This window comes from Micromonospora coerulea, from assembly GCF_016598485.1.
GTDB classification, from domain to species: Bacteria; Actinomycetota; Actinomycetes; order Mycobacteriales; family Micromonosporaceae; genus Micromonospora; species Micromonospora coerulea.
On record NZ_JAEMUW010000003.1, the window covers coordinates 110880 to 166923 of the forward strand.

Consider the following 56044-nt stretch of genomic DNA (forward strand, 5'->3'; position numbering starts at 1 on the left):
CTTCGGCGAGCACGGCGTACCGGCCAAGGGCTGGCTGCTCGGCGAGAAGCACGAGGGCATCCGGCAGATGTTCATGATCATCGAGTACGCCCGGATGATGGTCGGCACCAAGGCGATCGCCACCCTGTCCACCGGCTACCTGAACGCCCTGGAGTACGCCAAGAACCGGGTGCAGGGCGCCGACCTGATCCAGCAGGCCGACAAGACCGCCCCCCGGGTGACCATCACCCACCACCCGGACGTGCGCCGCTCGCTGCTGCTGCAGAAGTCGTACGCCGAGGGCCTGCGCGCGCTGGTCTGCTACACCGCCTCCTGGCAGGACAAGGTCGCCATCGCCGAGGCGGCCGGCGACGAGAAGGCCACCAAGCTGGCGAAGCGGGTCAACGACCTGCTCCTGCCGCTGGTCAAGGGCGTCGGCTCCGAGCGGGCGTACGAGCTGCTCGGCCACGAGGCGCTGCAGACCTTCGGCGGCTCCGGCTTCCTCCAGGACTACCCGCTGGAGCAGTACGTCCGGGACGCCAAGATCGACACCCTGTACGAGGGCACCACGGCGATCCAGAGCCTCGACCTGATCTTCCGGAAGATCGTCCGGGACAACGGCAAGGCGCTGATGGCCGTCGCGGGTGAGATCCAGGAGTTCATCGCCTCCGAGGCCGGCAACGGCCAGCTCAAGGAGGAGCGGCAGGCGCTCGGCAAGGCGCTCGCCGAGATCCAGACCATCCTCGGCACGATGACCGGCTGGCTCGGCGAGGCCCAGGGCGGCGACACCCGCAACCTCTACAAGGTCGGCCTGAGCAGCCGCCGGTTCCTGCTCGCCATCGGTGACCTGGTGGTCGGCTGGCTGCTGCAGAAGCAGGCGGACGTGGCGCTGAAGGCCCTGGCCGGTGAGGTCTCCGCCGCCGACCAGGCGTTCTACACCGGCAAGGTGGCCGCCGCCCGGTTCTTCGCCCGCGAGGTGCTGCCCCGCATCGGCGCCGACCGGCGGATCATCGAGGGCGCCGACCTGGAGATCATGGACCTCCCGGAGGAGGCGTTCTGATCCCCGAAGGGGTGCGGAGTCCGGTTCCGCGCTGAACATCCGGCGGCCGGCGAGCGTGAGCTCGCCGGCCGCCGTCGTTATTTCGCCGCCCCGACCGGTAGGCGGGCGGCCTGACGGGTAACCGTCGCGGACCACGTCAGGGCACGCCCAAGGGCCACCGCACAGGGGAGTGCAGCGCACATGGGCATTGGTAGTGGAATCTTTCTCATCGCGCTCGGCGCGATCATGACCTTCGCCATTCGGGCCAACGTCTGGTGGATCGACCTGCGCGCTGTCGGCTGGGTGTTCATCCTGGCCGGGCTGGCCGTCCTGCTCACCACCCTGTGGTTCTGGCAGGACCGGCGCAAGCGGGCCCGCACGCTGATCGTGGAGGAGAACCGGCTCTCCCATCCGACCGCGATGATGCCCCCGCCGCCCGACCCGCCGCCGCCGACGGCCCCGCCGTCCTGACCGCCGCCCCCGGCGCCCGTCAGCCCCGGGCGGTGTGCCGGGCCGTGATCGGCGCGCCCGCCTGGCCCACGGCCGCCCACCGGGTGGTCGGGCGGTGCACCACCAGGTCGGTCGTACGCAGCCCCTCCGGGTCGGCCCGCTGCGGGTCGAGCAGGCCCGACAGCAGCGAGATGCCCGGATTGTGGGCGATCAGCAGCACCGTGCCCGCCGTCAACTCCACCGACCGGACCAGCTCCAGCAGCTGGTCCGGGCGCGCGTCGTACGCGTCCGCCTCGTAGCGCACCATCGGTTTCGGCCCCGCCGGTCCCCCCTCCGGCGGGGATCCCGTCATGCCCAGCTCCACGCCGTGCCAGGTCTGTCGGGTCCGGCGCGCCGGCGAGCAGAGCACCACGTCGGGAAGCAGGCCGTGCCGGGCCAACCACGCGCCGGCCGCGGCGGCGTCGGCGTGCCCGCGGGCGGTCAGCCGGCGTTCCGCGTCCGCGACGTCCTGCGGCAGCTCGGCCTTGGCGTGCCGGAGCAGCACCAGCGTGCGCTCCTGGTTCCTGCCGTCCGTCATGCGCCCAGCTTGCCTGATTGGCGATCTGAGCGCCTGGGTAAGTCGATGGATGCCGCTACCTCATCCATGGCCGCGGCGGTAGGAAACGCCAGCTGAACGCCAAGGAGGCGACGTCATGGGCTTCGGTGCCAGCATCTTCCTGATCGCGCTGGGTGCGATCTTCGCGTTCGCCATCAACGCCAACCTGGGATGGCTCGATCTGAACGTCGTCGGCTGGGTGCTGATGCTCGCCGGCCTCGCCGGCCTGCTCACCACGCTCTACTTCTGGAACACCCGCCGCCGTAGGGTGGTCGCCGCGCCGGTCCGCCAGCGAGTCGTGGCCGAGCCGGTGGTGCCGGCGCAGGACGACCGGGTCGTCCGCGAGGAGTACCGCGAGGAGCGCCGCCCCGGCTACCCGGCCTGAGCCGCCCGCACCGACCTCGGGGGCTCCGTAACCGCGCGGGGCCCCCGACCCAGGTCCGGCTCAGCGTCAGGCGAAGAGCGCGAAGTAGATAGCGATGTGGTGGCAGATCGCCGCCACCAGGGTGCAGGCGTGGAAGAACTCGTGGTGGCCGAAGACCGTGGGCCACGGGTTGGGCCGGCGCAGCGCGTAGAAGACCGCGCCGACGCTGTAGATCGCACCGCCGACCATCAGCAGCACCAGGGCCGTCACGCCGCCGGAGTGCAGGATCTCCGGCAACATCGTCACCGCGACCCAGCCCAGGGCCAGGTAGAGCGGGGCGGAGACCCAGCGCGGCGCGTGCGGCCAGATCAGTTTCAGCGCCACCCCGGCCAGCGCCCCGCCCCACACCAGGCCGAGCATGATCGTGGCGTGCCGGGTGTCCAGCAGCAGCGCGCAGAACGGCGTGTACGTGCCGGCGATGAACACGAAGATCATCGAATGGTCCAGCCGGCGCATGATCTGGTAGCCGCGCTCGGACCAGACCCGCCGGTGGTACAGAGCGCTGGTGCCGAAGAGGCCGCAGACGGTCAGGCTGTAGATGAGGCAGCTGACCAGGGGCGCCCAGCCGGGCCGGGTGGCCGCGATCGTGCAGAGGACGACGCCGCAGATGAGCGCGACGAAGAACGCGTAGGTGTGCAGCCAGCCGCGCATCCGGGGTTTACCGATGTCGACCGGCTTGAGCCGAAGCGGTGCGGAGGTGGTCACGCCAATAGGTTACGGCACCGTAGGTTACTTGCAAGTAGTGCGTACCGTCACGCGGCCTGACCGGCCGGTGGACCCTGGTCGCCGGCACGATCCGCGAGTATGGCGGGATGCGGATCCGACCCGTCGGCGCGCACGCCCTGCTGCTTGACTGCGCCGACCTCGATGAGGTCCAGGCCTGGCGGGCCGAGTTGTGGCGGCGCCGGGAGGCCGGCGAGCTGACCGCCGTCGAGGTCGTCCCGGCCGCGCGCACGGTGCTGGTGGACGGCGTACCCGACCCGGTGGCCGTGGCGGCCCGCATCGCCCGCTGGACCCCGGGCCCGACCACCACCGCGGCCGCCGCCGGGGAGGTCGAGGTCCCCACGGTGTACGACGGTCCGGACCTTCCCGCGGTCGCCGGGCGCTGGGGCGTCGACGTGCCGGCGGTGGTCGAGCGCCTGCGGCACACGGAGTTCCGGGTGGCCTTCTGCGGCTTCGCACCCGGATTCGCGTACCTGACCGGGCTTCCCGCCGAGCTGGCGGTGCCCCGGCTGGCCACGCCCCGGCCTCGGGTGCCGGCCGGGTCGGTGGCGCTCGCCGGGCCGTACGCCGGGATCTACCCGACCGCCTCGCCCGGCGGCTGGCTGCTGGTCGGCCGGACCGCGCTCACCCTTTTCGACGTGCACGCGGACCCACCGGCCCGGCTCACCCCCGGCACCCGGGTACGGCTGGTGGCCGCGTGATCGAGGTGCTCCGGGCCGGCGCGCTCACCACCGTCCAGGACCAGGGTCGACCCGGCTTCGCCCACCTCGGCGTGCCCCATTCCGGCGCGCTCGACCCGGCGGCCCTACGGCTGGCCAACCGGCTCGTCGGCAATCCGGAGGCCGCCGCCGGCCTGGAGATCACCCTGACCGGCTGCGCGCTGCGCGTCACCCGGGCCGCCTGCGTCGCGGTCACCGGGGCCGACGTCGAGGTCCGCATCGACCACCCGGTGGGCTCGGCGGGGCGCTCGGCCGGCGGCCGGGCGATGGACGTGGGCCGGCCGCTGAGCCTGGCCGCCGGGGCGGTGCTGCGGATCGGGCGCGCCCGGGCCGGCCTGCGGAACTGGCTGGCCGTCAGCGGTGGGATCGACGTGCCGCCGGTGCTCGGCAGCCGGGCCACCGACACGCTCTCCGGCCTCGGCCCGCCCCCGGTCCGCGACGGCGATCGGCTGCCCCTCGGCCGGCCCGTCGGGCACCCCGCCCCGGTGGACCTCACCGTCGTCCCGCCCGTGCCGGACGAACTGCGGTTGACCCTGCGGCTCGGCCCTCGGCACGACTGGTTCACCCCGGCCGCGCTGGAGCTGCTGCTCGGCACCGCGTACACGGTCAGCCCGGTCGGCAACCGGGTCGGCGCGCGACTGACCGGCGCGGCCCTGGCCCGCGCGGTGACCGCGGAACTGCCCAGCGAGGGGCTCGTCCTCGGCGCGGTGCAGGTGCCGGCGGACGGACAGCCGTTGATCTTCCTCGCCGACCATCCCACCACCGGTGGATATCCCGTCGTGGGCGTGGTGGCGGACGTGACCCCGCTCGCTCAGGCCCGGCCAGGGACTACGGTGAGGTTCCATGGACCTCAACGCTGACCTCGGCGAAGGATTCGGCATCTGGCGGCTCGGCGACGATCACGCCCTGCTGGGCCTGGTCACCTCCGCCAACGTCGCCTGCGGCTTCCACGGCGGTGACGCGTCCACGATGCGCCGGGTCTGCGCCGCCGCCGCCGAGCGCGGGGTCGCCGTCGGTGCCCAGGTGGGCTACCGGGACCTCGCCGGCTTCGGCCGCCGGCACATCGCGTACGACTTCGCCGAACTCCGCGACGAGGTCACCTACCAGCTCGGCGCCCTCGACGCGTTCTGCCGGCTGTTCCACACCCGGGTCCGCTACCTCAAGCCGCACGGCGCGCTCTACCACGCCGCGGCCTCCGACGAGGCCCAGGCCGCCGCGCTGGTTGCGGCGGTCAGCGGGTACGACCACGAGCTGCCCGTTCTTTGCCCGCCCGGCTCGGTCCTCGCCCAGCTCGCCATGGGGGCCGGGCTGCGAGTGGTCGCCGAGGGCTTCGCCGACCGGAACTACCTGCCCAACGGCTCCCTGGTGCCGCGGACCGCCCCGAACGCGCTGGTCACCGACCGGGAGCAGGTGGCCGAACGGGCCGTCAAGATGGCCACCGAGGGCGTCGTCGTCGCGGTCGACGGCCGCGCGGTGCCCTGCCACGTCGAGTCGATCTGCCTACACGGCGACACTCCCGGGGCGGTGGCCGCCGCCGAGATGGTCCGGGCCGCGCTGATCGACGCCGGCGTCACCCTCACCCCGTTCGCCTGACCGTCGGGACGTCCCGCTACCCGGCGCGGATGTCGGGCCTCCCGGGCCGTGGCGTAGATGTGGGGCCTCCCGCGACGTGGCGTGGATGTCGGGCCGCCCCGCGACCTGCCGCCGACGTCGGACCCGCCGCTCGCCTGGCCACTGGAGTCGGCCCGCGGCTCGGCCGGCCGTCCGCTCGTGCCGCCGCACCCGAGGGTGTCGGCGGGACGCTGTGGAGCTGATGTCGCAAACGAATCACCGCTGTGACCGCCCGGCACGGGCCTGATTCGTCTGCGACATCAGCTCCATAGGACCTAGGACCTAGGACCTAGGACCTAGGACCTAGGACCTAGGACCTAGGACCTAGGACCTAGGACCTAGGACCTAGGCCCTAGGCCCGAGGCCCGAGGCCCGAGGCCCGAGGCCCGAGGCCCGAGGCCCGAGGTTTGAGGCCTGAGGCGCGAGGACCGAGGACCGAGGACCGAGGACCGAGGGTCCGACGGTCCGAGGGTCCGAGGCCGGTGGTCTGAGGCTCGGGGCTGGTGGCTGGCGAGCCGGCCTCGCCGGGCGGTCCGGTGCTCAGGCGTCCAAGCCGCGCAGCACCAGCGGGAGGCGGGTGGCCGCGTTGGCCACGACCCGGACCGGGACGCCCCAGTCCTGTCGGGTCAGGTGGCAGGCGGCGTGCTCGACGTCGGCGTCGCAGGTGGCCGCCTGGGCGGTCACCTGGAGGACCCCGCCAGCCACCTCGCCGTTGAGCACCAGTCGGCGGGACAGGTCCGTCGTCGTCCCCGCGCCCTCGATCAGCAGCTCGGGCGGGGTCGCCGAGACCACCAGCCGGGTCGACGGCCCGTACGTCTCATCCAGTTTCTGGCCCGGCGCGGGCGTGAAGATCACGTCGAGCGTCACCTCGCCCGCCGCCACGTCGGTCGGCTTTCGCTCGGCCCGGTGCCGGGGCCCGTCCACGGTGCTGGCGCCGGCTGCGGAGAGCGCGCCCGGGGCCAACCGGGTCAGCCGGTGCGCGGCGGACTCCACCACCAGCACCGCACCCTCGGCCGTGACCACCAGGTCGCTCGGCTCGGCCAGCCCGTCCGCGACCGTGGCGACCTGGTTGGTCTCCGGGTCGTAGCGGCGGACCGCGCCGTTGTACGTGTCGGCGATGAGCACCGAGCCGTCCGGCAGCGCGCACACTCCCAGCGGATGCTGGAGCAGCGCCTGGTCGGCCGGGCCGTCGACGTGACCGAAGTCGAAGAGCCCCTGCCCCACCGAGGTGCCCATGACGCCGTTCTCGACGTACCGCACGGCGCTGGTCTCGCTGTCCGCGATCCAGAGCCGGGCGCCGTCGGTCGAGACGGAGAGGCCGGAGGGCTGGGCCATCCACACGTCCGGCAGTGGGCCGTCCCGCAGCGCCTCGACCGTGGTGCCCGCGTACATGCCGGCGGTCCGGCGGATCGGGTCGAACCACCAGAGCTGGTGGATGCCGGCCATGGCGATGACGACCTTGTCGTCGTACCAGGCCACGTCCCACGGGGAGGAGAGGTCGACGGAGCGGGCGTCATGGGCGTGGTCGTCGACCGTCGACCGCCACTGCCGGCCGGTGCCGGCCACCGTGACCACCTCGCCGGTGTCCAGCCGCAGCCCGCGCAGCAGGTGGTTGACCGTGTCCGCGACGACCACGTCGTACCCGGCCACCTCGGCGACGTGCTCCGGAAGCAGGCAGAGCCCCTGCGGCTCCGAGAAGGTCGCGGTCTCGGCCGGGCCGTCCGCGTGGCCCCGGGCGCCGGTGCCGATCCGGCGGACCAGCTTCTCACCGTCCGGCGCCAGTTCCACCAGCGAGTGCCGGGCCGAGTCCGAGACCAGCAGGTTGCCGCCGTCGAGCGCCACGGCCTTGCCGGGGAAGCGCAGCGTGGTGTCCGGCTCGGCCGGCGGGACGTACGGGCCGTCGCCACGGTGCAGGGTGCCCTTCGCCTCGTGGTCGGCGATCAGCGCCTCGATCAGCCGGGCCAAGCCCTCCGCGTGCCCCTCGCCGGCCATCGTGGCCACCACGTAACCCTCGGGGTCGACCACCGACAGGGTCGGCCAGGCTTTCGCCGCGTACTGCTGCCACATGTCCAGCTCGGGGTCGTCCAGCACCGGGTGGTGCACGCCGTACCGCTCGACGGCCGCGGCCAGCGCGTCCGCGTCCTTCTCGTGCTCGAACTTCGGCGAGTGCACGCCGATCACGACCAGCACGTCGCCGTACTTCTCCTCGAGCGGGCGCAGCTCGTCGAGCACGTGCAGGCAGTTGATGCAGCAGAAGGTCCAGAAATCTAGGATGACGCAACGACCTCGTAGGTCCCGCAATGTCAGGTTTCGTCCGCCTGTGTTCAGCCAAGCGCGCCCGCGAAGCTCGGGAGCCCGTACCCGTGGTGCAGAGGTCATGCGGTCAAGCCTGCCACGCCACGGAAAACGCCGTGAGAGGCCCCAGAATGTGCAAGAGCCTCGGCCCCAGCTAGTGCCGGGGGCCGGGGCGAACGGCCGGGAGAAGTGGCAATACGGTCGGCGGTTGGCCTTACGCGACGAGAACGATCGCCAGTCGAAGTAACCGCGCCCGTCGTGGACGTGGACGAGGCTACGCGGGGCGACGCTCGTGGAGCTCGCCGCGGCTCGAGGGCCGGCAGGTCAGGCGCCGGGGCGTTGGCGGCGGCTGGTCGGGACGGGTCGGCAGGCCGGGCGCGGCGCGGGCCGGGCCTCGCCCAGCTCGTCGGCGATCCACGCGCAGAGGGCGTTGATGAGGTCGGCGGGCCATCGGGGCGGCTCGGTCACGGCGTGCTCCTTTGTGGGCCCGAGGGGCCGCCAGCGTACCCGCGCAGCGGGCGTCCCAGAGGTCAGAATCCGAACCGCTCGCGCTCGCTGGGCGGCGTCGGCTCCTGTTCGACGGCGTCGCGCATCCGTTGCCGCAGCAACGCGCGGACCAACGCGGGCCGCACGAAGGTCTGCGGCGACGTGTCCCACCCCGGGAATCCGGGCCGGCGTTCATAAATGAACGCGCGCGCGGCGAGCCAGGGGGTGGGCGGGCTGTGGGGTCAGTCGACCGGCGCGGGCGCGGGCTCGTCGGCCCAGGTGAAGCGGAGGCGCGCGGCGGGGTCGAATCGCACGCCCCGGCGGCCGTTTGCGGGTAGGACCGTTACGGCGTTCAGGGCCAGGCCGAGGAGGTCGCGCCGGTCGGGGACCGTGGCGACGTCCCATGCTTCGCGGGCTAGGACCGGGTCGAGTAGCGGGCTGATATCGGCCTCGGGCAGGGGGAACTCGGCGAGGTTGCGGCGCAGTCCGGCAACGCGGGTGGTCAGCCGTTCGTGTAAACGCGTCCAGCGCTGGACCGCCTCGGGGCCGACGAACTCACCGCGCAGATAGCGGGCGTCTTCGAGGTCGACCAGGGCTGCGTTAGCGTCGTCCAGCGCGGCCGTGATGGTCGCTCGCTCGCGGATCACGTCCGGGTCGTGGCGAGCTACCCACCGCTCGGCCACGGCGTCTAGCAGCGGGTCGCCGGGCTCAGTCGCGGCAAGTCGGCCGATGAACGCGGCGACCACGGCGCGATCTACGGCGTCGACAAAGGCCGTGGTGTGTGCCGGGCACGGGCGGCCCTGGCGGCGGGCCTGGCAGACGTAGGACCGGCCAGCGACGGACATGCGGCCCCCGCAGCCTCCGCACCGCAGGTAGCCGGTCAGGAGGTGCGACACCTCGGCCCGCACGCCGCGATTGCGGCCCGTCAGGTCGGCGGCGGTGCGCTGTTCGAGGATGCGGACGGCCTGCAGTTGCTCGGCCGGCGTGAAGATTCCCCGGCCGACCTCGACGGTCTCGCCGGTCTCGGGGTCGCGCCACGGGATCACCTTCGCCGTGTACTTGCCGTCGCGCTTGACGGTCTCGGGCAGTAGCCCGGCGAACGCGGGCGACTTCAGGAGGTATGACAGCGTCCCGACGCCCCAGTTACCCCCGCGCGGGGACGGGATCTCGCGGGCGTTCAGGTCGCGGGCGATCCTGACTAGCGGCTCGCCGGTCAGCGCACGCTCGGCGATCTCCCGGGCAGTCGGCGCGGTGTGCGGGTCGTGGTCTAGCCGGCCGTCCGCGGCGACGGCGAGGCCGTAGGGCGGCTGTCCGCCGATCCAGCGGCCGAGGTTGCGTAGGTGGGCCTTCGCCGACGCGACGCGAAGACCGATGTTCGCGGACTCGCTGCGGGCGACTTCCGACAGCAACGCGAGGACTAGGCGCGCCTGCGCGTGCGACGTGTCTAGGCCGTCCTGTACGAAGACGATCCGGCCGTCGACCTTCTCGACGTCGTCGAGGACCTGGCCGACCTGGCCCATGCCACGCCGCGAGAGGCGGTCTACTTTCCAAACGACCAGCGTCCCGACGGTGCCGGTCGTGAGGGCGGATACGGCGGCGTCAAACCCGGCGCGGTCTACCGCCTTGTAGCCGGACCGGCCCCGGTCGATGTGGACGGTGCGGACCTCTAGGCCGTTGCGCGCGGCCCAGGCGCGACAGTCGGCCTCTTGGCGCTCGATCGCGGTCTTGCCTTCGCGGTCGAGGCTGAGACGTAGGTACAGGTCGGCGAGGTGTTCATGGTGCGACACGCCGAGGACGTTAAGCGTTCGGTGAGGCGAGTTGCAAGCTTCTTCCAGGAAATCAGAAGTCCAGCAGGACGATCTTGCCGCGCAGGTCGGCCAGCTTGAGGTCCCGGCCGCCGGTATTCAGCCAGCCCCGACCGCGCAGCTCAGGGGCCCGTACTCGTGCACTCATGCCCTCAGTCTGCCGGACCGGACCGCCCGGACCGGCCGGCACCCCACGCGGGCTCGATCACACCCGAAGACGACGGCGGGGCCACGGATCACCGTGGCCCCGCCGTCGAGGAGTTGACTACTTGGCGGCTGGCTTCAGGCAGAGCACCCGATTGGCGCCCTCGCCCGGCAGCACCACGTGCGGCTGGGTCGGGTCGGCGCACTTGTCCTGGGCGTCGACCCTCGAGACGACGGTGAAGGCGCCCTGCTCGCCGCAGTCGGCGGCGACCGCGCCCCCGCCGGACTGCTTCACGCAGGAGCCCACCGCCGGGTCGAAGCCGGCCGGCTTGTCATCCCCGCCGACCTTGCCGAGCAGCGTGAGCAGGCCGAGCGGAACGGCCAGGATCAGCACCGCCGCGATCAGCACGACGGCCAGCACCCGACCGTTGCGCACCTTCGGCGTCGGCGCCTCGGTCTTCGGCTCGGCGTCCGGCTTGAACGCGTCGAAGCGACCCTGCTCCGGCTTCCCGCCCAGGCTCTGCTGCCAGGCCGGCGGCGCCTGCTGGGGCGGCGGCGGGAAGGCCGGCGGGAACCCGCCCTGGCCCTGCTCGTGCATCGTCCCCGGACCCTGACCGGGCACCGCGACGGAGGCGCGGCCACCGGCCGGCCCGCCGAACGGGTCACCCGGTCCGCCCTGGCCCGCGAACGGGTCACCGTGCCCACCCGGGCCGGGCTGGCCGCCGAAGGGAACGTGGTGTCCCGGGCCCGCGTACGGCTCGCCCGGGCCGCCGAACTGGTTGCCCGGACCGCCGTGGCCGCCGCCCGGCCCACCGAACTGGTCGCCGGGACGCTCACCGTTGTGCGGGTGCACCCCGTTGGCCGGGCGGTTGTTGGCGACCGGATCCACGAAGGACGGTACGCCGGGCGGGAACGGCGGCGGACCGGCGGGCGACGACGGCGCGGCCGGCGCCTCGGCGAAGCCCTGCGGCCCGGCCGGGCGGCCCTGCTCGTCGAAGCCGGACTGCGGACCGGGCTCGTCGAACCGCCCCTGCGGGCCGTGGTCGTCGAACCGCCCCTGCGGGCCCTGCTCGTCAAACCGCACCTGCGGGCCGTGGTCGTCGAACCGCACCTGCGGGCCGTGGTCGTCGAACCGCCCCTGCGGGCCCTGCTCGTCGAACCGGGGCCGCGAGCCCTGCTCCTCGAACCGGGGCTGGGCGCCCTGGTCGTCGAAGCGCTGGCCGCCCTGCTCCGGCTGGTCGTTCGGGCCGTTCTGCTCGGCGGCCTCCTCCGGCTCCGGGCGGCTCGGCCGGCCGTACACCCGGGGCTGCGGGGCCGGCGAGCCGGCGGGCAGCAGGGCCTGGTCGGTCGGGGGTGTCACCCGGCTGGCCAGCGGCACCGACGCGCTGGCGGAGACGGCGCCCGCCTCCGGCGAGACCCGCGGTGCGGGTACGGCCGGTCCGGCCGGCGACTGCGGCTCCTGGTGTGCCTCGGCCGCGCCCCAGCCGGGAGCGGCACCCGACTGCTCCGAGTCGTACGGCTGCGGGTCCCGACCGGCCGGCTCGGCGTGCGCCTCGGCGGCCGGGGCGAACTGCGCCGGCGGGACGTAGTCGGCGGGTGGCGCGGCGGCCAGGCTGGCCCCCGGCACCCGCTGCTCCTGCGGCGGCAGCGGTACGGCGTTGGCCGGTGAGATGCCGGGGCCCGGTGCCGGCTGGTAGACCGGCGACTCCTCGGCCCGGCCCGGCTCCCAGCCGTTGGACTGCGGCGCGGCGGATTCCGCCTCGGCGGACCGGCCCCACACCTCGCTGGCCGGCCAAGGCTCGGCGTCCGGGACGGCCGGGCGTTCGCCCCGGGCCCACTGCGGTGCGTCGTCCTGGTTGGCGTCCCACGCCGGTGGACCGTCGGGAGAGGGCACCGAGGCAGTGGCCCGGGCGGCCGCGGGCTCGGCTGGCGTCCAGCCACCCGCCTCCGGCCGGTCGTTCGGCGCCGCAGTGGCCGCGCCCCAGGCCCCGGGCTGCGCCGGCTCGCTGGCCGCGCCCCAGGCCCCGGACTGCGCCGGCTCGCCGGCGGCGGGCCGGTCCTGCTGCTGCGGCACGCCGGCCGCGCCGCTCCAGCCGCCGGCCGGACGCTGGTCGTCCGGCGCGCCCCAGGGCTGCTGCGGCTGCTCGGTGTGGCTGGCCGCCCGCCCGGCGGCCCAGCCTCCGGAGCGGTCCGGGTCGTCGTCGCGCGGCCCGGCGGAGGCGGCTTCCCAATTGCCGGCGCGGCCGGCGTCGTCCTGCTGCGGGGTGGCCCAACCGCGGGCCGGCTCCGCCTCCTCCGGCCGGGTGCCGGTGTGCCAGCCGCCCGAGTTGGCGGGATCGTCCTGCTGGTCCGGGTTGCCCGCGGCCCAGCCGCCGGAGCGGTTCGGGTCGTTCGGCGGGGACCACGGCTCGTTCGGCTGCCCGGCCGGGGCGGGGACCTGCGCGGCGGCGCGGGCGGTGGGCGGGGCGGAGGCCCAGGCGGGGGCGGCGGGCTGGCCGCCCTGCTGGCCCCAGGCCGGCTGGTCGTCCTGAGCCGGGGCGCCCCAGCCGCCCGAGCGGGCCGGGTCGTCCTGCTGCTGCGCGGCGGCCCCGACGGCCCAGCCGTCGGAGCGGTCGTCCTGGCTGGCGGGAGCGGCGTTCCAGCCGCCGGAGCTGGCGGAACCGTCCTGCTGGTGGGCCGGCGCGCCGTTCCAGCCGCCGGAGCGGGCCGGGTCGTCGTGCGGCTGGCCCGCCGGGGCGGGCACCTGGGCTGCGCCCCGGGCGCCCTGCTCGGCACCCTGGGCCCAGGCCGGCTGTTCGCCGCGGGCGGGGGGAGTCCAGGCGGGACCGTTCTGCTCGGGTGGCGTCTCCCACGCGGGCGGGGACTGCTCGCCCTGCTGGTGCGACGGGTTGCCGGCGGGCGCGGAGGCGGCGGCCCAGGCCGGGCCGGGCTGCTCCGGAGCGGCCCACGCGGGCTGGGGCGAACCGCCCCAGGCGCCGCCGGGTTCGGTCTGCTGTGGCGCCTGCGCGGTACCCCAGGAGGGGGCCGCCAGTTGGCCGCCCGACTGCGCCCACGCGGGGGCGGGGGACTGGTCGTCCTGCCCGGCCCAGGCGGGGGCCGGCTGGCTCGGCCCGCCGGCCGGCGGTGGCGGCGCCCAGCCGAGGTCGGGGGCGTTCGGGTACCCGTTGTCCTGTTGCGCCGGCTGGTCGCCGTACGGCGCCGGTCCGCCGGCGCCCGGCGACACCTCGCCCGGCTCCTGGCCGGGGCGGTGCGGGGCCTCGGACGTCATGGGTGCGCCTCCTCCATCACATGTCGGCCGCCGATGCCGATCGGGACCGTCGGCATGGTTGCCGGCGTCGCCGGCTGGTACCGGCCGTGCGGGCTCCCCGCACCGTATCCGGTGGCCGCCCGGAGGCGCCCGGGGAGCACCGGCCGTCACTCACCGTTGCCGGACGGTGTCGATCGGCTTCTATCGGCGCGATCTGCTCCGGGGCGGATGGGTGGCGACCGAGCCCCACCGTACCGGGCGGTGCGCCGAGGTGGAATCCCGGTCTCATCACCCTCAAACGCCGAAGACCCGCCCGGCGTGCCGGGCGGGTCTCCGAACTGGAGGAGGTGAGGAATGTCGTGGAGCGTCAGCTCATGTGACGCTGGGCGATGGCGAGAAGCTCCTCGCGGACCGCGGGCGAGTTGGCCGAACGCAGCGCGTGCTCGATGGCGCGGGCACGGCGGTTGGCGTCGCGGCGGCTGCGGATTCGCTCGATCATGCTCATCTGGGTTTCTCCTCCTGGCTATTCGGTTGTCAGCCCCTTGATGTCTCTATTGAAGCGCATCACGCCGCCAACTTCCATCGATTATTAGGTGAGCTGAACCACGGACCTAAGGATCGTAGGTTGCAGCGGGGCTGCGCCGACGATTTCTTCCCCCCAACGGCAACGGCCGGTGTGCCGGGCGTTAACCCGTGGCACACCGGCCGTGGCCTGGTGTCGAGGACCGTCAGGTCCAGGCGAGCAGGGCCGCCTCGGGGTCGGCCAGGAAGTCCCCGATGTCGCGGAGGAACTTCGAGCCCAGCTCACCGTCGATGATCCGGTGGTCGAAGGAGAGACCGAGGGTGGTGACCAGGCGCGGCTTGACCTTGCCCTTGTGCACCCACGGCAGCTCCCGGACCGCGCCGAAGGCCAGGATCGCCGACTCGCCCGGGGGCAGGATCGGCGTACCGGTGTCGACGCCGAAGACGCCGACGTTGGTGATCGTGAGCGTGCCCCCGGACATGTTCGCCGGCGAGGTCTTCCCCGCCTTGGCCGTCTGCACCAGGTCGGTCATCGCGTCCGCCAGCTCGCGCAGGGAGAGCCGGCCGGCGTCCTTGATGTTCGGCACGATCAGGCCGCGCTCGGTGGCCGCCGCGATGCCCAGGTTGACGTAGTCCTTGACCACGATCTCGTCGCCGGCCCAGCTCGAGTTGACCATCGGGTGGCGCTTGACCGCCAGCAGCACCGCCTTGGCGACCAGCAGCAGCGGCGAGACCCGGACGTCGCGCCATTCCCGCCGCTCGCGCAGCCGGTCCAGGGCCTTCATCGCCCGGGTCACGTCGACGGTCAGGAACTCCGTGACGTGCGGGGCGGTGAACGCCGAGCGGGACATGTTCTCGGCGGTGAGCTTGCGTACCCCCTTGACCGGGATGCGCTGCTCGCGGTCCGCGCCGAAGCTCGCGGCCGCCGTGGCCGGCGCCGCGACCGTCAGCGGCTCGGCCGCCGGGGTTGCGCTCGCCGCCTGCTGTACGTCCTCCCGGGTGATCGAGCCCAGTGGGCCCGAGCCGGTCAGCGTGGTCAGGTCGACGCCGAGGTCCTTGGCCAGCTTGCGGACCGGCGGCTTGGCCAGCACGAGGCCACCGGCCTGGCCGTTGCCGTTGCCGACCGGGGCCGGCGACACCGGCGCGGCCGGCGCGGCCGGAGCCGGCGCGGCCTGGACCGGTGCGGCCGATGCCTGGGCCGGGACGCCGCCCTTGCGCGGGCGGCGCTTCGCCGCGGTGGTGCGCGGGCCGTAGCCGACCAGGACGGCGGTACGGCCGCCCGGGGCGGGACCGCCGATGAGGCCCGGCTCGACCGCGCCCTCGGCCGGGGCCACCTCGACCGCCGCCAGGGAGGCCGCGGACGGGGTGGGCAGTGCGTCGGTCGTCGACTCCTCGATCGGGCCGGCGCTCGGGTCGGTGTCGATCGAGATGATCGGCGTACCCACCTCGACGGTGGTGCCCTCCGGGTGGAAGATCGCCCGCACCTGGCCGGCCCACTTCGCCGGGATCTCGACGGCCGCCTTGGCCGTCTCCACCTCGACGATCGGCTGGTTCAGCTCGATGACGTCGCCCACCTTGACCAGCCAGGCGAGGATCTCGCCCTCGGTCAGGCCCTCACCCAGGTCGGGGAGGTTGAACTCCTTGATCCGTGACATGTCGCTCACCAGCCGAAGGTGCGGTCGACGGCGTCGAGCACCCGGTCGAGGTCGGGCAGGTACTCCTCCTCCACCCGGCTGGCCGGGTAGGGGGTGTCGAAGCCGGTGACGCGCAGCACCGGGGACTCCAGGGAGTAGAAGCACTCCTCGGTGATCCGGGCGGCGATCTCCGAACCCAGGCCCAGGTTGCCCGGGGCCTCGTGGACGACCACGCAGCGGCCGGTGCGCTTCACCGACTCGTACGCGGCGGTCAGGTCCAGCGGGGAGAGCGTGCGCAGGTCGATGACCTCCAGCTCCCGGCCGTCCTCGGCGGCGGCGGTCGCCGCGTCCAGGCAGGTCCGCACCATCGGGCCGTACGCCAGCACGGTGGCGTCGGTGCCGGCGCGGGCGACCCGGGCCGAGTGCAGCGGGTACGCCGCGTCCAGCGGGGCGTCCAGGTCGACCTGGCCCTTCTCCCAGTAGCGCCGCTTGGGCTCCAGGAAGACGATCGGGTCGTCCGAGGCGATGGCCTGCTGGATCATCGAGTACGCGTCCTGCGGGTTGGCGCAGGTCACGACCTTCAGGCCGGCGGTGTGCGCGAAGTACGCCTCGGGCGACTCCGAGTGGTGCTCGACCGCGCCGATGCCGCCGCCGTAGGGGATCCGGATGACCATCGGGATCCGGACCTTGCCCTGCGAGCGGTAGTGCATCTTCGCCACCTGCGACACGATCTGGTCGTACGCCGGGTAGACGAAGCCGTCGAACTGGATCTCGCAGACCGGGCGGAAGCCGCGGATGGCCAGGCCGACCGCGGTGCCGATGATGCCGGACTCGGCCAGTGGGGTGTCGATCACCCGCTGGTCGCCGAAGTCCTTCTGGAGCCCGTCGGTGATCCGGAAGACGCCGCCGAGCTTGCCGACGTCCTCGCCCATGATGACGACCTTGGGGTCGTTCTCCAGGGCCCTGCGCAGACCGGTGTTGAGAGCCTTGCCGAGGGTGAGCGTCTCCGTGGCCATCAGTGGGCGCTCCCCTCGAACGACTCCATGTACTTGCTGAACTGCGCCCGCTGCTCGTCGAGCTCGGGGGACCCGTTGGGGTAGACGTGGTCGAACATCGTCACCGGCTCCGGGTTCGGCATGGCGAGCACCCGCTCGCGCAGGTGCACCGACTCGGTGCGGGCCTGCTCGTCGACCGAGGCGAAGAACGACTCGTCGGCGATCTGCTGCTTGGTCAGGAACGCCTTCATCCGGGCGATCGGGTCCTTGGCCTGCCAGGCCTCGACCTCGCTGGCGATCCGGTACCGGGTCGGGTCGTCGGAGGTGGTGTGCGCCCCCATCCGGTAGGTGTACGCCTCGATCAGGCTGGGGCCCTGGCCGAGCCGCGCGTTGTCCAGCGCGTGCCGGGTCACCGCGTACGACGCGAGCACGTCGTTGCCGTCCACCCGCACGCCGGGGAAGCCGAAGCCGCCCGCCCGCTGGTACAGCGGGACGCGGGTCTGCCGCTCCAGCGGCTCCGAGATGGCGTACTGGTTGTTCTGGCAGAAGAACACCAGCGGGGCGTTGAAGACGCTGGCCCAGACGAACGCCTCGTTGACGTCGCCCTGGCTGGTGGCGCCGTCGCCGAAGTAGGCGATCACCGCCTCGCCGTCCTCGGTGCCGGTCTTGCCGTCCATGTGGACACCCATGGCGTACCCGGTCGCGTGCAGGGTCTGCGCCCCGATGACGATCGTGTACATGTTGAACTTGAACTCGTTGGGGTCCCAGCCGCCCTGGTCGACGCCGCGGAACAGGCCGAGCGGCATGATCGGGTCGATGCCCCGGCAGTAGAGTACGCCGTGCTCCCGGTACGTCGGGAAGGCCATGTCCTGGGTGCGCAGCGCGCGGCCGGAGCCGACCTGCGCCGCCTCCTGGCCGAGCAGGCTGGCCCAGAGGCCCAGCTCGCCCTGCCGCTGGAGCGCGGTCGCCTCGGCGTCGAGCTTGCGGACCAGCACGAGGTCGCGGTACAGCCCGCGGTACTCCTCGTCGGTGAAGTCGGCGCGGTACTCGGTCCCGTCCGGGCCGATCGCGCTCTCGATCCGCTCGCCCTCGGGCGTCAGCAGTTGTACGAGTTCCGGTTCGCCCGCCGTGGCGGCTCGCTTGGTACGGGGTGCGGCCCGCCGGCCGCGGGTGGTGACCCCGGGGTCGCCCTTTGCCATCCGTCTCTCCCTGTCGTGTCTGCGTCGGCGCCGGGGGGTGACCCGTGCCGCGCAACTCGTGCGCCGCCCGGCTGGTGCCGAGCTGGTCCCTGGCGGCCGCGCCTAGCCCCGGTGAGGGTTGCCGCGCGGCGTTGATCCGGGTTCATGTGGCGAACCCGGTTCGGGAGCGCCGGCGCCGTACCGCACCAGCCGCGGGGTGCGCGGAGGTGGCGGCTGCGTTGCCGTCGTGCCTGAATGATTGCAGAGGAGGTGAGCGGGCCCACAGTATGGCCCTCCGGACCTGCGGCGTTCCGTCTGCTACGCGACGTATTGACATGTTTGTCGCTCGGTTGTCCGGTCGGGACGGACAAATTGTGTGTCGACACGCTGTTGCGGCTGGTGAACTGAGCGTCACTGGGCGAAGCTGCCTGATGTCCGGTGAGCGTTAAGCGGTGTTTGTCTGTTTGCTTCGACACCCGCGCCGCCGACCGTCCCGCCGATGTCGACGACGAGGAGAGTGCCGGTGTCTGAGCCAGCCGAGGGTCCCGGAACTCCGCTCCTCGGCCGTCACCGGGTGGCCCCCGGCGTCGGCTACCGGCCGGTGGTCGGCGCGCACCGCGCCCCCGGCCTGGGCGGCCCGAGCCGGGGCTACCTCTTCACCGTCGCCCTGCTCGCGGGGACCGCGTCCATGCCGATCCTGACCGCGATTAGCGCCGGTTCGGCCACCGTCGGCAACACCGCGCTGCCCGACACCAGCACACCGTTCATCCCGACGCCCTCGGTCGGCCCGGTGGTGATCCCGCCGCCCGCCACCGGCCAGCCGGCGGTGACCACGCCGCCCCGTACGCCGTCGGTCGGTCCGACGGCCACCAGCGCGCTGCCGCGGCCGGTCCCGCCCCTGCTGCCGGCCGCCCCGGCGCTGCGTCCCGCCGGGGATTCCGGCTCGGCGCGCCGGTCGCGCCCCGCGCCGCCCCCGCCCGGGCCCACTCCGGGACCGACGCGGACCACGCCGACGAACCCACCGCGTTCCTCGCCGGTCCCCTCGCCGACGCCCTCCGATCCGCCGTCGCCGCTGCCGTCACCGAGCCCCACGGCAGCACCGACCGCCACCTTCTCGGTGCCGGCACCCGACCCCTCGCCCACCGCCGTGCCCACGTCGCCGGACGATTCCCCGGCGCCGACCGCCACCGGCACACCGGACGAGCCCGGGCCGACCCCGACTGCGACCACCTGGCCTTCGCCGACCGGTCCGGCCGGCCCGACGCCGGCCGCGGGCGGCCCGATGCGTGCCCTGGGCGCTCCGGTCGACGCCCGGGCTGCCCGGGCCGACCGCGACCGGTCGCGGCTGGACGGTGGTTCCGGGGTCACCCGGCCCGCCCCGGTGCCGTCGCCACGGCTCGGGCCGCCCGCCGCGCCGGCCGTCGTGCCCAGCCCGTCCCCGCAGTGCCCGGCACAACCCGTGCCGACCACGTCGGCCTAGGCGGGCGGGGTCACCGCGGGGCGGGGAGGGCGGGGTCAGGCCGGGTCGTCGGTGAGGCGGTGACGGTTGGCTTCGATCCAGGCGTTCAAAGCGGCCGGGTCGTCCGGGTCCACGCCGTCGGCCATCAGCTGGGCGACGGCGGCGGTGGCGGGGCTGCGCCGCTCGCCGGTGCTGTAGAGCCGGGCGAACTCCGGCACCATCTCCTCGATCGCCTCGTCCGTCCGGCGGGCCGCCGCCGCCGGCAGTCCCCGCTGCCGGGCCGCGTACGCCGCCCAGCCGCGGAGCACCCGGGGCAGCATGGCGGCGTCGTCCATGTCGAGCACGGCGCGCCGATGCACCCAGTCGAGCAGGAACAGCTCGGCCACCGTCGGGCTCCACCGCATCGGGTCGGCGTCCGGGAAGCTCTGCGCGTGGTCGAGCAGCAGGCCCAGGCAGAAGTGCAGCGACGCCAGCTCGGCGTCGGCGACCGCGTCCAGGCCGAACCGGGCGGCCTCCGGCGCGCCGAGGAAGCCCCGGATCAGCCGGGTCCGCTCGGCCTCGGTGAGCGGCGGGACGGCGGCGGGATCGGTCGCCCGGGCCGGGGCGGGCAGCACGGCCAGCCGCGCGCCGACCAGGGCGCGATCGGTGGCGAGCGAACCGGCCGCCGGCAGCTCCTCGAGGTCGTCGGTGACCGCCAGGTGGCGGGCCACCTCGCCGCGCATCCGGGCCGGCTCCTCGGTGCGGAACCAGGTCAGCTCGTCCTCGGTGCACATCTGCCGGACGTGTTCGAGGATCCGTTCGGCGGGGCCGCCGACGAAGACGTCCTTGGTGATGCCGATGTTGTGGTCGACCAGGGCCACCAGGGCGTGCTCCGGGCCGCCCTCGGCCTCGTCGTAGGCGTAGGTGGCGAGGTAGGAGGTCTGGTCGCCGTACACGTCGCCGTAGGACCAGACCCCGGTGACGTGCACCCGGCCGAGCTGGCCCGACCAGGCCGGCGCCAGCGCGCCGGGACGGATCCGGCCGGCGCCGTCGGCGTCCGGCACCAGGGCGGCGAAGACGGCGCGGATGGTGGTGGCGGCGGCGCTGCGGCGGCGCGCGGTGGCGGCGAGGAAACCGGTCACGAATTCCCGGACGGCGATCTCCCGGTCGGTCTCCGCGACGGCGTAGACGCTGCCCAGCAGCGCGGCGCCGAGCATCTCCGCGTCGAGGGCGCAGTCGAGCCTCGTCACGTCGCGGGCGGCGTGCAGCACCGCCTCGTAGGGGGTCTGTGGCGTGGCCATGCACCGACCCTACGCCGCCGGCCCGGCCGGGACACCTGCCAGCACGCCCGGCCTTCCGGCGACCGCGGGCCGGATCGGCGGTCGCCGTTCAGCGGCGGTCGGCCTTCAGCGGCGGGCGGCCTCGCCGAGCGCCTCGCGGGCCTGCGCGTACCGGCCCAGCACGGCCCGCACCGGTACCAGCACGTACTCCTCGCCGACGGTGCCCACCGAGATGGTGAGGCGCTTCTCCGCCCGCTGCCGGGCCCGCCGCGCGGCCCACCGGACCACCGGCCTGGTCAGCGCCGCGACCAGCAGCCCGGCGAGCAGGCCGCCGAGCAGCAGCACGGTCGGCAGCGGAGCCTCACCCACCCGCGGGTACTCCAGCGCCGGCAGGCCGAGCGCCCGCAGGCCGTAACCGAGCAGGAGCCAGCCGAGCCCGCCCAGCGCGGCGATGGTGACCAGCCACTGGAGGGCGCCGACCACCCGCCACCAGGCAGGCCGTCGGTCCATCCCCAGGTCGGTCGCGGCCACCGCGCGGTCCAGCGCGTCCGGCAGGTCGCCGAGCCGGGACCGGGCCGCGGCGGTCACCGCGGTCGGCCAGGGCGCCGGCAGGTCGGCGCCGGAGCGGTCACCCACCGCGCGGATGGCCAGGTTGAGCGCCGAGCGCTGCGCGGCGGTCGGATCGGGTACGGAGGTCGCCGCGACCAGGCTCTCGGCCGGCGCGTGGGCGTCCCCGCCCGGCAGGTGCAACCGGCGCAGCGGGTCCGGCCGCAGCTTGCGCCACCCCTTGACCAGCGGCCAGCCGGTCGTCCCGCCCGCCCGGTGCCGGTACGCGCCCTCGACCGCCTCGGCCACCGATGGCACCCCGGCCGCCCCGGCCAGTGCCCGGGTGAGCTCCCGCGCCGACCCGTCGTCCGGCCCGGTGCCCGCCGGTTCGACCTCGACCAGCGGTTCCAGCTCGGCCACCACGGCGTCCACGTCGCCGGCCAGCCGCCGCAGCGCCGCCTGCCGCTCGGCGACCGTACGCTCCAGCGCCCGGCGCAGCCCGTCCAGCCCGGCCGGGTCGACGGCGACGGTGGACAGCAGCGGCACCCCCTCCAGCCCGTCGGCGTCGAGCAGCCGGCGCAGGTCGTCCAGGACCCGGGGCAGCTCGGCCGGGGGCAGCCGGTCGGCCTGGTTGAGCACGACCACCGTGACGTCGCGGTGCCGGTGGAACTCGCGCAGGTAGCTGGTGTGGATCACGCGGTCCGCGTACTTCTGCGGGTCGACCACCCAGACCACCAGGTCGACCAGGCCGAGCAGCCGGTCCACCTCCAGCCGGTGGCTGCGCTGCACCGAGTCGAAGTCGGGCAGGTCGAGCAGGACCAGGCCGTGCAGGCTGGTCTCGTCATCGCCGTCGAGCGCGCTCTCCCGGACGAACCGGTGCCGGGGCAGCACGCCGATCCAGTCGAGCAGCCGGCTGGCGCCGCCCAGCGGCCCCCAGACGCAGGCGTGCGCCACCCCGGTGGTGGGCCGACGGACCCCGACCGGCGACAGGTCCAACCGGGCGAGGGCGTTGAACAGGCTGGACTTGCCGCTGCCGGTGGCCCCGGCCAGCGCCACCACGGTGTGATCGCCGGAGAGGGCGAGCCGGGTCCCGGCCCGCTCCACGACGGTGTGCGCGGCGACCAGCCGGGCGTCCGGCACCTGGCCGTCGACCGCGCGCAGGAAGCGCCGTACGGCCTCCAGCCGCTCGACCAGCAGCTCCGGATCGACCCGCTGGTCACCGCGAAGGGCCTCCCGCACCCGACCGACGATGTTCGTCATCTGCGCCAACCTCTGCTCGCGACGGCGGGGCTCGCGAGCTCACTCCGCGCGCTCACCCGACCCCACCCGTCCCGGTCGGGGGCAGCGCCGGGCCGTCGCTGCGGGACAGGCCGCTGCGGTGCCGGGCCATCTCCACCTCGGCGGCGACGCCGCGCAGGGCGGTGCCGGTCTCGGTGGCCGGGCGGGCCGCCGCCGTCCGGTCGAGGAAACGGGCGGCCTCCTCATCGAGCAGCGCGCCGACCCGGTCGAGCAGGTCCACCCGGGCCTTGTTGGCCAGGTTGCGCACCGCCTGGTCCCCGAAGATCGCCTGGAGTACGGCCTGCGCGGCGACCGTGGTGCCGGCGCCGGTGGCCACCTCCAGCCCGGTCGGGATGAAGGCGGTCGAGGCGAAGACCGCGATCATCACGGCCAGCCCGGTGGCGTTCACCGCGTACGCCGCGGTGCGGGCCACGAAGCGGCGGTCGCCACCCTCCTCGCGGACCAGGTCCAGCACCCCGCGCTGCCAGTCGCGGACCAGCCGCTCGGCGCGTTCGGCCAGGTCGTCCGAGGCGTGGGCGAGCGGCGGGTCGAGCAGGGCCGCCCCCGCCGGATGCGCCTTCCACCCGGTGTACGCGTTCTCCGCCGCCTCCGAGGCGACCCCGCGCAGCAGGGTCACCAGCTGCGACTCGATGGCGTTGCGCAGCTCGGCGGCGGGTGCCGGCCGCCCGGTCATCGCCGCGACCAACCGGTCCCGGAACCGACCGATCCGCGCCTCCAGGGTGCGGAAGAACTCGCCGGTGCCGACGAACTCCTGCCAGCGGGCCAGCACCTCGCCCCGGAGCAGCCGGCCGTCGGAGAGCCCCTGCTCGACGGTCCGCTGTGCCCCCCGGTACGCGGCCCGGACCCGCTCGTCCAGCGCGTCGGCGGCGGCGACCTGCTCGTCGGCGGCGTCGGCCAGCCCGTCGACCGCCGGGTGCAGCGCGGCCAGCGCCCCGTCCAGCGTCTGCCGGACCACGGCGGACCGCGCGTCGGCGTCCGCGGCGAGCCGGGAGAACCAGGCACTCAGCGGGGCGGTGACCTTGTCGGGGAGCAGGCCCTGGCCGTCGACCCAGGTCTCCGGCAGCACGAAGAGCGGCGCGGCGCCGAGATCCTGGGCGGCGAGCATTTCGGACAGGTGGGTGGCGATCTCGTCGGCGGCCTCCGGGGGGACCCGGTCGAGCACCATGGCGATCACCGCGCCGCGGGCCCGGGCGCTGCGCAGCAGCTCCCAGGGGACGGCGTCGGCGTACCGGGCGGCGGTGGTGACGAAGAGCCAGAGGTCGGCGGCGGCCAGCAGTTGGCCGGCGAGGGCCCGGTTGGCGTCGACCACCGAGTCGATGTCGGGGGCGTCGAGGAAGGCCAGGCCGGCGGGGAGTGCCGGGGCGGTGACCAGGTGCAGGGTGCCCGGGTTCTCGCTCGGCTCGTTGGTGCGGGTCAGGCCGGGCAGCAACTCGCCCTGGCGGAACCAGGCCGCGTCGGCCGGGTTGCACACCAGTACGGGGGAGCGGGTGGTGGGGCGGAGCACCCCGGCGGCGCTGACCCGGGCCTGGACCAGGCTGTTGACCAGGGTCGACTTGCCGGCCCCGGTGGAGCCGCCGACCACCACCAGCAGCGGCGCGTCGAGCCGGGCCAGCCGGGGCAGCAGGTAGTCGTCAAGCTGGTCGGCGAGGCCGGCGGCGGCCTGGCGGGCCGGCTCGGCCGAGGGCAGGGTCAGCGGAAATCGGGCCGCACCGATCGCGGCCCGCAGGCCGGCGAGCGCGGCGGGCAGGCCGTCCCCGGTGGTGCCGGACGGAGCCTCCCCGGCGTCCGGCGGGCCGGTGCGGGCTGCGACGGCGGGCGCGCCGGAATGGGTGGCGGGATCGCCATGCGTCGTCACCGCTAAAGCGTGCCCGACCGATGCAAGGGAAGACAACCGGACGGTAATAACGGTCGGGTTGCGTCGGGTCGACTCAACCTCGACTTGCGGTTTCCGGCGGGCGTGGCAGTATTGAGTCAAGTTCACTCAACTTGTGGTGGGATCGCTGACGGCGACGCCCGCCGGAACCCTGCGGGCGGTGCCCGTCACCTGCTCGACGTTACGAAGCGAGGAAGCGAACATGGCACGTGCGGTCGGCATCGACCTCGGCACGACGAACTCCTGCGTCAGCGTTCTCGAGGGCGGTGAGCCCACCGTCATCGCCAACGCTGAAGGCTCGCGGACGACCCCCTCTATCGTCGCGTTCGCCCGCAACGGCGAGGTGCTCGTCGGTGAGGTCGCCAAGCGCCAGGCGGTCACCAACCCGGACCGGACCATCCGGTCGGTCAAGCGGGAGATCGGCACCAACTGGACCGTCGACATCGACGGCAAGAAGTACACCCCGCAGGAGATCTCGGCCCGGACGCTGATGAAGCTCAAGCGGGACGCCGAGGCGTACCTGGGCGAGCAGATCACCGACGCGGTGATCACCGTCCCGGCCTACTTCAACGACGGCCAGCGCCAGGCCACCAAGGAGGCTGGTGAGATCGCCGGCTTCAACGTGCTGCGGATCGTCAACGAGCCGACCGCGGCCGCCCTGGCGTACGGGCTGGACAAGGGCTCCAAGGAGCAGACCGTCCTGGTCTTCGACCTGGGCGGCGGCACCTTCGACGTCTCCCTGCTGGAGCTCGCCGAGGGCGTCATCGAGGTCAAGTCGACCAGCGGTGACAACCACCTCGGTGGCGACGACTGGGACCAGCGGATCATCGACCACCTGGTGAAGACCTTCCGGGGCGAGCACGGCATCGACCTGGCCCAGGACAAGATGGCGCTCCAGCGGCTCCGCGAGGCGGCTGAGAAGGCCAAGATCGAGCTGTCCGCCGCCACCACCACCAACATCAACCTGCCGTACATCACCGCCGGTTCCGCCGGCCCGCTGCACCTCGACGTGACGCTCAGCCGGGCCGAGTTCCAGCGGATGACGCAGGACCTGCTGGACCGCTGCAAGGGCCCGTTCGAGCAGGCCGTGAAGGACGCCGGGATCAAGGTCGCCGACGTCGACCACGTGATCCTCGTCGGCGGTTCGACCCGGATGCCGGCCGTGACCGACCTGGTCAAGCAGCTCACCGGCCGTGACCCGAACAAGGGCGTCAACCCGGACGAGGTCGTCGCCGTCGGCGCCGCCCTGCAGGCCGGCGTGCTCAAGGGCGAGGTCAAGGACGTCCTGCTGCTCGACGTGACCCCGCTGAGCCTGGGCATCGAGACCAAGGGCGGCATCTTCACCAAGCTGATCGAGCGCAACACCACCATCCCGACCAAGCGCTCCGAGGTCTTCACCACGGCGGACGACAACCAGCCGTCGGTGCTGATCCAGGTCTTCCAGGGCGAGCGGGAGATCGCGGCCTACAACAAGAAGCTCGGCACCTTCGAGCTGACCGGCCTCCCGCCGGCGCCGCGCGGCGTGCCCCAGATCGAGGTCACGTTCGACATCGACGCCAACGGCATCGTGAACGTGCACGCCAAGGACCTGGGCACCGGCAAGGAGCAGAAGATGACGATCACCGGCGGCTCCTCGCTGCCGAAGGACGACATCGAGCGGATGCGCCGGGACGCCGAGGAGCACGCCGACGACGACAAGCGTCGCCGGGAGGAGGCGGAGACCCGCAACGTCGCCGAGGCGCTCCAGTGGCAGACCGAGAAGTTCCTGGCCGAGAGCGGCGACAAGCTGCCCAGCGAGAACCGGGAGCAGCTCAACGAGGCCCTCGGCGAGCTGCGCGGCGCGCTCGGCGGCCAGGACATCGAGAAGATCAAGGCGGCCCACGAGCGGCTCGCGCAGGTCTCCCAGCAGGCCGGTTCGCTGCTCTACTCGCAGCAGGCCGAGCAGGGCGAGCAGCCCGGCGCGGCCGGTGCGGGCGCGGGTGCGACCGGTGGCGCGCAGGCCGGTGGCGCCGACGACGTGGTCGACGCGGAGATCGTGGACGAGGACGGCAAGAAGTGACCTGCCGCTTCGGACACGTACCCACGGCAGAGGGATGAGGTAGCCGCATGACGGAGAAGCCACGAGCCGCCGACCCGGGCGCCACCGGGTCGGCGCCGGGTGGCTCCGCGACCGCCGGGCAGGCCGCCGGCGAGGAGCCGCGGGTCGTCATCCGTGACAAGCGCAAGATCGGTAAGGCCGGGGAGCCGGCCGCTGCCGACGCCGCCGCCGACGCTCCGGCCGAGGGGCTGGTCGAGGAGGCCGAGGTCGTCGTCGACGAGATCGAGGTCGAGGCCGCGGTCGCCGGTCCGCCGGTGGTCGACGCTCCGGCTCAGCCGACCGACGAGGCGGTCGCGCCGGCCGGGCCGCTCGGCGCCGAGCTGGAGTCGCTCCGCGCCGAGCTGGACGAGCGGACCCGGGACCTGCAGCGGGTGTCGGCGGAGTACGCCAACTACCGCAAGCGGGTGGACCGGGACCGCAGCCTGGTCCAGGAGCAGGCGACCGGCTCGGTGCTGGCCGCGCTGCTGCCGATCCTCGACGACCTCGACCGGGCCCGCGAGCACGGCGACCTGGTGGGCCCGTTCGGCACGGTGGCCGAGCAGCTCACCACGGCGCTGGGCAAGTTCGGCCTGACCGCGTTCGGCGAGCAGGGCGACCCGTTCGACCCGACCCGGCACGAGGCGGTGGCGCACCAGACCTCCGCCGACGTGACCGAACCGACCTGCGTGCAGGTCATGCGCCGGGGTTACCAGCTCGGCGAGCGGCTGCTGCGGCCCGCACTGGTCGCGGTGGCCGACCCGGAGTAGTGCCGACCCGTGTCGTCCCGCCCGTCCGCGAAGGGCGGGCGGGACGACCGGGATACGTCCCGTGGAAGGGGGTGGACCGGTGAGTTCCAAGGACTGGCTCGAGAAGGACTACTACGCCGTGCTGGGCGTGGAGAAGTCCGCCTCCTCGGACGAGATCAAGAAGTCGTACCGGAAGCTGGCCCGGGAATCGCATCCGGACCACAACCCCGGTGACCCGAAGGCCGAGGAGCGGTTCAAGACCGTCTCCGAGGCGTACGCGGTGCTCGGGGACGAGAAGAAGCGCCGCGAGTACGACGAGATGCGTTCCCTCTTCGGCTCGGGCGCGTTCCGCCGCAACGCCCGCGGTGGCGGGCAGCCCGGCGGGATGCCGTTCGACGTCTCCGACCTGTTCGGTGGCGCCACCGGCGGTGCCGGTGCCGACACCCGGTTCGGCGGCGGTGGTTTCACCGACCTGTTCAGCACGATCTTCTCCGGCGGCGGCGGCGGCGGTGCCGGCGGACCGGCCCGGCCCCGGGGCCCGGCGCGCGGTCGGGACGTGGAGACCGAGGTCGCGCTGGACTTCGAGGACGCGGTGCGCGGCGTCACGCTGCCGCTGTCGCTGCGGGCGCCCGGCGTCTGCGACACCTGCCACGGCAACGGCGCGAAGCCCGGCACCCACCCGGTGGCCTGCCCGGTCTGCCACGGCGCCGGGGTGACCACCCGCAACCAGGGGTCGTTCAGCTTCTCCGAGCCGTGCCGCAACTGTCAGGGCGTGGGCACGATCGTCGAGGAGAAGTGCCCGGAGTGCCACGGCACCGGTGGGGTCACCAAGACCCGCACCCTCAACGTCCGCTTCCCGGCCGGGGTGGCGGACGGCCAGCGGATCCGGCTGACGGGTCGGGGCGAGCCCGGCGAGCGGGGCGGTCCCGCGGGCGACCTCTTCGTCCAGGTGAAGGTCCGCCCGGACGAGCTGTTCGGCCGCGCCGGGGACGACCTGACCCTGACCGTGCCGATCACGTTTCCGGAGGCGGTGCTCGGCACCGACCTGCGGGTGCCCACCCTGGACGGCACGGTGACCCTGCGGGTGCCGCCGGGTACGCCGAGCGGCCGGGTGCTGCGGGCCCGGGGCAAGGGCGTGGTGCGCAAGGACGGCCGGGCCGGTGACCTGCTGGTCACCCTCGACGTGCTGGTGCCGGCGAGGCTGTCGGACGAGGCGCGGGCGGCGCTGGAGTCGTTCGCGGAGCAGACGCCGCCCGCCGCCCGGGAACATCTCGACGCGCGGGTGCGTCGGTTCAGTTGATCCGGTGAGTGCTGCGGAGGTGAGCGGGGATGTCGGAGGGGTACGTCGGCTCGGGTGACCCTGCCTACGAGGCCAAGGTACTGATGATCTCGGTGGCGGCGCGGATGGCGGGGATGCACCCGCAGACCCTGCGCCAGTACGACCGGCTGGGCCTGGTGCAGCCGGGCCGGGCCGCGGGCGGCGGCCGCCGGTACAGCGTCCGGGACGTGGTGCTGCTCCGCGAGGTGCAGCGGCTGAGCCAGGACGACGGGATCAACCTGGCCGGGGTCAAGCGGATCATCGGCCTGGAGCGGCTGCTGGAGCAGGCGCAGCAGCGCGTGGCCCGGCTGGAGGCGGAGCTGGACGCCGCGTACCGGCGGATCGCCGAGCTGGAGGCGCTGGCCACCTTCCCGGGCCGGGATCTCGTGCCCACCAACCGCACCTCGACGGCGCTGGTGGTGTGGCGGCCCCGCCGCAACCCGGAGCGCTGACCGCCGTCCGGTCCTCCCCTCCTGCTGGTCCCCGCCGGCCCGCCCCGCGTTCGGAGAAATCCGGCGCGGGTCGGGCCGGTTCCGTTAGCCTGGGAATCAGGTCCAACCAGCTCAATCCGGACTCCGAGTTGGCAGGGGGAGCCATGGCGGAATCGGCGAAGAAGGTGGCCGAGCAGACGGAGGACCGGCTCGAGAAGGTGGCCCAGCACGTACGGCAGCGGTTCGACCAGGTCACCAAGGGCAGGCTCACCGACAAGATCAGAAGTGGCGGCTTCGCCGACCAGGTCGACCACGGCATCGACCAGGGGCGGGCCGACGCGAGAGGCCGGAAGCAGGGCGGATCGGAACGCTGACGATCCGCCGACGTGCGGGCCGGGACCCACGGGGGGCCCCGGCCCGTTCGCCGTGGCTCAGCCGATGCGGCGGTTCTCCCGTACCAGGCCGCCTTCGCACCAGTCCCGGTAGACGAAGAGGTCCGGCCGGGCCAGCAGTACCCGGCTGTTGTGCGCCCAGTTGCGCATCGGCTCGTCGCCGGCCCGTTCGGCCTGCTCGACGAGCTTGCGGAAGCGGCGCTTCGGGTGCGCCCGGAAGTTCGTCCGGATGCCGTCGGCGGCGTAGATGTAGAGGCAGTGCAGGGCGAACCGCCGGGCCGGGCAGGCCGGGTCCATCGCGAGCTCGAAGAGGGTGGTCACCAGGTGGTCACCGGCGACCAGCAGGTCCCAGTCCGGGGGCATGGAGGCCAGCGGCACCGAATCCGGCTGGTAAGCCCACGCGCGCAGTTCCGCCGCCGACGGATCGACGGGGTTGGCAAAGCCGTGGAACGTCGACTCCTGCACGCTCACCGGCCAACCTTCCGCTTACGCTCGCGGGCACGGGGCGCCCGCGGACCCTGGCTGCTGGGGCGACACGGTAACGCGGTTGCGCGCGGCGGCGGAAGACCTGTCCGGGACCAATTCGGCAACCGTTGGCTGGGCCGTATCCACCGTATGGCCGACCCGGCCCGGAGCGCATCGACCCACGTCAGTCGGGCGCCGGCACCGGTTCCGGCCGGCGGACCGCGCCGCGGCGGCGCAGCCAGCGCTTGAACCACGGGAAATCGGGCAGCCGGGCCAGCATCGGCCCGGTCACCACGGTGATCAGCACGTACGCCGTGGCGAGCGCCGCCAGCCGGGGCTCGACGGGTTGGGCGGCGGCCACCGCCAGTCCGGCGATGACGATGGAGAACTCGCCCCGCGGGGTGAGCGCGAAGCCGGCCCGCCAGCGACCGGGCTCGGCGATCCCGGCCCGGCGGGCGGCCAGGTAGCCGGTGAGCAGCTTGGTCCCCATGGTGACCACGGCCAGCCCCAGCGCCGGCAGCAGCACCGGCGGCATGTCCAGCGGGTCGGTGACCAGCCCGAAGAAGACGAAGAAGACCGCGGCGAAGAGGTCGCGCAACGGGGAGAGCAGCTGGGTGGCGTGGTGCGCCACCGGCCCGGAAAGCGCAATGCCGACCAGGAACGCGCCGACCGCGGCGGAGGCCTGGAGCTTGGCCGCCACGCCGGCGACCAGCAGGGTCAGCCCGAGCACCCCGAGCAGCAGCGCCTCCGGGTCCTTGGCGGAGAGCGCCGCCGAGATCAGGTGGCCGTACCGGATCGCGACGGCCAGCACGGCCACCACGGTGAGCACCGCGACGGCCAGCGCCACCCCGCCCTGGACCAGGCTGACCCCGGCGAGCAGCGCGGTGACCAGCGGCAGGTAGAGGGCCATCGCGAGGTCCTCGATCACCAGCACGGAGAGGATCACCGGGGTCTCCCGGTTACCGACCCGGCCCAGGTCGCCGAGGACCTTGGCGATCACCCCGGACGAGGAGACCCAGGTGACGCCCGCCAGCACCACGGCGGCCACCCAGCCCCAGCCGAGCAGCAGCGCGAAGGCAAAGCCGGGCAGCGCGTTGAGCACCGCGTCGATCAGGCCGGCGGGGGCCGCGGAGCGGAGGTTGCCGACCAGCTCGTTGGCGCTGTATTCCAGGCCGAGCATGACCAGCAGCAGGATCACGCCGATCTCCGCGCCGACGGCGAAGAACTCCTCGCTGGCGTTCAGCGGCAGCAGGCCGCCGTGGCCGAAGGCGAGGCCGGCGAGCAGGTAGAGGGGGATCGGGGAGAGGCCGACCCGGCGGCTGAGCCGCCCGAGCAGGCCGAGCAGGAGCAGCAGCGCACCGACCTCGACGAGCAGAGTGGTGGTTTCGTGCATCCGCCTCAGCCGTCCGGGTCACTGTCGGCGAGGATGGCGGTCACCCCGTCGAGACCCTGCCGGGTGCCGACCACGACCACCACGTCACCGGCCGCGAAGCGGAAGGTGGGATCGGGCGAGACGTTGACCTCGCCCTGGCGCAGTACCGCCACGATCGAGGCGCCGGTGCGGGTGCGCGCCCTGGTGTCGGCCAGCCGCTTGTTGACGTACTTCGAGCCGGCCGGGATGGCGATCTGCTCGGTGAGCAGCCCGGCGGCCTGCTCGCGCAGCCCGGAGAGCTGGCCCAGCATCAGTGACGCGCCGAGGATGTCGGCGAGCGCCTCCGCCTCGTCGTCGGTGAGCGGGATGTCGGCCTGGCAGGCGTCCGGATCGTCCGGGTCGTACAGGACGAGGTCGCGACGGCCGTTGCGGTGGGAGACCACCCCCAGCCGGCGGCCCGATTCCGTCACCAGGTCGTGACGTACGCCGATCCCCGGTAGGGCAGTCTGTTCGACACGTACTCGCACCCCAGCGAGGCTACCCTGCGTCGGAGGCCGGATGAGCCCGGGAAGATCTGCTCCGCTGGTCGCGCTTCTCGTGCTGTTCGCGGCGGCGGCCTGCACGATCGTCGACGCCGGGCAGCCGTCACCGGACCCGTTCTTCCCGACGGCCCCGCCGCGGACGGCCGACGCGGTCGAGGTTCGCCGCGTCCAGCTCGCCGTCGCGAACGGGTACGACCGGCCGTACGTCGAGTTCGGCGATGCCGACCACGGGTACGCCCTCTTCGCCTCCTGTGGAGGGCAGCCGCCCGCGTCGGACTGCCCGGCGCTGCTCTTCGCCACCGCGAACGGCGGGCGGTCCTGGCACCGGATCTCTCATCCCCGGCCGATGGCGAGGGGGCAGCGGCTCGAAGTCACGGTGGACGTGCCGGTCCTCTTCGTGCCGGAGGACGGCAGGTACTTCTCCCTGGACGATGGGAGCAGCTTCCAGCACGAGCGCGGCGCGACCCTGCCCCCGGTAGTACGGGCGCTGCGCAGCCAGGTCCAGGTCGACGACCGCATCGGCCGGCTCGTCAGGTGGCACGGGGGTGTCTGGCGGCCGCTGGCGGTCCAGCCGCCCCTGTCCCGTCCGCAGAGCGTGTACGGCAGCGACGGGCTGGTGGTGGCGGCCTCCGTCGCCAACGGGCGACCGGTGCTCGCCGTCTCGTTCGACGCGGGCGCCCACTGGCGCCGGCCCCGGGTGGCGACCCCGGACGGGGAGATTGTGGGGATCCGGGTGGCGCCGTCGGTGCGCGGCGATGTCTGGCTGATCGGTGAGCGGCGGGATCCGGACCGATTCCCCGCCCTCTGGCACTACGACGGCGACTGGCGACCGCTGATGGTGGACCGCTACCCCGAGCCCTTCGTGTCGCTGGTGCCCTTCGGCGAGGGCCGACTGGCGGTGAGTGGCCCCGACGGCGGGGGTCTGATCACCGCCCCCGGCGGTCACTACATCGACGAGTCGTGGCCGCTGCGGGGAAACCACCGGCTGACCCTCCTCTTCGACGGCACGCTGCAGGCGCGTGGACCTGAGGACCTGTTGCTCGGCGTCGAGGGCGGCAGACACTGGGTGCGGGTGGTCCTGGAGCGGCGCCGCCCGTCGACGGACAGGTGACCGGGTCACCCCGGCAAGGGTATCGGGCGGAGGGGGAGCGATGATCGGTCGCAGGTTTCTTCCGACGGTTGCGGTGCTGCTGCTGCCGGTCCTCGCCGCCTGTTCGATCGGCGATGTCCGGCGGCCCCCGCCACCCCGGCCGTCCGCGTCGCCCCCGCCCGCCCCGACCGCGCCGGCGCCGCCCCGGATCGTGGGCTTCGACGAGGTACGGCAGGTCCGGGTCGCCGTCCCGGAACGGTACGACCGGCCGTACGTCGAGTTCGCCGACGCGGCGCACGGCTACGCGCTCTTCGCCGCCTGCGACGGGGCGCCACCCGGGCGGGGCTGTACCGCCCTGCTCTACGGCACCGCCGATGGTGGACGGTCCTGGCGACCGCTGTCGCATCCTCGTCCGGTAGCGGCGGACCAGCAGCTCTACACCGTGCCGGGGGCGGTGGTGCTGCTCGCCGAGCCGTACGGCTGGTACACCTCGACCGACGGCGGCGTCACCTTCGCCCACACCACCGGCGCGGAGCCGGCGGTCCTGGTCGCCGCGCGGGGCCGCTACCAGGTCATCGAGGGACGGGACGTGATCGGTGAGTGGGACGGCGGGCGACTGCTGCCACTGGCAGCCCAGCCCGCCGTGCCCGGGTTGCACACGGTCGGCCACGGCGGCGACCTGCTGGTGGCCGCGGGCGTACGCGACGGCCGGCCGTACGCCGCGGTCTCCCGCAACGGGGGGCGGAGCTGGCTGGCCACCCCGGTGCCGGCAATCGACGGCGAGGTGGGTGTGCTGCGGGTGGTGCTCGCCCCCGACGGCACCGTGTGGCTGGTCGGGGAGCGGTCCGACCGGGTCGGCTTCCCCGCGCTCTGGCGCCTCGTGGGTACCCGCTCCTGGGAGCCGGCCCGCGCCGTCGGGCACCCGGCGCAGGCCCGGTCCGTGGCGCCGATCGGGGTGGGTCTGCTGGCGGTGACCAGCCCGGACGGGGTGGGCGTGGTGGCCGGGGGCCGCTACTACCACGTCGACTGGCCGCTGACCGGCGACCACTATCTGACCGTGCTCGCCGATGGCACGATCGCCGCCCGGGGGCCGGAGGACATCGTCCTCGGCACCGGATGGACCGCGAACCGGCGGTGGATCAAGGTGATCCTCGACCGGGACTGACCCGCCGGCTGCCGGTCGGTGACCACTACGGAACCGATCCCCCCTCCGGACGGACGGCGAGGTGCCCGGCCGGGACCGGAGTCCCGACCGGGCAGGCCAGCGCCGACCCGGACCCGTGGCACGCCTTCGCCGGATTCCTGGCGCGCGTGGTCGACGCCGACGTGCACTCGCTCACCGTGCACCTGGCCGGCACCTTCGCCCCGACCGAGGAGATGGGCCGCGACGCGGTACGCGCGAACGACCTGGTGAAGGCGCTGGTCGAGCGGGGCGCGGGGGGCCGGGCGGCTCCGGCCGGACGTGGTGACGCAGGACGTCGGACTGCTGCTGGAGGGGTGTGCCGCGGTCCGCGTACCCGATCCGGAGCGGACCCGGCAGCTGCGCCGCCGCCACCTCGCGGTGCTGCTGGCCGGCTTGGCGGTGACCGAACCGCCGCTGCCCGGCCCGCCGCCGGCGGCCGGCGAGTTCGACTGGCGCTGGCGACGCAGCGAGTGAACGGCACCGCTCGACGTGCGCCGGTCGGCGGATCAGGACGACGTTCGTCGCCAGGCTGCTGCTCTGCCGAGGCCCTCCGAAGCGATGGCACCCTCGCGGCGTAGGCGGTCCAGCACGACCCGGATGGTCGGGTCGCTGATGCCCGGCAGGGCGGTGCGAATGTCCGAAACCCGGAAGCGGGGTGCAGCGTGGTTGAGCACGTAGTCCCGTACCCGGTTCTGCTTGGAGCCGTCCGCCCGGTCCGACGCCGCACGTTCGGCGAAGATGCGGTACGCGCTCGCGAGGACGTCGACGAAGTAGCTGAGCCATGGCCAGGGGTCCGCCTGGCCGTCGTGCCAGTCATGGGTCGAGTCGAGCAGCGCCTGGTAGTAGGCGTCCGCGCTCTGGGCGATCTGTTGCTCCAGGCTGACATACCGGGAGACCGAGTACCCGGCGTCCATGAGCAGGGCATTGGTGAGGGCGCGGGCCACCCTGCCATTACCGTCCTCGAAGGGATGTATCACGAGCAGGTCGAGGGCGAAGAGTCCGACGAGGAGCACCGGATGGTGGCGCTCCGCGGCGATCTCCGCGAGGTAGCGGTCGATCAGTTCGGCCACGAAGAAGGGCGTATCGGCAGCGCGGACGGGCCGGAAGCGGATCGTCATCTCGCCCGTGGCGCCCCGATCGACGACGAGGTTGTCCTCGGTCTTGAACTGACCGCCCTGCCCGGCCGTGTGAGCGAACAGCAGCTTGTGCAGGTGGAGCAGGAGTCCCGGGTTGAGCGGTCGCCAGTCCCCTTGGAAGAGGTAGTCCTGGGCATCCCGGTAACCAGCGAGTTCCTGCTCGCTGCGGTTACGTAGGTTCGTCACTCGGCCGGCGAGGATGCGGTCGGCCCGCGCGGTGTCCGAGACGACGATTCCTTCGATGGCGGACGAAGCGGTGATGCTGGCGACCCGAGCGCGATTGGCGAGTTGGTTGAGCAGCCCCGGCAGTTGATCACGGTACAGCGCTTCTGAACCGCGGCCGACGTCCACCGTCCGCAGGGTCGTCACGATCGAGCCCGGGACGCGGCCGATGCAACGGTCCAGGTCGGCGAAGCTGCGCATCAGCGTTCCTCAGGGTTTATCTGCATAAGCACTAGGGAGATTATTTAGTTTACGGTATTCCTTATGTAGTTCGGCGTCCGCGCAGGCGTGTCGAGGTGACTCAGGTCACATGGCCAGGGTTGAGCGGAATAGGCTCAACTCTGGTTGTGTCCTTCTCAGTGGACACGCCGATCCGGGGGAGCTCATGAACACGGAACGACTCACCACCAAGAGCCGCGAAACCATCACCGGTGCCGTCGCGCTGGCCAACCAGCGTGGCCACGCCACCGTGGAACCCTGGCACCTGCTGCTGTCGCTGCTGGACACCGAGGGCTCGACCGCCGCCGGCCTGCTGCGCGCCGTCGGGGCGGACCCCGCCGAGCTGCGCCGGGCCGCCCAGCGCGCGGTCGACGCGCTGCCCGCCGCGCGCGGCTCCAGCATCGCCGAGCCCACCCTGGCCCGCGAGTTCGTCAACGCCATCGGCGCCGCCGAGCAGATCGCCCGCCCGCTGGGTGACGAGTACACCTCCACCGAGCACCTGCTCGCCGGCCTGGCCCGGGTGGGTGGCGCGGTCTCCGGCGCGCTCAAGTCCGCCGGGGCCACCGAGGAGAACCTGGTCGCCGCCTTTCCGACCGTCCGCGGCGGGGACCGGCGGGTCACCACCGCCGACCCGGAACAGACCTACCAGGCCCTGGCCAAGTACGGCGTTGACCTGACCACCAGCGCCCGCGACGGCAAGATCGACCCGGTGATCGGCCGGGACTCCGAGATTCGCCGGGTGATCCAGGTGCTGTCCCGGCGTACCAAGAACAACCCGGTGCTGATCGGTGAGCCCGGCGTCGGCAAGACGGCGATCGTCGAGGGCCTGGCCCAGCGGATCGTGGCAGGTGACGTCCCCGAGTCGCTGCGGGACAAGAAGCTGGTCTCGCTCGACCTCGGCGCGATGGTGGCCGGCGCGCAGTACCGCGGCCAGTTCGAGGAGCGGCTGAAGTCCGTGCTGGAGGAGATCAAGAACTCCAACGGACAGGTGATCACCTTCCTCGACGAGCTGCACACCGTCGTCGGTGCCGGCAAGGGCGAGGGCTCGATGGACGCCGGCAACATGCTCAAGCCGATGCTGGCCCGCGGTGAGCTGCGGATGGTCGGCGCGACCACCCTCGACGAGTACCGCGAGCACATCGAGAAGGACCCGGCGCTGGAGCGCCGCTTCCAGCCGGTGCTGGTCGGCGAGCCCACCATCGAGGACACCATCGGCATCCTGCGCGGCCTCAAGGAGCGCTACGAGGTCCACCACGGCGTACGGATCACCGACGCCGCGCTGGTCGCCGCCGCCGCCCTCTCCGACCGCTACATCACCGACCGGTTCCTGCCGGACAAGGCGATCGACCTGGTCGACGAGTCCGCGTCCCGGCTCCGGATGGAGATCGACTCCCGCCCGGTCGAGGTGGACGAGATCGAGCGGGCGGTCCGCCGGCTGGAGATCGAGGAGATGGCGCTGGCCAAGGAGCCGGACGCCGCCTCCGCCGAGCGGCTGGAGCGGCTGCGCAAGGAGCTGGCCGACAAGCGCGAGCAGCTCACCGCGCTCTCCGAGCGCTGGCAGCTGGAGAAGAGCCACATCACCAAGCTCTCCACCGCCAAGGAGGAGCTGGAGCGGCTCGGCGGCGAGGCCGAGCGGGCCGAGCGCGACGGCGAGCTGGAACGCGCCGCCGAGCTGCGGTACGGCCGGATCCCCGCGCTCAAGGCCGAGCTGGCCAGGGCCGAGGAGGAACTGGCCCGGCTCCAGGCCGACGGCGCGATGCTCAAGGAGGAGGTCGGCGCGGACGACATCGCCGCCGTGGTCGCCTCCTGGACCGGCATCCCCGCCGGCCGGCTGCTCGAAGGCGAGACCGCCAAGCTGCTCCGGATGGAGGAGTCGCTGGGCTCGCGGGTGGTCGGCCAGGCCGAGGCCGTCGCCGCGGTCTCCGACGCGGTCCGCCGCGCCCGGGCCGGCGTCGCCGACCCGGACCGCCCGACCGGCAGCTTCCTCTTCCTCGGCCCGACCGGTGTCGGCAAGACCGAGCTGGCCAAGGCGCTCGCCGAGTTCCTCTTCGACGACGAGCGGGCCATGGTCCGCATCGACATGAGCGAGTACGGCGAGAAGCACTCCGTCGCCCGCCTGGTCGGTGCCCCGCCCGGGTACGTGGGCTACGAGGAGGGCGGTCAGCTGACCGAGGCGGTGCGCCGCCGGCCGTACTCGGTGATCCTGCTCGACGAGGTGGAGAAGGCTCACCCGGACGTCTTCGACGTGCTGCTCCAGGTGCTCGACGACGGCCGGCTCACCGACGGCCAGGGCCGTACGGTGGACTTCCGCAACGCGATCCTGATCCTCACCTCGAACCTCGGGTCGTCGGTGATCAGTGACCTGACGCTGGCCGAGGAGCAGCGCCGGGAGGGCGTCCTCGCGGTGGTCCGGTCGCATTTCAAGCCGGAGTTCCTCAACCGCCTCGACGACATCGTGGTCTTCGCCGCCCTGCAGGGCGGGGATCTGCGCGCCATCGTCGACATCCAGCTCAACCGGATGCGCCGGCGGCTGGCGGACCGCCGGCTCGGCCTGGAGATCAGCGAGGCGGCCCGCACCTGGCTGGCCGAGCACGGCTACGACCCGATCTACGGCGCCCGCCCGCTGCGCCGCCTGGTGCAGTCGGCCATCGGCGACCAGCTCGCCAAGGCCCTGCTCGCCGGCCAGATCCGCGACGGGGACACGGTGCGGGTCGACCTCGCCGACACCAAGGACTCCCTGGCGGTCACCGCCGCCTGACCCAGTCACCCAGGTGATCAAGAAGGTTGCGTCCGTGGAGCTGGGGCTTCCGGACGCAAACTTCTTGGTCAACAGGGTCAGCGGCCCCGGTGCGGGGCAATAGTGAGGTCATGTTGGGGATCGGGAAGAAAGATCGGGAACTGGACGCCGCGGTGAAGGAGCTGGCCGGGGCCGACACGCTCGCGTTCGGCGGGGTGGGGATCGCCGGCACGCTGCTGCCGGCCACCGAGGCGTACCGGCACGTGGAGCGGGCGCTCGACGAGCACCCCGACGAGGCCCGCAAGAAGATCGACTGGCTGCTGAAGCACGGCTCGCCGGCCGGGAAGGCGTACGCGGCGACGCTGCTGGAACGGGTCGACCCGGCGGCGGCCCGAAAAGCCTGGGCCGGGCTGCGCGACGACGACGACGAGTTCACCACGTTCAGCGGCTGCATCATGGGCCGTGCCACGCTGCGCGAGTACGCCACCGAACGCCTCACCGGCAACTGATCCACTCGGCGCGCCGGCCGGTCCGATCGGACCCTGCCGGGCGTGCCGGGCACGCCGTACGTTGCCTGCCATGACCTCGTCCGACGCCGCGCCGACCCAGCCGTCCCGGCCCGGCGTCGGCGCCGGCGCCGTCGCCAGCCCGCCGCCGGACGCCGGTAGCTGCGCGATGACGCAAACCACAGCTTGCGCCGCGGGGTGCGGCGGGTTGTTACCGTCTCGGCCGACGCACATGGGGAGGCGGTCGTGAGCAGTTCGGTGGCATACCTGGTGATGGCGCTGGGGTGTCTGATCGGGGTGGCCGGTGTGGTGATCGCCGTGGTGGCGGTGTCCCGCTCCCGCTCCCGGTCCGCGCCGCGCCCGCCGGCCCCCGGTGACCCGTTCCGCGACCGGGACGCCGACGCGCTGCGCGGTGACCCCCGCACGCTCCGGCCCGGGGACATCGTGGAGATCCGCCAGGTGCCGTACACCGTCCGCGGCTCGGTGCACCTGGTCGAAGGCGGCTGGAGCTGGGCGGAACACCTGCTCGACGACGCCGGTGGGGTGAGGCGCTGGATCTCCGTCGAGACGGACCCGGACCTGGAGCTGGTGCTCTGGACCGCCGAGCCGTCCGCCACCGTCACGCCGGGCGCGCCCACCCTCGACGTCGCCGGCCGGCGCTACACCTGGGACGAGTCCGGTCAGGCCCGGTACACCGCCACCGAGGGCACCGGCCTCGACCCGCGCGGCACCATGCGCTACTACGACTACCAGGCGCCCGGCGGGGCCCGGCTCTCCTTCGAGGCGTACGGAGAGGCCGGCTGGGAGGTGGCGCTCGGCGAGAAGCTGCACCGGGCCGAGGTCATGATCTACCCGCAGAGTGGCCCGGGCCAGGTGGGCTGAGCGTGCTCGTCACCCTGCACACCCCGTACGTCGACACCAGCGCCGCCGACCTCACTCTGGCCATCGGCGGCCCGGAACGCCCCGCGCTGCACGTGCGCGAACTGACCCTGCCCGGCGGGCCGACCCTGCGGCTGCGCCTGCTCGGCGCCTCCCACCAGGTCATCTGCGGCGACCTGACGGAAACGGTCGCCTGCCTGCCCGGCCGCCCGCCGCACCTGCCCGGCACCCTGCACGACGATGCCGCCGGCTACCGGTTCACCGCCACGGTGCTCCGCCCCGTGGGCGACGGCCTGCGCGCTCGGGTGGCCGCGCTCCGCGCCGCGCTCGCCGACGACCCGTACGCGCTGGTCGGAGTCTTCCCCGGTGACCTGGACGCGGTCACCGCGCTCTCCGTGCGCCCCGACCCGCCCGCCGGGACGGTGGCCTGGCGTACCTGGCACGCGTACCCCCAGACCAACGAGCTGGTCCTGACCGAGACGGTGGTGGCACTGTGAGCGCGAGGAGTGAGCCGGGTTTGCGAGCCCCGCAGTCGCGAACCGAGGTGGTCCTGTGACGACGACGTACCGGCGGTGGATCGTGGTGGGGGTGGCCGTCGCGGTGGTCGGCGCGCTGCTCGCCGCCTTCGCGATCCTCGACGGCAACTTCTCCCCACGCGGGTACGTGCAGGACCACTACCGCCGCGCGTCGAGCCGGGACATCGGCCGGGACGCGCTGGCCTACACCTCGACCCGGACTCCGAGCCAGGTGTCCGAGGACATCACCGACGCCTGGCGACCCGCCGACCAGTACGTCGACGGCAGCGGGATCTACCTGCGCTACGACGACGACTCGGTGGTGATCCTGCCGGCGGCCGCCGGCTCGGTGATCCTGCTGGAGCGGATGACGACCGCCTACCCGCGCTACCACCACGTCGTCGGCGGCGGCTGGGGCTGGGGCCGCGGCCGCACCGTCCGGGGTGGCGGCCCCGGCGCCGGCAAGTAGTCCGTCCGACCCCTCACCCTGGAGCTGAAGTGCAGAACCTCGCCACCGATCTGCTGGTCACCCTCGCCTACGGCGTGGTCGGCGTCGCCCTGATGGGGATCGGCTACGCACTGGTCGACCTGGCCACCCCGGGCCGGCTGAACCACCTGATCTGGCACGAGCGCAACCGCAACGCCGCACTGCTGCTCGCCTCGAACCTGGCCGGGGTCGGCGTCATCGTGGTCGCCGCGATCGCCGCCAGCGAGGACGACTTCGTGCTCGGCCTGGTCGGCTCCGCCGCGTACGGGGTGCTCGGGCTGGTCATCATGGCGGCGGCCTTCATGCTGCTGGACATGGCAACCCCGGGCCGGCTCGGTGAGCTGCTGGTCGACCCGGAGCCGCACCCGGCGGTCTGGGTCTCCGCCGTCGTGCACCTCGCCACCGGCGCGATCATCGCCGCCGCCATCAGCTGATGGCCACCGCCGCGAAGCGCCCGGGGAAGACCGCCTCGAAGGCCGTCGCCTGGGGCATCTGGCTCACGATCGGCGCGGTGGTCGTCGGCTGCGTGGCGGCCGGGCTGCTCAACGGCTCGGACAGCAGCACCACCGTCCCCGCCCCGGCGGCCGACGAGCGGGCCGACACCGTGCCGATCCTCGCCGCGGCCTTCACCAGCCAGGGCATCTGCTACGGCTGGCGACTGACGGACTATCCGACGGTGACGAGCGTCGGCTCCAACCTCGGCGACGGGACCGCGGTGGGCGAGGACCCGCGCTGCCCCCGCTGGATCGAGGTCGAAGCCGACGTCACCTACACCTCGGAGAGCAGCGAGGCCGCGGACCATGCCACCGTCCGGGTGAACGGCTCGGACGACATCGACGCCGCCGCCCTCCGCACCGTCGAGCGCGGGCTGGAGCGGTTCGGCCTGGACGCCGACGCCGTCATCGACGACCCGGGCTGGGCGGTGACCCGGGCCGCGACCACGCTGCCACTGCTGGCCGCCGAGGCCGGCCTGGCCGCACCGGCCGCCACTCCCGCCGCCGGGCCGACCGCCGCACCCAGCCCGCTGCCGGCCGCCGGCAACGACTTCTGGCGGGACCGCTGGGGCTGGGCGGTCGCCACGGTGGGGCTGCTCCTGCTCGCCGCGCTCTTCGTCACGGTGGGCGTGGCGCAGCGCCGCCGGCAGCTCCGGGGCGTGGTGCCCGCGCAGCCCGCCGGGGCGGAACCCGCCGGGCGTACCCGGGAAGAGGCGTGACCACCGACGTGCCGGCGCGGCCGCAGTGGCGCCGGGCCCGCGCGGCGGTCCTGCTCGCGGTCTTCGTCTGCGCGGCCTGCGGTCTGGTCTACGAGCTGGCGCTGGTCGCGCTGGGCAGCTACCTGATCGGTGACGCGGTGGGCCAGGCGTCGATCGTGCTCGGCGTGATGGTCTTCGCGATGGGCGTCGGCGCGCTGATCGCCAAGCCGTTGCAGTCCCGGGCCGCCGCCGCGTTCGCCGCGATCGAACTGACCCTGGCCCTGCTCGGCGGGCTCTCCGTGCTCGGTCTCTACGCCGCCTTCGCCTGGCTCGACCTCTACGGCCCGGCGCTGGTCGGCACCGCGTTCGTGCTCGGCCTGCTGATCGGCGCGGAGATCCCGCTGCTGATGGTCATGCTGCAACGCATCCGGGCGCAGTCCGCCGGTAGCGCGGTGGCCGACCTCTTCGCCGCCGACTACGTCGGCGCGCTGCTCGGCGGGCTGGCCTTCCCCTTCCTGTTGATGCCGATCTTCGGCCAGCTCAAGGGCGCCCTGGTGGTCGGCGCGGTGAACGCGGTGGCCGGCCTGGCCCTGGTCTGCACGGTCTTCCGCCGCGAGCTGAGCCGCCGGGCGCGCGTCGCGCTCGGCGCCGGCGCCGTCGTGGTCGCCCTCTGCCTGGGGTACGCCTGGGTCACCGCGCACGACTTCGAGCTGACCGCCCGGCAGCAGCTCTACCGCGACCCGGTGGTGCACGCCGAGCGCAGCCGCTACCAGGAGATCGTGCTGACCCGATCGGTCCGGGAGATCGGCCACACCGACACCGACCTGCGGCTGTTCCTCAACGGCGACCTCCAGTTCAGCTCGGTCGACGAGTACCGCTACCACGAGTCGCTGGTGCACCCGGCGATGGCCGGCCCGCGCGGTGAGGTGCTGGTGCTCGGGGCGGGCGACGGGCTGGCGCTGCGTGAGATCCTGAAATACCCGGACGTGCGCCGGGTGACCCTCGTCGACCTCGACCCGGCGGTGGTGCGGCTGGCCCGCACCGAGCCGCAGCTGCGCGAGCTCAACCGCGACTCGTTCGCCGACCCCCGGGTACGGGTGCTCAACGTGGACGCCTTCGGCTGGCTGCGCACCGCCACGGAACGCTTCGACGTGGTGGTGGCCGACCTGCCCGACCCGGACGAGACGGCCACCGCGAAGCTCTACACGATCGAGTTCTACGCGCTGATCCGCTCGGTGCTCGCCGACGGCGGGCGGCTGGTGGTGCAGTCCGGGTCGCCGTACTTCGCGCCCCGGTCGTACTGGTCGATCGAGCGGTCCGTCCGGGAGGCCGGCTTCGCCACCGTGCCGTACCACGTGGACGTGCCGAGCTTCGGCGACTGGGGGTACGTGCTGGCCGCGCCGGGGAGCGCCGCGCCGGCGTTGGCGCTGCCGGCGGACGCCCCACCGCTGCGCTTCCTCACCCCCTCGGTGCTGGCCGCGGCGGCGGCATTCCCCGCCGACCGGGCCCGGATGGACGTGCCGGCCTCCACGTTGTTGCAGCCCAGGGTGCTCGAGTACGCCCGGACGGAGTGGCGCGGCTACTAGCGTCGGTGGCATGTCGCCCGGGTCGTCGCGCCGTCGCCGCACCAGGCCCGGGCTCGACTGGCTGCGCCACCGGGTGCCCACCCGGGCGGTGGACGCGGCCGCGTACCTCCAGGCGTTCGTGCTCTCCGGGGTGGTCACCGTGCTGCTTACCCGGGCGTACCTCAAGGCCGCCGGCTACCCGCAGCTCGGCGGGGGCGGGCTGCACGTCGCGCACGTGCTCTGGGGTGGGCTGCTGATGACCGCCGGGCTCGGCATCGCGATGATCTTCCTCGGCGGTGGCCCCCGGATGGCCGGCGCGATCGTCGGCGGCGTCGGCTTCGGGCTCTTCATCGACGAGGTCGGCAAGTTCGTCACCACCCGGACCGACTACTTCTACGCCCCGGCCGCCGGCATCATCTACGGCGCGTTCGCCCTGCTGGTCGTGCTCACCCAGGCGGTCCGCGGCCGGACCCGGCTGACCCCCGACGAGCGGACGGCCAACGCGCTGGACATGGTGCTGGGCGGGGTGCCCGGGGGGCTGACCGCCCGGCGCCGGGCGGCGGTGCTGCGGCTGGTCCGGGGCTCCGGCCCGGCCACCGAGGAGGCGGTGGTGCGGCTGCTCGACGCGGTGCCGCGCCGGGAGCCGCCACCGGTCCGGTTCTGGCAGCGCTGGGCGGCCCGGGGCCGGCGGGTGGTGGCCTGGCTGACCGCCCGCCGCTGGCTGATCTGGCCGGTGGTGGTCTACCTGGTGGTGGAGCCGGTGGTGACGGTGGTCGCCGTGCTGGTGGACGGGGTGACCGGCGAGCTGGACCAGCAGCGGGAGTGGGGCGCGGTGCTGGGCACCTCGGTCGCCGCGCTGATCACCGCCGTGCTGAGCGTACGGGCGGCGCTGCGGTTGCGCCGGGACCCGGCCGACGCGTTCCGGCTGTTCAAGCTGGCGCTCCTGGTCGACCTGCTGTTCGGGCAGATCTTCAACTTCACCGTCAACCAGTTCGGGGCGGTCTCCGCCCTCGCCGTCGACCTCCTCCTGCTCGGTGTGGTCACCGCCGAGCACCGGCGGCTCTGCCGGCAGGTGCCGCCCGCCGACTGATCGGTCGACCCGCCGCCGCGGGCGTTCCCGCGCGTGTGCCGTGCCGAGCTGGCCTCGGCTGGTTACCGTGGGCGGGTGATCTAGGGAGGGAAAACCATGGTCGATGCCCCCGGCACGCCCACCCGCGCCCGCCCCGGCGTGGTGACGATATCCAGCTGGCTGCTCATCCTGTTCGCCGTCATCCAGGTGCTCAACCTGATCCTGACGCTCTCCACCATCGGCACCGTTCGGGACGTGCTGCGGGACGCCTACCGCGGCACCGCCGCCGAACAGGCCGGCGACCTCGCCTACGCCTTCGGCATCGGTCTGGGCGTGTTGACCCTGCTGCTCGCCGTCGGGATGGTCGTCCTGGCACTGTTGAACAACCGTGGCCGCAACGGGGCCCGGATCACCACCTGGGTGCTGGGCGGCATCCTGATCTGCTGCACCGGCGGCAGCCTGGTCAACAACGCGGCGGGCGGGCTGACCAGCGGCGGGAACACCGGCGACATGCCGAGCGGTGAGGAGATCCAGCGCCGGCTGAACGACGCGCTGCCCTCCTGGTACGGCCCGCTCACCACGCTGCTCGGGGTCCTCGGCCTGCTCGCCCTGCTGGCCGCCCTGATCCTGCTGGCCCTGCCGAAGGCCAACGAGTTCTTCCGCAAACCGCAGCCGGCCTGGGAGCCGCCGCTGCCCGGCACCCCGTACCCGGGCCAGCCGTACCCCGGCCAGCCATACCCGGGCGGCCAGCCGACTCCCGGCCAGCCGTACCCGGGCTATCCGCCGGCTCCGGGCCAGGCCGCCGGTGAGTGGTCGCCGCCGCCGCCGGATCAGCCGCGTCCGGATCGGCCGGACGTCGACCAGCCGGGCCGGCGCGAGGACGGCACCCAGGAGCCGGGAGCCCGGCCGCCATCCGCGAGTTGACGCCCCGATAAGAGCGACGCCGACGATCCCTCCGAGTAGGTTGCAAGCCGACGCCTACCGGAGGGATCTGTCGTGTCGTACCCCGATCAGGTGCCGCGCCGTCGTCCGGCGGCGGTCCTCGCGGCGGCCGCGGTGCTGGTGCTGATGGCGGTCGGCGCCGTGGCGTACGCCGTGACGAACCTGCTCGTGCTGGGCGGCACCGTGGACCGCTTCCGGTCGGCGGCGAGCGGGACCGGCGCCGCTGCCGGTGAGATCGACGCGGTGGTGTCGCTGCTGCGTGCCTCCGCCGTGCTCGCCGCCGTGGTCGGCGTGCTGGTCGGGCTGGTCCTCGTCGGTCTCGCCCTCGGGCTGTCCGCCGGCCGTCCGGGCGCGCGGGTGGGCAGTTGGGTGGTCTGCGGGCTGGGCCTGCTCTGCGGCTGCTGCGGGCTGGCGGTGCTGGCCGGTCAGCGGGCCGCGCCGCTGCGACTGGGCGCCGACGAAGCGGTCACCGCCGACCTGCTCGCCCGGCTCGGCGATGCCTACCCGGGCTGGTGGATTCCGGTGAACGCCATCCTGTCGGTGGCGCAGGTCCTGGGCTACCTGGTGGTCGCCGCGCTGCTGACCCTGCCCGCCGCGAACGCCTTCTTCCGCCGCCGCCCGATGCCACCGTCGGGCCCGATGCCACCGTCGGGTCCGATGCCGCCGTCCGGTCCGAGCGCGCCGAGCCACGGGTTCCCGCCGGCCCCCGGTGCGTCGACACCGCCACCCCCGCCGGGTCAGCCCGCCGCGCCGGCCCTCAGCCCCTGGCAGGCCCCGCCCGGTCACGGCCTCCCGCCGACCCCGCCCGGTCACGGCCTCCCGCCGACCCCGCCCGGTCACGGCCCCGCGTCGGCTCCGCCCGGATACGCCCCGCCCACCCCGCCACCCGCGTCGGCGCCGCCCGGCCCGACCCCGCCCCCCGAGGACCGCCCGTGAGCACTCCACCGCCCCTCACCCCGGGACGTGCCCTGATCACCGGCGCCAGCGCGGGCATCGGTGCCGCCTTCGCGCATCGGCTCGCCGCCGACGGATGGGACCTGGTTTTGGTGGCTCGGGACCCCGGCCGGCTCGACGCCACGGCCGCCGAGCTGACCGGCCGCTACGGCCGCCAGGTGGAATCGATTTCCGCCGATCTGTCCACGGACGACGGTTGCGCCGCGGTGGAGCGTCGGCTCGTCGCCGAGCCGGTGATCGAGCTGCTGGTGAACAACGCGGGGACCAGTCTCAACACCCCCTTCCTCCGTTCGGCCGTCGACGACGAGGCGAGACTGCTCCGGCTCAACGTGCAGGCGGTGTTGCGGTTGACCCACGCCGTACTGGGTCCGATGGTCGAACGCGGGCACGGGACAGTGATAAATGTCTCTTCGGTTGCGGGGTTCGGGGTGGTCATGCCCGGCTCGACGTACTCGGCGAGCAAGGCCTGGGTGACGAATTTCAGTGAATCGATCGGCCGGTCGGTGGCCCCGCTCGGCGTACGGGTGATGGCGCTCTGCCCCGGCTACACCCGCACCGGCTACCACGAGCGGGCCGGCATCGACATGTCCGGCACTCCCCGCTGGCTCTGGCTCAAGGCCGACGATGTGGTCGCCGAAGGGCTGCGTGACCTGGGAAAAGGCAAACTGGTCAGCGTTCCGACGTGGAAGTACAAGCTGGCGGTGGCGGGCCTGCGGCACGCGCCCCGGCGGCTGCTGGGCGGGGTAACCCGGGACACCCGCGGTCGGGTGGACCGGGACGGTGGCTGACCGCCGGCTGGCCCGGGTGCTGTCCCGCGACGCGGACGCGGCGGGGCCGGCCCGTATGGACGGTCGCGCAGAGTAGTTGAACATCGCCACTCGTCGTCGCCCCAAGGGCTGACCCGGGTGGACCCCCCAGACGGCGCTCAGGCTTGCGCAGTACTCTCTATCGCCATGGGGGACCACGACGACCTGCGTAAATTCATTACCGACCTGGCTGTGGTCCATGGACGGGTGGTGCTCTCCTCCGGTCGCGAGGCGGACTGGTACGTCGATCTGCGTCGCGTCACGCTCCATCACCGGGCGGCTCCGTTGGTCGGCCGGGTGCTGCGTGATCTGACCGCCGACTGGGAGTACGACGCGGTCGGCGGGCTGACCCTGGGGGCCGACCCGGTCGCCCTGTCGATGCTGCACGCGGCCGCCGCGACCGACCGCCCGCTGGACGCGTTCGTGGTCCGCAAGGCGGGCAAGGCGCACGGTCTGCAACGTCGGATCGAAGGGCCGGAGGTCGCGGGTCGTCGGGTCCTGGCAGTGGAAGACACGTCAACCACGGGCGGCAGCGTGTTGACTGCCGTCGAGGCATTGCGCGAGGCCGGGGCCGACGTGGTGGGCGTTGCGGTTATTGTTGATCGAGGCGCCGGCGACGCGGTGCGAGCCGCCGGACTGCCTTATCGGGCGGCCTATACGTTGGCTGACCTCGGCCTTGTGGCGTAAAAGTTTGCCGATTCGGATCTGCTGATATGCAGGCGGATCGATGCTGCTGGTGGAAGGATGGAATACGTGGGAACTGCGTTGGCTGAAATGACCATGCCTCAGATCTCGCCGCTTGCCGGCGAGCCGATCGAACGTGCCGATGCCGAGCGTCTCGCGGGGGTCCTGAAGGCCCTCGCCGATCCCGCCCGGCTGCGGCTGCTCAGCCTGATCCAGTCGGCCCCCGAAGGCGAGGCGTGCGTCTGTGACCTGACCGCGCCCCTCGGCCTCTCGCAGCCGACGGTCAGCCACCATCTGCGTATCCTCACCGAGGCCGGCTTGCTGGAGCGGGAGAAGCGCGGTGTCTGGGCGTACTACCGGCTGGTGCCGAGCGCGATCGCGACGATCGCGGATCTGCTGACCCCGCCGCGTAAGCGGGCCACCAAGAAGGCCCGCTGACACCGGACGTGTCCGACGGCCGGATGGTCGCCCCGGTCCGGGGCGGCGTCGGGTGGCGTGCCAGGGGTGGCGCCACCACCGGACGGTGACGGCTGCCCGTCATCCGCACCACCGAAGGTCGACAGGTCGATGGCCGGCCCCCGCGAGGGGACCGGCCATCGGTGTATGTGCCGGTCAGCGGCCGTGCTGGTGGTGGTCGTCGCCCTCGATGGCGTCCCGCACCGCCTCGACCGCGCCCGCCGCGCTGGCCGCCGCGACCACCGCGGCCGCCTCGCCGCGCTTGCGCGCCCGCCGGTCGCGGAGGAACTCGAAGAAGATCGGCAGCACCGAGAGCACGATGATCACGGCGACCACCGGCAGGATGTAGCGGTCGATCTTGTCGCCGATCGCCTGGTAGATCTGGTCGGCGAGCAGGTAGCCGATGAGCAGGATGCCGTCCACCCAGAGCACCGCGCCGACGATGTTCCAGATCAGGAACTGCCGGGCCGGCATGCCGAGCACCCCGGCCACCGGGTTGAGGAACGTCCGGACGATGGGGATGAAGCGGGCCAGCACCACGGCCTTCGCCGGGCCGAACTTCTGGAAGTAGTACTCGGCCTTCTCCACGTACTCCCGCTTGAACAGGCGGGAGTTGGGGCGGTCGAACATCCGGCGGCCGTACCGCGCGCCCAGCCAGTGCCCGAGCTGGGCGCCGAGGATCGCGCAGATCGGCCCGCCGATCAGCAGCCCCGCCAGGGAGAGCCGGGTGCCGTCGCCGAAGATGGCGTCGGCCACCGGCGACGCGGCCACGCCGGCCAGGAAGAGCAGCGAGTCGCCCGGGAAGAAGAAGCCGACCAGCAGGCCGGTCTCGGCGAAGAGGATCGCCCAGACGCCGATCAACCCGAAGGTGTGGATCAGGTCCTTCGGGTCGAGCGGGTTCAGGGCGACGCTCTCGGAGAGCACCCGGGTCTTCTCTGCTGTGTCCACGGCCACACAGGTTACCCAACCCCGCCCGCGTCCCTTCCCGCACCGCCCTCCGGACCGCTGCTCCCGGGCGCACTTTCCCGGAAAGAGTGGCCAATCGAGCGCCGAATGGCCACTCTTTCCGGGAATCTGCGCGCTACGAGTGGAGGTCTAGAGGCGGGGGTCGACCGGCTCGGATTCGCAGGCGAGGATGGCGAAGACCAGCTCGTGGCGGCGCCACAGGGGGGCGTTGTCGGCCAGGGCGTGCAGGGCGGCCAGGCCCAGGGCGTGTTCGCGCAGGGCCAGTCCGCGCTTGCGGCCCAGCGAGCGCTTGCGCAGGGCGGCGAGCTGGCCGGGCTCGGTGTAGCCGGGGCCGTAGATGATCCGGAGGTACTCCCGGCCCCGGCACTTGATGCCGGGCTGGAGCAGCGAGCCCTTCGGCGAGCGGGCGGCGAGGCCGGCGTACGGCTTGACCACCATGCCCTCGCCGCCGGCCGCGGTGAGCGTCAGCCACCACTCGGTGGCCTCGGCCACCGCCGCCGCGTCGGTCAGGTCGACCACCTGCCGGCGGGTCGGGGTAAAGAACCCCGGGTCGGCCACGCCGAGCCGGTCGGCCAGGTCGAGGTGCCAGCCGTGGTCCCGGTCGGCGTAGCTCGCCCCGGCTCCGGCGAGCACGGCGAACGGCGCGAGGGTCACCCCGCGCAGCCCGTCGGTCGGCCCGACGTACGCCCGGTACGCCGCCGAGTACGCCCCGACCTCCGCCGCCCGGTCGGCCATCCGGCCGCGCAGCTCGCCGACCGGCAGTCCCCGGCCGGCCGCCGCGTCCAGCGTGGCGAGCACCGCCGGCAGCGCCGCCCGGCCGGCGGCACCCACCCCGGCGTACTGCTCCCGGATCAGCCCACCCGCCTTCGCCGACCAGGGCAGCAGCTCGCAGTCGAGCAGCAGCCAGTCGGTGTCCAGCTCCGCCCAGAGACCCGCCGAGGTGACCGCCGCGCGGACCCGGGCCAGCAGCTCCTCGTCGAGCGGCGGCCCGAAGAACGGCCGGCCGGTCCGGGTGTGCACGACGCCCCCGCCGAACCGTCCGGGCTCCCGCTCGACCAGCACCACGGCGCGCGAGCCCATGTGCTTCTCCTCGCAGACCACCCGCTCGACGCCCGCCGACCGGTAGTCGGCGAACGCCTGCGCCGGGTGCTCCAGGAACCCGTCCACCGTCGAGGTCGAGCACGGCGCCATGGTCGGTGGCAGCCAGACCAGCCGGCCCGGGTCGACCGCGAAGCGGCTCATCACCTCCAGCGCGGCGGCGGCGTTCTCCGCCGGCACGGTCAGGGTGCCGTAGGGGTGTTCGAGGTGCCGGCGCCCGGTGACGTCGGCCAGGTCCAGCACGGTGTCCGGCCGGGCCGGCGCGGGCGCGACCAGCGGGCGGGCCGGGGCGTACCACTCCTTCACCGCCGGGACCGCGACCAGCTCCTTCTCCGGGTAGCGCAGCGCGGTCAGCTTTCCGCCGAAGACGCAGCCGGTGTCGACGCAGATGGTGTTGTTGACCCACTCCGGCTCCGGGGTGGGCGTGTGGCCGTACACGACCATGGCCGAGCCCCGGTAGTCGCGGGCCCACGGGTAGCGGACCGGCAGGCCGTACTCGTCGGTCTCGCCGGTGGTCTCCCCGTACAGCGCGAACGACCGCACCCGGCCGGAGGCGCGGCCCTGGTAGGCCTCCTTCAGCCCGGCGTGGGCGACCACCAGCCGGCCGCCGTCCAGCACGAAGTGACTGACCAGGCCGTCGATGAAGCCCGCCACCTCGGCCACGAAGCCGTCCGGCTCCGCGGCGAGCTGAGCCATCGTCTCGGCCAGGCCGTGGGTGAGCCGCACGTCCCGGCCGCGCAGCTTGCGCAGCAGCTTCTGCTCGTGGTTGCCGGGCACGCAGATCGCGTGCCCGGCCGCCACCATGCCCATCACCAGGCGGAGCACGCCGGGCGAGTCCGGGCCGCGGTCCACCAGGTCACCCACGAAGACCGCGGTACGACCAGCCGGGTGCACCGCGTCCACCGGGCGGCCCGCGTCGTCGCGGCGCAGCACCCAGCCGAGCCGGAGCAGCAGCGCCTCCAGCTCCTCCCGGCAGCCGTGCACGTCACCCACGATGTCGAACGGCCCGGTCAGCTCCCGCCGGTCGTTGAAGAGCTTCTCGTACCGGATCTCGGCGGCGTCGATCTCGGCCATGCCGCGCAGCACGTGCACCTTGCGGAAGCCCTCCCGGGCCAGCTGCCCGTACGACCGCCGCAGGTCCCGCTGCATCCGGGCCAGCACCGGCCGGCCGAAGGTCCGGTCGGGCCGCCCCTCGGTCCGCTCCCAGGCCAGCGCCTCCGGCACGTCCAGCACGATCGCCACCGGCAGCACGTCGTGTTCGCGGGCCACCCGGACCAGCCCGGCGCGGGCGTGCGGCTGGAGGTTGGTCGCGTCGACCACGGTCAGCCGGCCCCGGCGCAGCCGGGTGGCGGCGACGTGGTGCAGCGCGTCGAAGGCGTCGGCGGAGGCCGACTGGTCGTTCTCGTCGTCGGCCACCATCGCCCGGAAGGCGTCCGAGGAGAGCACCTGGCTGGGCCGGAAGTGCCGCCGGGCGAAGGTGGACTTGCCCGAGCCGGAGACCCCGACCAGCGCCACCAGGGCGAGCTCGGGAATGTCGAGGGTGGTCATCGGCTCTCCTCCTGCCGGGCCAGTACGGCCAGCTGGGTCGGTGCGCCCACCTCGGGATCGTCGTCGCCGACCCCGCTGACCGTCGCGTTGTAGCCGTGCGCGGCCGACACCCGGTCGACCCAGGCGGCGAATTCCGCGCGGGTCCACTCGAAGCGGTGGTCGGCGTGCCGGAACCGGCCCGCAGCCAGCCCCTCGTAGCGGACGTTGTACTCGGCGTTCGGCGTGGTCACCACCACCGTGCCGGGCCTTGCGTGGCCGAACACGGCGTCCTCCAGCGCCGGCAGCCGGGGCGGGTCGACGTGCTCGATCACCTCCATCAGCACCGCCGCGTCGTAGCCGCGCAGCCGGTCGTCCCGGTAGGTCAGCGCCGACTGCCACAGCCGGATCCGGTCCCGCTGCCGCTCCGGCAGCCGGTCCAGCCGCAGCCGGCGGGCGGCCAGGGTCAGCGCGTGGCTGGACACGTCCGTGCCGACGACCTCGGTGAACCGCCGGTCGGCGGCCAGCGCGGTGAGCAGCGCGCCGCCACCGCAGCCCAGGTCCAGCACCCGGGCCGCCCCACCGGCCCGCAGCGCGGCCAGCACCGACTCCCGGCGCCGTACCGCCAGCGAGGCGCGCTGCGGGGAGTCCGTCCTCGGCTCGTCGGTCACGCTGTCGTCGGCCGGGGCGTCGTCGGTCAGGCGTACCTCGGCCAGGCGGGCCAGGGCCTCGCCGGCCAGGGCCCGGCGGTGCGCCAGGTAGCGCCGGCTGATCAGCCCCCGCTCCGGATGGTCGGCCAGCCAGCCGGCGCCGGCCCGGAGCAGCTTGTCCACCTCGTCCGGGGCCACCCAGTAGTGCTTGGCGTCGTCGAGCACCGGCAGCAGCACGTACAGGTGGTTGAGCGCGTCGGCGACCCGGAGCGTGCCGGTGAGGGTCAGGTCGACATACCGGCTGTCGCCCCACTCCGGGTGGGTGTCGTCGAGCGGGATCGGGGTGGCTGTGACGGTCCAGCCGAGCGGGGCGAAGACCCGTACGGCCAGCTCCGCGCCGCCCCGGCAGCGCAGCGCCGGCACCCGTACCGCCAGCGGGATCGCGGTGGCGGCCAGCTCCGGCCGGTCCCGCGACTCGCCGCGCAGCGCCGAGCGGAAGACCTTGGCCAGCGCCGAGGAGAGCAGGCTGGACGCGGCGTACGGGCGGTCGTTGACGTACTGGCCGAGGGTGAAGTTCTCCGGGGTGGCCGCCTGCGCCTTCCCGCGGCCGCGGCCGCCGCCCAGCCGGAGCGGGTCGACCTCCACCAGCAGCGCCGCCGTGCAGCGCTGCTCGTCCGCCTCGGGATAGAGCACGTGCGCGGTGCCGGCCGGCAGGTCGAAGCTCTGCACCCGGTCCGGGTGCTTGACCAGCAAATGGCCGAGGTCGGTCGCCGGGCGGTGGGTGGTCGTCAGGGTGAGCAGCACGCGGTCGATGGTGTCAGGACGATCGATCTTGCGTCGCCCCGTTTTCGGTCGCGGCGGATACGGCGGTGCCCCGCCGACCGGGTGGTCGACGGGGCACCGGGTGTCGCTGGGTGGTGCGGGATCCGTCAGGCGACGAAGCGGGTCTTGCGACGGCGGGCCACCACGTAGCCGCCCGCGCCGGCCGCCAGCAGCAGCGCGCCGAGGCCGGCGATCAGCGCGGTCGAGCTACCGGTGATCGGCAGGGTGCCGCCGTCACCGGCGCCGCCGCCGATGCCGCCGTCACCGCCGTTGCCGCCGGACGTGCCGTTGACGACGATCGCCGCGGCGTCGTTCTTGCTGTTCGGGTCGCCCGAGAGCTTCAGGGTCACCGTGCCGGTGGCGTTCGGGACGACCTTGTCGATGCGGAGCGCGAGCGGGTACTGGTAGTCCACGCCGGCCGGCGTCTCGCTGGCGGTGCAGCCGTACGCCTTCGCGCCGGGCTCGCCCCAGCTCATGTCGTACTGGTTCCACTTCTGGCCGGGGACCCACGGCGCGCACTCGCCGGACACGTCGACCGCGGTGGTGCCGGTCGGCACGACGATCTGCAGCAGCGGCATTTCCTGCTGCCACTCCAGCAGGGCCGGGCCGAGGTTGCGGAAGCCGGGGGTCACGTTGACCACGTCACCGACCTTGCCCTTGCCCGACCCGCCGACCGCGGCGAGGTCGGCGTAGTGGGTGCCCTTGACGGCGATGTCGGCGATCGTCGAGCTGTTCCACTCCTCGCCGATGTCGGTCTGCGGCGCCCGCTGGGCCTTCGCCGGCCGCTCGACGAGACGCAGTTCGCCACCGGTGCCCGGCTCGCCAATCTCCGGGAAGTACGGGTCCTTGGTGAGGGCCTCCCAGTCGTCCACGGCCCACCAGTCCAGGTAGGCGTGCAGGGTGGCGCCGCTGCGGGCCGCCTTGGCCAGGCCCACCGGGAAGTCCTCGGAGAGCTGGTACTCCTGGTCGGTCTCCAGGTCGGCCGTAAAGGTGCAGATCGTGAAGCCGAACTCGGAGCTGCGGCAGTTGTTGTACCTGCCCGCGTACTCGGCGATCCCGTCGCCCTGCATCATCAGCACCGCGCCGTGCGCGACGCTGGGACCGGCGTTCCGGACCACGCCCGGCACCCCGACCGTGGTGCCCGGCTGGCCCTCGACCTTGACCGACTCGTCGCTCTGCAGGTCGATGCCCTCGGCCACGGTGACGGTCGGCTTCCGGGTCACCTCCTTGCCGTCGGCGGTCACCTTGATGACGACCTCGCCGCTCGTGCCGGCCTTCGCCGTCGAGTCGACGTTCACCCAGTAGCCGAAGAAGGGAGCGCCGTCCTCCTCGGAGCCCTCGGCCTCGCAGTGGACCTTCGAGCCGGTGGTGTCGCACTGCCACAGCTCGGTGGCGATGTCGACGGTGGCGAAGCTGGAGACAGCCGACAGGTCGAGGTCGATGGCGAGCGCCTTGGGCTCCGGGTCCTCGGGCTTCGGCGAGACGTACAGGAAGCCGAGCTTCCCGTGGTCGGCCGCGACCAGCAGGTCGCCGGCGTACACGTCGAAGGGATCTTCCGCGGCGACGGCGGGGGTGGCGGAGGCGGCGACGAACGCGCCTGCGACGCCGAGCCCGGCCAGCCAGCGCCGGGTGGAGTGCGTGAACATTGGTGGGTTCCTCCCGTGGGGGTGCAGGTGGAGCCCGTGGATCTTAAGAACCCTTAAGCCGCGGCGCTGCCCCTGGTCAGGGATCGCGGCGGAGATGAGCCGAAAGGACGATCGGCGCTGCCGCAACGTTCCACGGGCCCGTACCCGTCAACAGGGCGGGACACCGGGAGGTGCAGTGACGTACGAGGAGTTCGCCGACTCGCGGCTGAGCGCCCTGCTGCGGTACGCAGTCATGCTGACCGGAGATCCGCACCAGGCCCAGGACCTGGTGCAGGACACCATGGTGCGGGTCCAGCTGAACTGGCGGCGGGTGGCGCGGACCGACTCCCCGGAGCGGTACGTCCGCCGGATGCTCACCAACCAGTACGTCGACTGGCGGCGTGGGTCGTGGGCGCGCCGGGTGCTGCTGCGCGGCGAGCCGGACGAGGCGGTGCCCGCACCGACCGACCACGCGCAGTCCGCGGTGGACCGGGACCAGCTCTGGTCCTGGCTCTCCCGGCTGCCCCGCCGGCAGCGGGCCACGCTGGTGCTGCGCTACTACGAGGACCTGCCGGACGCCGAGATCGCCGAGATCCTCGGCTGCGCCGTCGGGACCGTCCGCTCCAGCATCTCCCGGGCGCTGGCCACCCTCCGAGCCGAGTACGTGGAGGCCTGCTGATGATCGAGGACGACCTGCGGGCCGCCTTCGCGCGACACGAGACCCTGACCCCGCCCATCGGCCCGGTGCGCGCCGCGATCGAACGGTCGGTGGTCCGCCGGCGGCGCCGCCGGTTCCGGCTCCGACTCGGTGGCACGGCGTTGGCGCTGGTCCTGGCCGCCCTGGTCGGGGTGCCGGCGTTCACCCCGAACCGGGTGGAAAAAGTGCCGCTGCTGAGCGAGTCCGCCCCGCCGACGCCCACCGGGGCGCTGAACGTGCTGCTGCTCGGCTTGGACGCGGCCGGCCCGGCGGACGCCCGGCGAGCCGACTCCATCCTGCTGCTGCACGTCCCCGCCGACCGGAGCCGGCTCTACGTCGTCTCGCTCCCGCGCGACCTGGTGGTGTCCATCCCCGGGCACGGAAAGAACAAGCTG

At 73.6% G+C, this 56044-nt stretch carries 51 protein-coding genes and 1 pseudogene (2 of these 52 only partly in view); 30 read left to right on the forward strand and 22 right to left on the reverse strand.

The window, feature by feature from the left end; translation table 11 throughout:
* On the forward strand, positions 1–1039 hold the 3' portion of the coding sequence (locus I8N68_RS05140) for an acyl-CoA dehydrogenase (RefSeq protein WP_200208420.1). It extends 818 nt beyond the left edge of the window; 1039 of the gene's 1857 nt are visible here — the last part of the coding sequence; the start codon falls outside the window, past its left edge; it ends in the stop codon at positions 1037–1039.
* A 180-nt stretch (positions 1040–1219) separates the two neighbouring features.
* Positions 1220–1489, forward strand: a complete 270-nt coding sequence (locus I8N68_RS05145; RefSeq protein WP_067300694.1) for a DUF6458 family protein — start codon at positions 1220–1222, stop codon at positions 1487–1489.
* A 19-nt stretch (positions 1490–1508) separates the two neighbouring features.
* Here I8N68_RS05145 and I8N68_RS05150 read toward each other — a convergent pair whose 3' ends face one another.
* Entirely contained in the window at positions 1509–2045 is a 537-nt protein-coding gene (locus tag I8N68_RS05150; protein ID WP_200208423.1) for a SixA phosphatase family protein, read from the reverse strand.
* 115 nt (positions 2046–2160) lie between these two features.
* Here I8N68_RS05150 and I8N68_RS05155 point away from each other — a divergent pair, with 115 nt between their 5' ends.
* On the forward strand, positions 2161–2448 hold the full coding sequence (locus I8N68_RS05155) for a DUF6458 family protein (RefSeq protein WP_200208425.1): 288 nt from the start codon (positions 2161–2163) through the stop codon (positions 2446–2448).
* A 66-nt stretch (positions 2449–2514) separates the two neighbouring features.
* Here the strand turns inward: I8N68_RS05155 and trhA are convergent, their stop codons facing one another.
* A complete protein-coding gene (gene trhA / locus I8N68_RS05160; RefSeq protein ID WP_200208428.1) occupies positions 2515–3192 on the reverse strand; it encodes a PAQR family membrane homeostasis protein TrhA in 678 nt (225 codons plus the stop codon).
* Between the two features lie 107 nt (positions 3193–3299).
* On the opposite strand from trhA, the gene I8N68_RS05165 reads away from it, so the two are divergent.
* The 3 genes from I8N68_RS05165 to I8N68_RS05175 are packed head-to-tail and all read left to right on the forward strand — an operon-like array spanning position 3300 to position 5522.
* Positions 3300–3911 (forward strand): 5-oxoprolinase subunit B family protein, encoded by a 612-nt coding sequence (locus I8N68_RS05165; RefSeq protein ID WP_200208430.1) that lies wholly within the window; start codon positions 3300–3302, stop codon positions 3909–3911.
* Complete coding sequence (locus tag I8N68_RS05170; protein ID WP_200208431.1) at positions 3908–4789, forward strand: 5-oxoprolinase subunit C family protein; 882 nt, start codon at positions 3908–3910, stop codon at positions 4787–4789. Before I8N68_RS05165 ends, I8N68_RS05170 begins: the two co-directional genes overlap by 4 nt.
* Positions 4773–5522, forward strand: a complete 750-nt coding sequence (locus I8N68_RS05175; RefSeq protein ID WP_200208438.1) for a LamB/YcsF family protein — start codon at positions 4773–4775, stop codon at positions 5520–5522. Before I8N68_RS05170 ends, I8N68_RS05175 begins: the two co-directional genes overlap by 17 nt.
* Positions 5523–6080: 558 nt before the next feature.
* Here the strand turns inward: I8N68_RS05175 and I8N68_RS05180 are convergent.
* From I8N68_RS05180 to I8N68_RS05235, 12 genes are all read right to left on the reverse strand, one after another.
* Entirely contained in the window at positions 6081–7919 is a 1839-nt protein-coding gene (locus I8N68_RS05180) for an NHL domain-containing thioredoxin family protein (RefSeq protein WP_200208446.1), read from the reverse strand.
* A 240-nt stretch (positions 7920–8159) separates the two neighbouring features.
* Positions 8160–8303 carry a hypothetical protein gene (locus I8N68_RS05185; RefSeq protein ID WP_200208449.1) on the reverse strand — a complete coding sequence of 48 codons (144 nt, stop codon included), beginning with the start codon at positions 8301–8303 and terminating at the stop codon, positions 8160–8162.
* A 260-nt stretch (positions 8304–8563) separates the two neighbouring features.
* Positions 8564–10108, reverse strand: coding sequence for a recombinase family protein (locus tag I8N68_RS05190; protein ID WP_200208455.1), 1545 nt, complete (start codon positions 10106–10108; stop codon positions 8564–8566).
* 283 nt (positions 10109–10391) lie between these two features.
* Positions 10392–13538 carry an LppU/SCO3897 family protein gene (locus tag I8N68_RS05195; RefSeq protein ID WP_200208457.1) on the reverse strand — a complete coding sequence of 1049 codons (3147 nt, stop codon included), beginning with the start codon at positions 13536–13538 and terminating at the stop codon, positions 10392–10394.
* A 346-nt stretch (positions 13539–13884) separates the two neighbouring features.
* Positions 13885–14022 (reverse strand): hypothetical protein, encoded by a 138-nt coding sequence (locus tag I8N68_RS05200; protein WP_199737156.1) that lies wholly within the window; start codon positions 14020–14022, stop codon positions 13885–13887.
* A 223-nt stretch (positions 14023–14245) separates the two neighbouring features.
* Positions 14246–15694 (reverse strand): dihydrolipoamide acetyltransferase family protein, encoded by a 1449-nt coding sequence (locus I8N68_RS05205; protein ID WP_200208945.1) that lies wholly within the window; start codon positions 15692–15694, stop codon positions 14246–14248.
* Positions 15695–15699: 5 nt separating this feature from the next.
* The gene (locus I8N68_RS05210; RefSeq protein ID WP_200208460.1) at positions 15700–16689 is read right to left on the reverse strand and encodes an alpha-ketoacid dehydrogenase subunit beta; all 990 of its coding nucleotides are present in this window, start codon (positions 16687–16689) and stop codon (positions 15700–15702) included.
* Entirely contained in the window at positions 16689–17867 is a 1179-nt protein-coding gene (pdhA, locus tag I8N68_RS05215) for a pyruvate dehydrogenase (acetyl-transferring) E1 component subunit alpha (RefSeq protein WP_200208476.1), read from the reverse strand. Before pdhA ends, I8N68_RS05210 begins: the two co-directional genes overlap by 1 nt.
* 627 nt (positions 17868–18494) lie before the next feature.
* Positions 18495–19076, reverse strand: coding sequence for a hypothetical protein (locus tag I8N68_RS05220; RefSeq protein ID WP_200208484.1), 582 nt, complete (start codon positions 19074–19076; stop codon positions 18495–18497).
* A 285-nt stretch (positions 19077–19361) separates the two neighbouring features.
* Positions 19362–20585, reverse strand: a complete 1224-nt coding sequence (locus I8N68_RS05225; protein ID WP_200208491.1) for a hypothetical protein — start codon at positions 20583–20585, stop codon at positions 19362–19364.
* Between the two features lie 105 nt (positions 20586–20690).
* Complete coding sequence (locus I8N68_RS05230; protein WP_200208507.1) at positions 20691–22370, reverse strand: GTPase; 1680 nt, start codon at positions 22368–22370, stop codon at positions 20691–20693.
* Positions 22371–22422: 52 nt separating this feature from the next.
* Positions 22423–24264: a GTPase domain-containing protein gene (locus I8N68_RS05235; RefSeq protein WP_200208517.1), complete on the reverse strand. Its 1842-nt coding sequence runs from the start codon at positions 24262–24264 to the stop codon at positions 22423–22425.
* A 220-nt stretch (positions 24265–24484) separates the two neighbouring features.
* Here I8N68_RS05235 and dnaK point away from each other — a divergent pair, with 220 nt between their 5' ends.
* The 5 genes from dnaK to I8N68_RS05260 all read left to right on the forward strand — a co-directional run bounded on the left by dnaK (position 24485) and on the right by I8N68_RS05260 (position 29228).
* Positions 24485–26341, forward strand: a complete 1857-nt coding sequence (dnaK, locus tag I8N68_RS05240) for a molecular chaperone DnaK (RefSeq protein ID WP_200208533.1) — start codon at positions 24485–24487, stop codon at positions 26339–26341.
* 47 nt (positions 26342–26388) lie between these two features.
* A complete protein-coding gene (gene grpE / locus I8N68_RS05245; RefSeq protein WP_200208541.1) occupies positions 26389–27126 on the forward strand; it encodes a nucleotide exchange factor GrpE in 738 nt (245 codons plus the stop codon).
* 79 nt (positions 27127–27205) lie between these two features.
* On the forward strand, positions 27206–28405 hold the full coding sequence (gene dnaJ, locus I8N68_RS05250) for a molecular chaperone DnaJ (RefSeq protein WP_200208556.1): 1200 nt from the start codon (positions 27206–27208) through the stop codon (positions 28403–28405).
* Between the two features lie 29 nt (positions 28406–28434).
* A complete protein-coding gene (locus I8N68_RS05255) occupies positions 28435–28875 on the forward strand; it encodes a heat shock protein transcriptional repressor HspR (protein WP_200208562.1) in 441 nt (146 codons plus the stop codon).
* A gap of 143 nt (positions 28876–29018) precedes the next feature.
* Complete coding sequence (locus I8N68_RS05260; protein WP_200208569.1) at positions 29019–29228, forward strand: hypothetical protein; 210 nt, start codon at positions 29019–29021, stop codon at positions 29226–29228.
* A 57-nt stretch (positions 29229–29285) separates the two neighbouring features.
* Here I8N68_RS05260 and I8N68_RS05265 read toward each other — a convergent pair whose 3' ends face one another.
* The 3 genes from I8N68_RS05265 to I8N68_RS05275 all read right to left on the reverse strand — a co-directional run bounded on the left by I8N68_RS05265 (position 29286) and on the right by I8N68_RS05275 (position 31610).
* Complete coding sequence (locus tag I8N68_RS05265) at positions 29286–29717, reverse strand: hypothetical protein (RefSeq protein WP_200208577.1); 432 nt, start codon at positions 29715–29717, stop codon at positions 29286–29288.
* 178 nt (positions 29718–29895) lie between these two features.
* Positions 29896–31104, reverse strand: a complete 1209-nt coding sequence (locus I8N68_RS05270) for a cation:proton antiporter (RefSeq protein ID WP_200208584.1) — start codon at positions 31102–31104, stop codon at positions 29896–29898.
* Positions 31105–31109: 5 nt separating this feature from the next.
* The gene (locus I8N68_RS05275; RefSeq protein ID WP_200208591.1) at positions 31110–31610 is read right to left on the reverse strand and encodes a cation:proton antiporter regulatory subunit; all 501 of its coding nucleotides are present in this window, start codon (positions 31608–31610) and stop codon (positions 31110–31112) included.
* A gap of 31 nt (positions 31611–31641) precedes the next feature.
* On the opposite strand from I8N68_RS05275, the gene I8N68_RS05280 reads away from it, so the two are divergent.
* From I8N68_RS05280 to I8N68_RS05290, 3 genes are all read left to right on the forward strand, one after another.
* On the forward strand, positions 31642–32736 hold the full coding sequence (locus I8N68_RS05280) for a beta propeller repeat protein (RefSeq protein ID WP_200208598.1): 1095 nt from the start codon (positions 31642–31644) through the stop codon (positions 32734–32736).
* A 40-nt stretch (positions 32737–32776) separates the two neighbouring features.
* Positions 32777–33880 (forward strand): beta propeller repeat protein, encoded by a 1104-nt coding sequence (locus I8N68_RS05285; RefSeq protein WP_200208605.1) that lies wholly within the window; start codon positions 32777–32779, stop codon positions 33878–33880.
* A gap of 300 nt (positions 33881–34180) precedes the next feature.
* Positions 34181–34372 carry a hypothetical protein gene (locus I8N68_RS05290; RefSeq protein ID WP_200208612.1) on the forward strand — a complete coding sequence of 64 codons (192 nt, stop codon included), beginning with the start codon at positions 34181–34183 and terminating at the stop codon, positions 34370–34372.
* A gap of 32 nt (positions 34373–34404) precedes the next feature.
* Here I8N68_RS05290 and I8N68_RS05295 read toward each other — a convergent pair whose 3' ends face one another.
* Positions 34405–35457 (reverse strand): Fic family protein, encoded by a 1053-nt coding sequence (locus I8N68_RS05295; protein ID WP_200208618.1) that lies wholly within the window; start codon positions 35455–35457, stop codon positions 34405–34407.
* A 184-nt stretch (positions 35458–35641) separates the two neighbouring features.
* Between I8N68_RS05295 and clpB the strand changes: the two genes are divergently transcribed.
* From clpB to I8N68_RS05365, 14 genes and pseudogenes are all read left to right on the forward strand, one after another.
* Positions 35642–38233, forward strand: coding sequence for an ATP-dependent chaperone ClpB (gene clpB / locus I8N68_RS05300; protein WP_200208634.1), 2592 nt, complete (start codon positions 35642–35644; stop codon positions 38231–38233).
* Between the two features lie 110 nt (positions 38234–38343).
* Positions 38344–38721, forward strand: a complete 378-nt coding sequence (locus I8N68_RS05305; RefSeq protein ID WP_200208640.1) for a hypothetical protein — start codon at positions 38344–38346, stop codon at positions 38719–38721.
* 243 nt (positions 38722–38964) lie between these two features.
* Positions 38965–39600: a DUF4178 domain-containing protein gene (locus I8N68_RS05310; RefSeq protein ID WP_200208644.1), complete on the forward strand. Its 636-nt coding sequence runs from the start codon at positions 38965–38967 to the stop codon at positions 39598–39600.
* 2 nt (positions 39601–39602) lie between these two features.
* Positions 39603–40094, forward strand: coding sequence for a DUF2617 family protein (locus tag I8N68_RS05315; RefSeq protein WP_200208648.1), 492 nt, complete (start codon positions 39603–39605; stop codon positions 40092–40094).
* A gap of 55 nt (positions 40095–40149) precedes the next feature.
* Positions 40150–40581, forward strand: a complete 432-nt coding sequence (locus I8N68_RS05320; protein WP_200208655.1) for a DUF4247 domain-containing protein — start codon at positions 40150–40152, stop codon at positions 40579–40581.
* Between the two features lie 29 nt (positions 40582–40610).
* Entirely contained in the window at positions 40611–41033 is a 423-nt protein-coding gene (locus tag I8N68_RS05325; protein WP_200208661.1) for a DUF350 domain-containing protein, read from the forward strand.
* Positions 41033–41812, forward strand: coding sequence for a hypothetical protein (locus tag I8N68_RS05330; RefSeq protein WP_234038814.1), 780 nt, complete (start codon positions 41033–41035; stop codon positions 41810–41812). The genes I8N68_RS05325 and I8N68_RS05330 overlap by 1 nt, the downstream gene beginning before the upstream one ends.
* Complete coding sequence (locus tag I8N68_RS05335; RefSeq protein ID WP_200208666.1) at positions 41809–43377, forward strand: polyamine aminopropyltransferase; 1569 nt, start codon at positions 41809–41811, stop codon at positions 43375–43377. Before I8N68_RS05330 ends, I8N68_RS05335 begins: the two co-directional genes overlap by 4 nt.
* Before the next feature lie 73 nt (positions 43378–43450).
* Complete coding sequence (locus I8N68_RS05340; protein WP_200208947.1) at positions 43451–44446, forward strand: hypothetical protein; 996 nt, start codon at positions 43451–43453, stop codon at positions 44444–44446.
* 96 nt (positions 44447–44542) lie between these two features.
* Positions 44543–45349 (forward strand): hypothetical protein, encoded by an 807-nt coding sequence (locus I8N68_RS05345; RefSeq protein WP_200208674.1) that lies wholly within the window; start codon positions 44543–44545, stop codon positions 45347–45349.
* A gap of 72 nt (positions 45350–45421) precedes the next feature.
* Positions 45422–46015, forward strand: a pseudogene (locus I8N68_RS05350) (hypothetical protein); the annotation flags it as partial.
* 284 nt (positions 46016–46299) lie between these two features.
* Positions 46300–47109 carry an SDR family NAD(P)-dependent oxidoreductase gene (locus I8N68_RS05355; protein WP_200208680.1) on the forward strand — a complete coding sequence of 270 codons (810 nt, stop codon included), beginning with the start codon at positions 46300–46302 and terminating at the stop codon, positions 47107–47109.
* A 165-nt stretch (positions 47110–47274) separates the two neighbouring features.
* A complete protein-coding gene (gene pyrE, locus I8N68_RS05360) occupies positions 47275–47814 on the forward strand; it encodes an orotate phosphoribosyltransferase (RefSeq protein ID WP_200208687.1) in 540 nt (179 codons plus the stop codon).
* Between the two features lie 57 nt (positions 47815–47871).
* The gene (locus tag I8N68_RS05365; RefSeq protein WP_007454255.1) at positions 47872–48249 is read left to right on the forward strand and encodes an ArsR/SmtB family transcription factor; all 378 of its coding nucleotides are present in this window, start codon (positions 47872–47874) and stop codon (positions 48247–48249) included.
* Positions 48250–48423: 174 nt separating this feature from the next.
* On the opposite strand, the gene I8N68_RS05370 is transcribed toward I8N68_RS05365, so the two are convergent.
* The 4 genes from I8N68_RS05370 to I8N68_RS05385 form a co-directional block, all read right to left on the reverse strand.
* Entirely contained in the window at positions 48424–49221 is a 798-nt protein-coding gene (locus I8N68_RS05370) for a DedA family protein (RefSeq protein ID WP_200208695.1), read from the reverse strand.
* 141 nt (positions 49222–49362) lie between these two features.
* On the reverse strand, positions 49363–51879 hold the full coding sequence (locus tag I8N68_RS05375; RefSeq protein ID WP_200208705.1) for a polynucleotide kinase-phosphatase: 2517 nt from the start codon (positions 51877–51879) through the stop codon (positions 49363–49365).
* Entirely contained in the window at positions 51876–53309 is a 1434-nt protein-coding gene (locus tag I8N68_RS05380; RefSeq protein ID WP_200208714.1) for a 3' terminal RNA ribose 2'-O-methyltransferase Hen1, read from the reverse strand. Before I8N68_RS05380 ends, I8N68_RS05375 begins: the two co-directional genes overlap by 4 nt.
* A 125-nt stretch (positions 53310–53434) precedes the next feature.
* Positions 53435–54973 (reverse strand): LPXTG cell wall anchor domain-containing protein, encoded by a 1539-nt coding sequence (locus I8N68_RS05385; protein ID WP_200208723.1) that lies wholly within the window; start codon positions 54971–54973, stop codon positions 53435–53437.
* 175 nt (positions 54974–55148) lie between these two features.
* On the opposite strand from I8N68_RS05385, the gene I8N68_RS05390 reads away from it, so the two are divergent.
* A complete protein-coding gene (locus tag I8N68_RS05390) occupies positions 55149–55631 on the forward strand; it encodes a SigE family RNA polymerase sigma factor (protein WP_200208724.1) in 483 nt (160 codons plus the stop codon).
* On the forward strand, positions 55631–56044 hold the 5' end (the start) of the coding sequence (locus tag I8N68_RS05395; protein ID WP_200208725.1) for an LCP family protein. Its footprint extends 645 nt past the window's final position; 414 of the gene's 1059 nt are visible here — the first part of the coding sequence; its start codon is at positions 55631–55633; its stop codon lies beyond the right edge, outside the window. The genes I8N68_RS05390 and I8N68_RS05395 overlap by 1 nt, the downstream gene beginning before the upstream one ends.

What these genes read in the sequence shown, in the direction of transcription:
- I8N68_RS05145 (WP_067300694.1), top strand. Translation starts at nt 1,220, where the DNA reads ATGGGCATTGGTAGTGGAATCTTTCTCATCGCGCTCGGCGCGATCATG.
- I8N68_RS05150 (WP_200208423.1), bottom strand. Translation starts at nt 2,045, where the DNA reads ATGACGGACGGCAGGAACCAGGAGCGCACGCTGGTGCTGCTCCGGCAC.
- I8N68_RS05155 (WP_200208425.1), top strand. Translation starts at nt 2,161, where the DNA reads ATGGGCTTCGGTGCCAGCATCTTCCTGATCGCGCTGGGTGCGATCTTC.
- I8N68_RS05165 (WP_200208430.1), top strand. Translation starts at nt 3,300, where the DNA reads ATGCGGATCCGACCCGTCGGCGCGCACGCCCTGCTGCTTGACTGCGCC.
- I8N68_RS05175 (WP_200208438.1), top strand. Translation starts at nt 4,773, where the DNA reads ATGGACCTCAACGCTGACCTCGGCGAAGGATTCGGCATCTGGCGGCTC.
- I8N68_RS05180 (WP_200208446.1), bottom strand. Translation starts at nt 7,919, where the DNA reads ATGACCTCTGCACCACGGGTACGGGCTCCCGAGCTTCGCGGGCGCGCT.
- I8N68_RS05195 (WP_200208457.1), bottom strand. Translation starts at nt 13,538, where the DNA reads ATGACGTCCGAGGCCCCGCACCGCCCCGGCCAGGAGCCGGGCGAGGTG.
- I8N68_RS05200 (WP_199737156.1), bottom strand. Translation starts at nt 14,022, where the DNA reads ATGAGCATGATCGAGCGAATCCGCAGCCGCCGCGACGCCAACCGCCGT.
- I8N68_RS05205 (WP_200208945.1), bottom strand. Translation starts at nt 15,694, where the DNA reads ATGTCACGGATCAAGGAGTTCAACCTCCCCGACCTGGGTGAGGGCCTG.
- I8N68_RS05210 (WP_200208460.1), bottom strand. Translation starts at nt 16,689, where the DNA reads ATGGCCACGGAGACGCTCACCCTCGGCAAGGCTCTCAACACCGGTCTG.
- pdhA (WP_200208476.1), bottom strand. Translation starts at nt 17,867, where the DNA reads ATGGCAAAGGGCGACCCCGGGGTCACCACCCGCGGCCGGCGGGCCGCA.
- I8N68_RS05225 (WP_200208491.1), bottom strand. Translation starts at nt 20,585, where the DNA reads ATGGCCACGCCACAGACCCCCTACGAGGCGGTGCTGCACGCCGCCCGC.
- I8N68_RS05230 (WP_200208507.1), bottom strand. Translation starts at nt 22,370, where the DNA reads ATGACGAACATCGTCGGTCGGGTGCGGGAGGCCCTTCGCGGTGACCAG.
- dnaK (WP_200208533.1), top strand. Translation starts at nt 24,485, where the DNA reads ATGGCACGTGCGGTCGGCATCGACCTCGGCACGACGAACTCCTGCGTC.
- grpE (WP_200208541.1), top strand. Translation starts at nt 26,389, where the DNA reads ATGACGGAGAAGCCACGAGCCGCCGACCCGGGCGCCACCGGGTCGGCG.
- I8N68_RS05255 (WP_200208562.1), top strand. Translation starts at nt 28,435, where the DNA reads ATGTCGGAGGGGTACGTCGGCTCGGGTGACCCTGCCTACGAGGCCAAG.
- I8N68_RS05260 (WP_200208569.1), top strand. Translation starts at nt 29,019, where the DNA reads ATGGCGGAATCGGCGAAGAAGGTGGCCGAGCAGACGGAGGACCGGCTC.
- I8N68_RS05270 (WP_200208584.1), bottom strand. Translation starts at nt 31,104, where the DNA reads ATGCACGAAACCACCACTCTGCTCGTCGAGGTCGGTGCGCTGCTGCTC.
- I8N68_RS05280 (WP_200208598.1), top strand. Translation starts at nt 31,642, where the DNA reads ATGAGCCCGGGAAGATCTGCTCCGCTGGTCGCGCTTCTCGTGCTGTTC.
- I8N68_RS05285 (WP_200208605.1), top strand. Translation starts at nt 32,777, where the DNA reads ATGATCGGTCGCAGGTTTCTTCCGACGGTTGCGGTGCTGCTGCTGCCG.
- I8N68_RS05295 (WP_200208618.1), bottom strand. Translation starts at nt 35,457, where the DNA reads ATGCGCAGCTTCGCCGACCTGGACCGTTGCATCGGCCGCGTCCCGGGC.
- clpB (WP_200208634.1), top strand. Translation starts at nt 35,642, where the DNA reads ATGAACACGGAACGACTCACCACCAAGAGCCGCGAAACCATCACCGGT.
- I8N68_RS05305 (WP_200208640.1), top strand. Translation starts at nt 38,344, where the DNA reads ATGTTGGGGATCGGGAAGAAAGATCGGGAACTGGACGCCGCGGTGAAG.
- I8N68_RS05330 (WP_234038814.1), top strand. Translation starts at nt 41,033, where the DNA reads ATGGCCACCGCCGCGAAGCGCCCGGGGAAGACCGCCTCGAAGGCCGTC.
- I8N68_RS05345 (WP_200208674.1), top strand. Translation starts at nt 44,543, where the DNA reads ATGGTCGATGCCCCCGGCACGCCCACCCGCGCCCGCCCCGGCGTGGTG.
- pyrE (WP_200208687.1), top strand. Translation starts at nt 47,275, where the DNA reads ATGGGGGACCACGACGACCTGCGTAAATTCATTACCGACCTGGCTGTG.
- I8N68_RS05365 (WP_007454255.1), top strand. Translation starts at nt 47,872, where the DNA reads ATGGAATACGTGGGAACTGCGTTGGCTGAAATGACCATGCCTCAGATC.
- I8N68_RS05375 (WP_200208705.1), bottom strand. Translation starts at nt 51,879, where the DNA reads ATGACCACCCTCGACATTCCCGAGCTCGCCCTGGTGGCGCTGGTCGGG.
- I8N68_RS05385 (WP_200208723.1), bottom strand. Translation starts at nt 54,973, where the DNA reads ATGTTCACGCACTCCACCCGGCGCTGGCTGGCCGGGCTCGGCGTCGCA.